This window comes from Burkholderia sp. SRS-W-2-2016, assembly GCF_001931485.1.
GTDB lineage: Bacteria > Pseudomonadota > Gammaproteobacteria > Burkholderiales > Burkholderiaceae > Paraburkholderia.
On the sequence record NZ_MSDV01000014.1, the window covers coordinates 1 to 56,665 of the forward strand.

Below are 56,665 nucleotides of genomic sequence, written 5' to 3' on the forward strand. Positions count from 1 at the left end.
GTGGTGGGGCGGCGTGTTGGGCGGGTTGGCGCGACGCGTTCCGTACCACAGTGTGGGTCGCGCTCGCGGCGTGCCGGCGAACGGCCTGGGAGTAACCCGTGATCGCGCGAAAGGCCGTTTCGCGCGCGGTGCGACGCATTTAGACTGGGCGCAATCCCACCAGGAGAAAAGCGCCAATGACACCCGAAAAAATACTTTCGATGTTCGAACGGCAGTACCTGGAAGGCAAGACACCGCCCGATCTCGAAGCGACGTGCGCGGGTTTCGCGACGTGGCTGTCGACCGCGTGGGAGTTGCTCGACGGCAACGAGAAGACATTGTTGCTGACGGTCGGCGCGTCGCTGTGGCGCGAGGATTTCAACCTGCGCGCGGGGACCGCGACCAAGGATTTGTGGTGAGACTCATGGTGCGATGGTGCGCGTGAGCCGGGGGCCGTGACTCACGTCTGGCGGGCCAACGCGGCGGCGCGGGCGTGGTCGAGGGTTTCGCGTGGTCGCGCACGCGCTGAGCCGAGTCGGTTTATATTGGGCGCCTCTTGCAATTTCTCTCGCCGAGGCGACCTGTACCCATGACCGATCTGTCCGCATTCCCGATCACGAAAAAATGGCCGGCCGAGCATCCGGAGCGCATCCAGCTTTATTCGCTGCCGACGCCGAACGGCGTCAAAGTTTCGATCATGCTCGAGGAAACCGGCCTCGCGTACGAACCGCATCTGGTGCGTTTCGATACCAACGATCAGATGACGCCCGAGTTTCTGTCGCTGAGCCCGAACAACAAGATTCCCGCGATCCTCGATCCGAACGGTCCGGACGGCAAGCCGCTGCCGCTGTTCGAGTCGGGCGCGATCCTGATCTATCTCGCCGATAAAAGCGGTCAGCTGATTCCGCGCGATACCGCCGGTCGCTACGAAACGATCCAGTGGGTGATGTTCCAGATGGGCGGGATCGGGCCGATGTTCGGTCAGGTCGGCTTCTTCCATAAATTCGCCGGCAAGGAGTATGAGGACAAGCGGCCGCGCGATCGCTACGTCGCCGAATCTAAGCGGCTGCTCGGCGTGCTCGAACAGCGCCTCGCGGGACGCGCGTGGGTGATGGGCGATCAGTACACGATCGCGGATATCTCGATTTTTCCGTGGGTGCGCAATCTGATCGGTTTCTACGAAGCGGGGGAGCTGGTCGGGATTCAGGACTTCCCGAACGTGCAGCGCGTGCTGGCGGCGTTCGTCGCGCGGCCGGCGGTGGCGCGGGGGTTGGATATTCCGAAGCGGCCGGGGTGATTGGGTGATGGTGCGCGCTTTGGTAGTCGCGCGCTGATTGATGATTGCTGATCGCTGATTGAAGCAAAAAGCCCCGCGGTGTGATGCCTGCGGGGCTTTTCTTTATCCAGGTGATCCAGGCAGCACGAGTAATCCGCCGGTTCTGCCACTGGGTTCTGAAATGGTGTGCCGTGCGGCTCGTGGGGTCAGGCTGCCTTCGGAAGCCAACCGGCCTCCGTATTCTGAAAGACGAGTTTCTCGTCGACTTTCCGATCCAGATTGGCGACGCGCTCGATCATGTCCTTGAGCCTGACGTTGCCGTCGATGGCCTCCAGATAAAGCGCGCGAAACATCCGGTCGGCGGTTTTCGGGATTTTGCCTTTCCTTTCCCATAGCGCAACCGTCTGTTCGGTCGTGCCGAGCAGATCGGCGAGCCGATGCTGGGACAGGTCCAGTTCCTTGCGAAGGAAGCGGAACTCGGCGCCGGTCAGCTGATTCTTGCATGCGAGCTTGCGGCCGATCGCGCGATGCAGGCCGTCCGCGTCTTCAATCGATACCGCTTCGCCGTAGCTGGTTTTTCGTACGTGGTAGCCGTTTGCCAGCCACACGTTTTGCAGCCCTGTTTCTGTGTAGTGGTACATGGCTTCTCCTTAAAACACCGTGATGATGACGATCCAGTTGCCGTGATCGTCACGTTCTAACGCCGCAGCCACTGAGACGTCGTCGCCGGCATGGCGCCAGGTTAGTGTGCATTGCCAGTTGCCGTGCAGGTTCAGGTGCGCCGGTTCGGATACGGCGCCGCGCCGAAGGCAGCTGTACACCTGAGTCGGCGTGATCTTGCGTTCTCGCATCCGCTGTTTGGCATGCTTGCGGAAGAAGACTCGAGCCGTGTCGGCGGCGGCTTCACGGATCAACCTTTGGAGGTTGGCGTCGTTTAGCTTGAGCAGGGGTGGGCTTGACTGGCATACCCATAATTATTATGGGTTGTGTCGGGGAAGGCAAGCGTGGCGGGCATGTGGTGTGGCAGTCGGACGCTGCATCGCCTGGAGACGGAGATCGGCACTCGATAAGCAAAAAGCCCCGCAGCGCGACGCATACGGGGCTTTTCTGAGCAATCTGGGAGTAGCTGGGAAGCTATCTGGTCCCCCTGACAGGAATCGAACCTGTATCTAGCGCTTAGGAGGCACTTGTTCTATCCATTGAACTACAGGGAGTGGACCGGGCTGACTGGAATCCGCGAGGACTGTTTAAGCCCGGATCCGCCAGCGAGCGCAGAGTATATCAAACCCTCCCAAGCAAAAGGAGGACCAAAAATAGCCGCGCACCAAGCCCCGTGCGTCAATCGTCCCAACCGGCCGCACAAAACCAAACGGCCCGGCAAACATCGTCTGCCGGGCCGCCGCAAATCACAGGCCTATCTAACTACCTAACGAGCGCTGCGCAAAATCCGAGTCTCAGAACTCCACCACCGCAAACTCCGCCTTACCCACATCGCACAGCGGGCAGCGCCAGTCTTCCGGGATAGCGGCGAAGCGCGTACCCGGCGCGATGCCTTCTTCGGGCAGGCCTTCTTCCTCGTTGTAGATCCAGCCGCAAATCAGGCAGACCCAGCTCTTGTATTCGGTCACATCGATTACTTCACTCACGACAAACACTCTCTCATTCAATGCAATAGCCGACTGGTCTGCCCCCTTTTGGGGCAAGCGGCAACCCGCAATGTTACCGGAATTTGTCAAACCGGCCGCGAAGTCCGGATGCGGCGCTGCTAGTCTGTCAGGGAGCATCCCCCAGGCCGCTTCGACAAGCCGTGTCACGCACAGCGTGTATGCTTGATCCGCAGCGCTTTCGTTAGACGAAGCCCGCCGCGCACACACCCGCTTTCGCGACGCTCGATCCCGATCGAATGCGCGAGCAGCGTCGAGCGGCAGGCTCGAGTTCCCAAAGGAGAAAACGATGTTCAAGAACAAATGGTTGGCCGGTATCGCTGCGGCGGGACTGATCGCCGTGTCGGGTGCGGCCCAGGCCGCGAGCGTGTCCTTCGTGCAGCCGGCCGACGGCGCGACCGTCAGCAATCCGGTGCACGTCGTGTTCGCCGTCGACGGCGCGAAGATCGCGCCCGCCGGCACGATGACCGACGGCACCGGGCACCATCATCTGCTGATCGACGGCAAGCCGCTGCCGAAGGGCGAGGTGATCCCCGCGAACGACAAGGCGCTGCACTTCGGCAAGGGCCAAACCGAAACCGATCTGACGCTGCCGCCGGGCGACCACACGCTGACGCTGCAATTCGGCGACGGCGCGCATCGCTCGTACGGGCCGGAGATGAGCAAGACGATCACGGTCCACGTGAAGTGAGATAGCGGCTGTTCTGTCAAACGTGGGCGCGCGCAGATCGATTGCGCCGCCCGCGTCGTGCGCTCAACAAGCGCGATCGGGCCGCCGCCCGCCTGAATTCCCCGTGCTCCTCAAAGCGCCGAGCCTTCCGCCGCAACCCTGCAACGCGCTGGGCCTTCCCGCCGCCGCCCGCAAACCCCCAAGCCTCCCGCCTCCCGCCCGGTACAATAAGCAGTTCCGACCCATCGCTGCTTTTCCCATTCCCATGTCGCTTTACACCATTACCGGAGCGCAGCTCGCGTTCGGTCACGTCGCGTTGCTCGACCACGCGGATTTCTCGCTCGAAGCGGGCGAGCGCGTCGGGTTGATCGGGCGCAACGGCGCGGGCAAGTCGTCGCTGCTGAAGATCGTCGCCGACCTCGCCAAGCCCGACGACGCGCTGATCAGCCGCCAGCAGAACCTCACCACCGTCTACGTGCCACAGGAGCCCGAGTTCAATCCGGACGACACCGTGTTCGACGCGGTCGCCGCCGGCCTGACTCACGCGCGCGCGCTGCTCGACGAATACGACGTGGTCGCCCATCAGCTCGCCGACACGCCCGAGGGCGCGGAGCACGACGCGCTGCTGGCGCGCATGAACACGCTGCAATCGTCGCTCGATGCGGCCGACGCGTGGAACTGGAGCACCCGCGTCGCGACCACGCTGCAGCAGATCGGCCTGAACGGCGAGGCGCGCGTCGGTTCGCTGTCCGGCGGGATGCAAAAGCGCGCGGCGCTCGCTCGCGCGCTGGTCGTGCAGCCCGACGTGCTGCTGCTCGACGAGCCGACCAACCACCTCGACTTCGACGGCATCCGCTGGCTCGAAGATCTGCTGGTGTCGCTGCGCGCCGGCCTGCTGTTCATCACCCACGACCGCGCGTTTCTCGACCGCGTCGCGACGCGCATCGTCGAACTCGATCGCGGGCGGCTGTTGTCGTACCCGGGCAATTTCTCCGCGTATCAAACCCGCAAGGCGCAGCAGCTCGAAGTCGAGCGGATCGAAAACGACAAGTTCGACAAGCTGCTCGCACAGGAAGAAGTGTGGATCCGCAAGGGCGTCGAGGCGCGCCGCACGCGCAGCGTCGGCCGTATCGCGCGCCTCGTGCAGATGCGTAACGAGCGCGCCGAGCGCCGCAACGTGCAGGGCAACGTGAAGCTCGACGTCGGCCAGGGCGAGAAGTCCGGCAAGATCGTCGCGGAACTCACCGACGTGACCAAGCGCTACGCCGCCCGCACGGTGGTCGACAATTTCACCGCGACGGTGATGCGCGGCGACAAGATCGGCTTCATCGGGCCGAACGGCGCGGGCAAGACCACGCTGCTCAAGCTGATCCTCGGCGAACTCGCGCCCGACGAAGGCAACGTGCGCGTCGGCACCAACCTGCAGGTCGCGTACTTCGATCAGATGCGCGCGCAGCTCGATCTGGAAAAGAGTCTCGCGGACACGATCAGCCCCGGCAGCGAATGGGTCGAAGTCAACGGCCAGAAGAAGCACGTGATGAGCTATCTCGGCGACTTCCTGTTCGCGCCGGAACGCGCGCGTTCGCCGGTCAAGTCGCTGTCGGGCGGCGAGCGTAATCGCCTGTTGCTCGCGCGTCTGTTCGCGCGCCCGGCCAACGTGCTGGTGCTCGACGAGCCGACCAACGACCTCGACATTCCGACGCTCGAACTGCTCGAAGAACTGCTGATCGAGTACGACGGCACCGTGCTGCTGGTCAGCCACGACCGCGCGTTTCTCGACAACGTGGTGACGTCGGTGATCGCTTCGGAGGGTGGCGGCAAGTGGCGCGAATATGTCGGCGGCTTCAGCGACTGGCAGACCCAGCGCGAGCGCTCGGAGCAACTCGCGCTGGAAGCGCAGAAGGGCGCGAACAAGGAAGCTCCGAAAGAGGCCGCGTCGAAGGACAACGCCGGCGGCCGCAATGCGCAGCGCAGCGTCAAGCTGTCGTTCAAGGAGCAGCGCGAGCTGGAGGCGCTGCCGCAGAAAATCGCCGAACTCGAGACCGAGCAGAAAGCGATCGGCGCGCAGCTCGAAGACGGTTCGGTGTTCTCGCGCGATGCACGCGAGGGCGCGCGGCTGACCGAGCGTTATGCGGAAATCGACGAAGAACTGATGCTCGCGCTCGAGCGTTGGGACGAGCTGGAAAATCGCGTCAAGTAATGAGCGGGTAACGCGGCGGCGCGCAAGCGTCATCTGACGCGGCTTCAATTGCACGAATAGTCCGGCCAGCACAAACAGAAACATAAAAGCAGAAACGGCAAAGCGCAGCCGCGCATCGATCTCATCAAGTCTCACCGCGCCTCACCGCGCCGCGCATCGAAAGCGCGCACGTTCGTGCGGATTCACCGGCCCACCTGGCCGGACGGCACATCGCGCGGATCGCCCATAACCGTCACGGCGCGGTGTAATCGCCCGCTTTCCCTTGTCCAGCCGGCCAATTGCGACCGATGTCAATTGCCGCCGTGATCTAAATCAGTACAATACCCCGCGAACAAGCTCCCCCAGCGCTCTGCGCGGCCGCGTCCCGCAGTTGAGCACGCGTGAGGGGAGCCGCGCGACAAAACAGCTTGCCCGCAGCGCGGGCACCCCACCTAACTCTGTTGTTTCGTTTCGCTTTTTTTGAAAACTCAACGCCTTGTCCACGGACCTGTCCACAGGACCTGTGGACAACGATGAACCGACGCACCGAGTCAATCATGTCTACGAAAAAGCCAAACGCCGCGTATAGCGAAGCGTCGATCAAGGTGTTGAAGGGTCTGGAGCCGGTCAAGCAACGACCCGGCATGTACACCCGCACCGAGAATCCGCTGCACATCATTCAGGAAGTCATCGACAACGCGTCGGACGAAGCCCTCGGCGGCTACGGCCGGCAAATCACCGTCACGTTGCACGCGGACCATTCGGTCTCGGTCGAGGACGACGGTCGCGGCATCCCGTTCGGCATGCACCCCGAAGAGGGCGTGCCGGTCGTCGAAATCGTGTTCACCCGCCTGCACGCGGGCGGCAAATTCGACAAGGCCGCCGGCGGCGCGTACACGTTCTCCGGCGGCCTGCACGGCGTCGGCGTGTCGGTCACCAACGCACTGTCCACCCGCCTCGACGTCACCGTGTGGCGCGACGGCAAGATCGCCGAACTGAGCTTTGCTCACGGCGACGTCGCCAAGCCGCTCGAAGTGCGCGCGGCCGCCAAAGGCGACAAGAAATCCGGCACGCGCGTGACCGCGTGGGCCGATCCGAAATATTTCGATTCGCCGAACCTGCCGCTCGGCGAACTGCAACGTCTGCTGCGCTCGAAAGCGGTGCTGCTGCCGGGCGTCGAAGTCACGCTCGTCAACGAGAAAACCGGCGAACAGCAAAGCTGGAAATACGAAGACGGTCTGCGCGGCTACCTGCTCGAAGGGATGAACGGCAGCGACCTGCTGATCCCGTTGTTCGAAGGCGAGCGCTACGCGGAAAGCTCGCGTTCGAGCGAAGAGACCTTCGCCGAGGGCGAGGGCGCCGCATGGGTCGTCGCGTGGAGCGAGGAAGGTCCGCTCACGCGCGAGTCGTACGTGAACCTGATTCCGACGCCCGCGGGCGGCACCCACGAATCGGGTCTGCGCGACGGTCTGTTCCAGGCGGTCAAGAGCTTCGTCGAGTTGCACAACCTGCAGCCGAAGGGCGTCAAGCTGCTCGCCGAAGACGTGTTCGCGCGGGTGTCGTTCGTGCTGTCCGCGAAGGTGCTCGATCCGCAGTTCCAAGGCCAGATCAAGGAGCGTCTGAATAGCCGCGACGCGGTCAAGCTGGTGTCGTCGTTCTCGCGCCCGGCGCTGGAACTGTGGCTGAACCAGCACGTCGAGCACGGCAAGAAGCTCGCCGATCTGGTGATCAAGCAGGCGCAGGCGCGCACCCGCGCCGGCCAGAAGGTCGAGAAGCGCAAGAGCTCGGGCGTCGCGGTGCTGCCGGGCAAGCTGACCGACTGCGAATCGACGGAAATCGGCCGCAACGAACTGTTCCTCGTCGAGGGCGATTCGGCCGGCGGCTCCGCGAAGATGGGGCGCGACAAGGAGTACCAGGCAATCCTGCCGTTGCGCGGCAAGGTGCTGAACACGTGGGAAACCGAACGCGACCGCCTGTTCGCGAACAACGAGGTGCACGACATCTCGGTCGCGATCGGCGTCGATCCGCACAACCCGGACGACAAGGTCGATCTGTCGAATCTGCGCTACGGCAAGATCTGCATCCTGTCGGACGCGGACGTCGATGGTTCGCACATCCAGGTGTTGCTGCTCACGCTGTTCTTCAAACACTTCCCGCAACTGATCGAACGCGGTCACGTGTGCGTCGCGCGTCCGCCGCTGTTTCGGGTCGATGCGCCCGCGCGCGGCAAGAAGCCCGCGCAGAAGCTGTACGCGCTCGACGAAGGCGAGCTCGAAGCGATTCTCGACAAGCTGCGCAAGGACGGTGTGCGCGACAGCCAGTGGTCGATCAGCCGTTTCAAGGGCTTGGGCGAAATGAGCGCCGAGCAGCTGTGGGATACGACGATGAATCCCGACACGCGTCGCCTGCAACCGGTCGCGCTCGGCGAGCTCGACTACGACGCCACCGTCGCGCGAATGACGATGCTGATGGGCAAGGGCGAAGCGGCGTCGCGCCGCAGCTGGCTCGAAGAAAAGGGCAACGAAGTGGAAGCGGATATCTGAGCGCGACACGCGCGCCATACCGCGGATCGACTTCAAGCCAAACACGGATACGGAATCTAGATGGACGACGATAACTCTCTCGACCTTTTCAACGAGCCGCCGCCGGACAGCGACGTGCTGACGCTCGGCAACTACGCGGAGCGCGCGTACCTCGAGTACGCGGTCAGCGTGGTCAAGGGCCGCGCGCTGCCGGACGTGTGCGACGGCCAGAAGCCGGTGCAACGCCGCATCCTGTTCGCGATGAACGAGATGGGTCTCGGCGACAACGCGAAGCCGGTCAAGTCGGCGCGCGTGGTCGGCGACGTGCTCGGTAAATACCACCCGCACGGCGACCAGTCCGCGTACGACGCACTCGTGCGTCTCGCGCAGGACTTTTCGATGCGCTATCCGCTGATCGACGGCCAGGGCAACTTCGGCTCGCGCGACGGCGACGGCGCGGCGGCGATGCGTTACACGGAAGCGCGTCTGACGCCGATCGCGAAACTGCTGCTCGCCGAAATCGACCAGGGCACGGTCGACTTCATGGCCAACTACGACGGCTCGTTCGAGGAGCCGAAGGTGCTGCCCGCGCGTCTGCCGTTCGTGCTGCTCAATGGCGCATCGGGTATCGCGGTCGGTCTCGCGACGGAAATCCCGTCGCACAACCTGCGCGAAGTCGCGAGCGCGGCGGTCGCGCTGATTCGCAATCCGAAGCTGTCGCACGCGGAACTGATGCAGCTGGTGCCGGGCCCGGACTTCCCGGGCGGCGGCCAGATCATTTCGAGCGAAGCGGAAATCGCCGCCGCGTACGAGTCCGGCCGCGGCAGCCTGAAGGTGCGCGCGCGGTGGAAGATCGAAGAACTCGCGCGCGGCCAGTGGCAACTGGTGATCACCGAACTGCCGCCGAACACGGCCGCGCAGAAGGTGCTCGAAGAGATCGAAGAGCAGACCAACCCGAAGATCAAGCTCGGCAAGAAGACGCTCACACCCGAACAGTTGCAGACCAAGCAGACGCTGCTCGCGCTGGTCGACGCGGTGCGCGACGAGTCCGGCAAGGATGCGCCGGTGCGCCTCGTGTTCGAGCCGAAGTCGAGCCGCATCGATCAGACCGAGTTCGTCAACACGCTGCTCGCGCATACCAGCCTCGAATCGAACGCGCCGCTGAACATGGTGATGGTCGGCGGCGACGGCCGGCCGCGTCAGAAGGGGCTCGGCGAAATCCTCAGCGAGTGGATCGCGTTCCGTTTCGCGACGGTTACGCGGCGCACGCGGCATCGGCTGTCGAAGGTCGACGACCGGATCCATATTCTCGAAGGCCGGATGATCGTCTTCCTGAATATCGACGAGGTGATCCGCATCATCCGCGAATCGGACGAGCCGAAGGTCGCGCTGATGGCCGCGTTCGGGCTGTCCGACCGCCAGGCCGAAGATATTCTGGAAATCCGTCTGCGTCAGTTGGCGCGACTGGAAAAGATCAAGATCGAGAAGGAACTGGCCGAGCTGCGCGACGAGAAGGCGAAGCTCGAAGAACTGCTCGGCAGCGAATCGTCGATGAAGCGCCTGCTGATCAAGGAAATCGACGCCGACGCGAAGCAGTACGGCGACGAGCGCCGCACGCTGATCCAGCAGGAAAAGCGCGCGACCTTCGAAGCGCGCGTGGTCGACGAACCGGTCACGGTGGTGGTGTCGCAGAAGGGCTGGGTGCGCGCGTTGAAGGGCCACGGGCTCGACACCGCGGGCTTCAGCTTCAAGGCCGGCGACGGCCTGTACGCGGCGTTCCAGTGCCGCACGCCGGACATGCTGATCGCGTGGGGCAGCAACGGCCGCGTCTATTCGGTCGCGGTCGCGACGCTGCCGGGCGGCCGCGGCGACGGCGTGCCGGTCACCTCGCTGATCGAACTCGAATCGGGCAGCCATCTGATGCATTACTACGCGGCGTCGGCGGACCAGGCGCTGCTGCTCGCATCGAGCAACGGCTTCGGCTTTATCGCGAAGGTCGGCGACATGGTCAGCCGCGTGAAGGCCGGCAAGTCGTTCATGACGATCGACGCGGGCGCCGCGCCGCTCGCGCCGATGCCGATGCTGCCGGATGCCGCGCAGATCGCGTGTCTGTCCTCGGGTGGGCGTCTACTGGTGTTCGGCCTCGACGAGATGAAGACCTTGTCGGGCGGCGGCCGCGGCGTCACGCTGATGGCCCTCGACGACAACGAGACGCTCGCGCAGGCGCTCGCGATCAACGCAGCCGGTCTGATGCTGATCGGCACGCGTCGCGGCGGCCGCGTCGACGAAGAGAAGCTGAGCGGTGCCGCGCTCGCCGCGCATGTCGGCAAACGTGCCCGCAAGGGCCGCGCGCCCGACAGCAAGATGAAGCTCGACGGCATGCGGCCGGTACTGCCGGCATGACCGCGGCTTAACAAAGTTTGACGCTGGAAAACGGTGCGCGCCTGCTAGCATGCGGGGCGCTCGCCGGTTGTCGCAAAAAAGACCGTCGCGAAAGGGTGGTGGCAACAACGGTGCGCGACGGCAACGCGGCCGGCAACATGGGCCGCGATCAGAAAGACAAAAATACGACGCAATACTGATGGATACTCGGAACTGCATGCATCGCGCATGGTCGAATGCGCTCAGTAGCCGCTGGCAAGATCAAGTGTCCTAAACGGTAACGCGTCACGAGAGGAAAACTATATGGGCAAGGCCATCGAAGTCGCGATTTTTCTGCATCTGCTCGGGGTGGCGGTGTGGGTCGGCGGCATGGTGTTCGCGCATTTCTGTCTGCGCCCGGCGCTCGGCGATCTGTCGCCGCAGCTGCGGCTGCCGCTGTGGGAGTCGGTGTTCGGCCGCTTCTTCAACTGGGTCGGCGCGTCGGTGCTGGTGATCCTGATCAGCGGCGGCTTTCTGCTAATGCAATTCGGCGGCGGCCACGCGAGCTGGCCGATGCACGCGATGGCCGGCCTCGGCATCGTGATGATGCTGATCTTCGGGCATATCCGTTTCGCGGTATTTCCGCGTATCCGCCGCGCGGTGCAGGCGCAGAAATGGCCGGACGGCGCGCGGGCGGTCGGCACGATTCGTCGTCTGGTGCTGATCAATCTGGTGCTCGGCGTCGTGACGATCGGCGTCGCGGTCCTGTCGCGCGGGTTCTGATCTCTCTCTAGCTTTTCAGCAAACGGCTTGCGGACCTCGGCGAACTCGAGGTCCGCAACGCATCACCCGGCCGCGTGATACGCGAGCCACACGCCGCACACCACGGCCACCGTCCCATACACGACGTACACCGGCACCTTCAGCCTCGCGAAGCACAGCGCGGAGAAGAGCGCGGTCAGCAGATAGACCGGCTCCAGCGGCACATGCGCAGCAATCTTCAGCACGGCCACCGCGAGAAACGCGGTCGTGACCGCGCGCAAAATCCTCATCCCATGCTCGAAGCGCGGATTCGCCTTCAACCGGTGCAGATGCCGCTGTGCGAGCACCACGAGGGCGCCCGACGGCACGAATAGCGCGAGCGTCGCGATCAGCGCGCCGGCCCAGCCATCGATCAGATAGCCGAAGAACGGCACCACGTTGAGCAGCGGTCCGGGCGACAGCGGCGATAGCGAAAACGCGAGCGTGAAGTCGTTGTCCGATACGCCGATCGCCGGCGTGACGAATAGCGTCTTCAGAACAGGCAACGCGGAGAAGCCGCCGCCGAACAGCGTCATGCCGGCGCCGGCGAGGCGCGGCCACAGCAGCGCGAGTTCATAACGAGGCGGCAGCGGCAACGCGAATAACAGGAGCAATACCGCGAGCGCGGCCAGCAGCCGGTAGTCGCCGGGTGCGAGCGAGACCTTCAGCCGCGTAGCGCGCTCCGGGCTCGCGAACCAGCCGGCGCCGAACGACGCGCCGAGCATCACCACATAGGCCGCCGCGCTGTGCGCGAAGAACAGCGCGATGCAGCCGAGCAGCGCCGCGCTCCCTTCGAGCTTGCCGCGCACCAGCGCGCGGGTCTGCTTGTACCAGGTCACCGCGATCAATGTGGCGAGCACGACGCTGAAGTGATGCAGCAGCGTTTGCGACGCGACCGCATGCACGAGCGGCGTGCGGTAGAAGATTGCGAACAGGGTCATCAGCGTGAAGAAGGGCAGCACGCTCGCGACCCCGGCGACCCATGCGCCGGCGCGGCCGCGCAGCGCATGGCCGAGCTGCACCGCGACGTTGCAGCCGACCGGCCCCGGCACCATCCACGCCAACGCGATCAGATCGGAGAACGCGACCCGCGACAGCCGGCCTTCGCGTTCGACATAGTGATGCTCGAGTTGCGCCATCAGCGCAAGGCCGCCCCACGACAGCGCGGACAGCCCGAGCACGACCCGGAACAGCGTCCATAGCGGTTCCCGTTGCCCACGGCTCGCAGCCTCCTCGCTCGTGATGGTCTGCATCGCGATACGCTGGCCCCGGCGCGCGGGGACCGGTCCTTTAGTTGTTGGTGCTCGACACGCTGCTGGTGTGATCGGTTTCGTGCGCGGCGCGCCGGCTGTTGACGCCGCACACGCCGAAGCGTTCGAGCAGCGCCGGGATCGCCTCGACCGGCACCGGCCGCGAGAACAGGAAGCCCTGCGCCTCGATATGGCCGAGCGCGGCCAGCCACGCGATCTGCTCCTCGGTCTCGGTGCCTTCGACCACCACCGTGAGCCCGAGCGAGCGCGCCAGATTGACGATCGCGGTGACCATCACGCACACGCTGCGGTCGCCCGGAATCGCCTGCACGAACGAGCGATCGACTTTCAGCGTATCGACCGAGAAGCGGTTCAGATACGACAGCGACGAGTAGCCGGTGCCGAAGTCGTCGAGCGCGATGCGCACGCCGAGGCGTTTCAACGCGACGATTTTTTCGGAGACGACTTCCGGATATTCCATCATCGTCGTCTCGGTGATTTCGAGTTCGAGGCGGCGCGCGGAAATGCCGGTTTCCTCGATTGCGCGCGAGATCGTCTCGAACAGATCGCCGCGCCAGAACTGCATCGCCGAAATATTGACCGCGAGCGACAGCGTGTCGTAGCCCTGCTGCTGCCACTGCGCGAGCTGACGGCACGCGGTCTCGATCACGAAGTCGCCGATCGGCACGATCAGTCCGGTCGACTCGGCGACCGGGATGAATTCGTTGGCCGGAATCAGACCGTGTTGCGGATGGTTCCAGCGCACCAGCGCCTCGAAGCCGGTAATGCAGCGGCGCGTCAGATCGATCTTCGGCTGATACGCGAGGAACAGCTGCTTTTCGGCGAGCGCGACGCGCAGCTGCTGTTCCCACTTCATCAGATGGTCCGCGCGATGCGACAGATGCGGCGAATAGAACTGATAGCAGTTCTTGCCGGCGTCCTTCGCGCTGTACATCGCGAGGTCGGCCTTCTTCAGCAGATCGATCTCGCTTTCGTTGGCGACCGAGTACAGCGCGATGCCGATGCTCGCATGCAGCACGAACGAGCTGCCGCGTACTTCGAACGGTTTCGAGAACACCTCGCCGGCGGCTTCGGCGAGCGCGACCGCGCGCTTCTCGACGTCGTCGCCCTTGATCACGACCACGAACTCGTCGCCGCCGATCCGGCTCAGCGCGCCGCCGTCGCCGACCGCGGCGGCCAGCCGCGACGCGGTCATCTGCAGCACGATGTCGCCGGCATTGTGGCCGAGCGTGTCGTTGACGGTCTTGAAGTTGTCCAGATCGATGAACAGGATCGCGAGGCGGCCGAGGTTGGCCGGTTGCGCGACGTCGTGGCGCAGCGCCTGCAGCGTCGCGTAGCGATTGCGCAGGCCGGTCAGCAGATCGTATTCGACGAGGTGCGTCATCTCGCGTTCGCGGCCGAGCAGTTTGCCGATCAGGCCGGTCGCGACCGCGAAGAAGCTCAGCATCGCGAGCGAGATGAAGCCCGCCATCAGCAGATAGACGTTGCGCGTGTGGTTGTAGTCGGCGAATTCTTCGGCCTGCGAAAGACCGACCAGCACGCCGAGCGGATAGCCGTCGATATGCCGGTACGACACGATGCGGGTGACGTCGTCGATCGAATCGACGTAGGTGCCCGACACGTGCTCCGAGGTCGGGTAGGTGCCGCTCGCGGTGAACGCGCCGTTCGCTTTGTCGGCGCTGCCGGTGCGGCGCGCGAGCACGGTGCCGTTGTCGGAGATCACCGCGATCACGCCTTCGCGGCCGATCGCGGCGTTGTTATAAAAGTCGGTCGTGAAGTAGCTCGGGTCTTCCGACACCACGACCACGCCCGCGAACGAGCCGTCCGGATGATTCAGGCGCCGCGTCATCTGCAATGTCCAGTGACCGGAGATGCGGCCGAGCACCGGCTTGCTGATGTACAGCTGGTCGTCGTTCTCGTGCTCGTGGACCTTGAAGTGCTCGCGGTCGGACAGATCGATGTGTTTCGGATTGAGTTCGGCGGTATTGGCGAGCAGCTTGCCGTGCTCGTCGATCAGCGATACCTGCACCAGCGTCTCGCTTTGCACCACGCCTTTTTCGACGGTGCTCGCGAGATCGAAATGATTCGGCGTTTTCTCGAACTCGAATTTGACGAAGCGGGTGATCTGATCGACCTGGTGAATCGCCTTGATCGTGTGCTGTTCGAGCGCCGCCGAAAGGATCGCGGAGGAGGCCATCGCCTCGCGATAGGTCGCTTCTTTTTCGACCGACAGCCGCGCGAAGATCACGGTCCACAGCAGGATCAGCACCAGCACGCCGAGCGCGGGAATGACGAGCAGCGCACGCCGGCGCGTGATCGACGGATCACGCGGCGCTCTGGCTTCACGCGGGTCGGAGAAGCGGGATTGACTCATCGGGTGGCCCGTGGCTCGGTGCGAGCGATTGGCAAACGCACGGGCATCGACTGCGCTGATTGAATGAATGGCTGCATGGTGACCAAGGTGCCAAAGCTGCTGCGCAGCAGGAGAAGGCGTGGCGCCGCGCCTGACCGTCCACAGGTCAACGGGGTATGTTTTCGATCTTACTGAATGCCACTGGATTAAGGAAGGGTCCGCGCATCGGGTATACGCTGGCGCGGCGGGCGCCCCGGCGCGTTCGACGAATAGCCGGGAGCGCTAGAGCTGGCGCGGCTGTCGCGCGCGCGGGCGTTCAATCCCGCGATGGGCACGGCACTTGCCGTCGCGCGTCGTCCGGGCGGCGCGCTCGCGCGATCCGGCGCGCATGAATTCGGAGAACCAGGTAAAACCGTAGGGCGAGCTCGCGGCGAAGTTGTGCCCGCGCGAGCGCGATACTGCGGCTTTTCGTGGTTCGAATGCGGTGCGGCGTGCAATAGCGCGCCTCAGGCGAGCCGGCAGGTCCCATCGACGATCGTCACCGTCGGGCCGCCGATCCAGATCTTGCCGCGCGCATCGTCGTAGTGGACCGACACATCGCCCGCGCGGCCCAGCACCGTGCCTTGCCGCGCGGTGTAGCGCGCGCCGGGGCGGCGTTGCTGCAGCTCCAGCAGACCCGCGAGCGCGGCGTTGGCGCTGCCCGTCACCGGGTCCTCGCCGGTGCCGAAGCCGCCGCCGGCCATCAGGCACCGGATCTCGAAGGTCGCCGGGCCATCGGCGTCGTGCGGACCGTAGACCGCGAGGCCGTGCGTGTCGACCGAATGCGCGAGTTCGGCGAGCGCGGCCGCGTCCGGTTCGAGTGCGAGGCAGGTGCGGGCCGAATCGACGCGCACGATGAGCCACGGCGCGCCGTTATCGACCGCGCAGGGCGGCGCGCTGAAATCGATCGCGCTGCTGCGCAAAGCCGTAGCGAGCGCTTCGTAACGGTCTTCACCGAGCGGCGTGACGCGCGCGGGCGGCGCGGCAAAGGCCCATGCGCGCGGTGTGCCGGCGGGCGCCGCAGCTTCTTCCAGCTCTTCGAGTTCGACGAGGCCCACGCCGCATTGCTGGATCAGCTTGCCGGCGCGCTTCGGCTGGTAGCCGCTTTCGAGCAGCGCATGCGCGGTGCCGAGCGTCGGATGACCCGCGAACGGCAACTCGCCGCCCGGCGTGAAGATGCGCACGCGATAGTCGGCGGCCGGGTCCGTCGGTTGCAGAAGAAAGGTGGTTTCGGACAGGTTGGTCCAGCGCGCGATGGCCTGCATCTGCGCGCTATCGAGCGAGTCGGCGTCGAACACGACCGCGAGCGGATTGCCTTTGAACGGCGTCGACGTAAACACGTCGACCTGTTTGAAACGGACGTTGTGAACGGGCATCGATAAGGCTCTCTCGGCTGATGCGAACGTTGGGGGAGTGCGGTGATTCTAGCCGCGAGCGGGGCCGCAAATTAAGCGCGCTTTAGGTCGTTCCGAAGCAAAACGCGCCGCCGGTGCGGAACACCGGGCGGCGCGTTTAGCGAGGTAATGCAGCGTGAATCGTGTCCGAAACCGCTGCTATGCCGGACGCATTGTTACGCCGCGGCTTGCGGCGCTCCTCAGCTTATTCGACCTCGGCGATCAACTCGATCTCGACGCACGCGCCGAGCGGAATCTGCGCGACGCCGAACGCCGAGCGCGCATGCTTGCCGCGTTCGCCGAACACGTCGGCGACGAGTTCCGACGCACCGTTGGTGACCAGATGCTGTTCGGTGAATTCGAGCGTCGAGTTGACGAGGCTCATCAGCTTGACGATGCGCGTCACGCGGTTCAGATCGCCGACGTGCGTGTGCAGCGTCGCGAGCAGATCGATCGCGATCGAACGCGCGGCGGCCTTGCCTTCGTCGGTCGTCATCGTCGCGCCGAGCTTGCCGACCCACACCTTGCCGTCCTTCTTAGCGATGTGGCCGGACAGGTACACCGTATTGCCGCTTTGCGCGCTCATCACATAGGCCGCCGCCGGCGCGCCTGCTGCCGGCAGTTCGATGCCGAGTTCCTTGAGCTTGTCGTACACATTCGCTTGAGCCATGTCGTGTCCTCGATTCGGTGAGATTGCTTTAAAACAGGCGGGGCGCACCCGGCCCGCATGCCGCGTGCCGGGGTAGCCCCGAGGTGAGCGTGATGCGCGGGCCGTTACAGCTTGGCGCGCACCAGTGCCGCGAGACGCGCGACGCCTTCGTCGATTTTAGCGGGCGGCACCGTGACGAACGACAGACGCAGCGTGTTGTGCTGCGCGTCGTTCGCGTAGAACGGACCGCCCGGCACGAACGCGACGTTCTGCGCGACCGCTTCTTCGAGCAGCTTCATGCTGTCGATCTGCGCGGGCAGATCGACCCAGATGAACATCCCGCCTTCCGGGCGGTTCCAGCTCACGCCTTCGGGCATGTAGCGCTTGAGCGAGTCGAGCATCGCTTCGCACTGGTTGCGATACAGCTCGCGGATCGTCGGCACGTGGGTGTCGAGGAAGCCGTCCTTGATCACTTCGTGAACGATGCGCTGCGTGAAGCTCGGCGTGTGCAGGTCGGTGGCCTGTTTGGCCTGCACCAGCTTGAAGATCAGCTCTTCGGGCGCAATGATGAAGCCGACTCGCAGACCCGGCGCGAGCACCTTCGAGAACGAGCCGAGATAGACGATGTGATCGGGCGCCATCGACAGCATCGTCGGCAGCGGTTCGCCCGCGTAGTCGAGCGCGCCGTACGGATCGTCCTCGATCACCGGGAACGGCGCGGTCTTCGCGAATTCGGCCAGCGCGCGGCGGCGCTCGACCGGCAGACGGCGGCCGGTCGGATTCTGGAAGTTCGGCTGCGCGTACAGGAGGCGCGCGCCCTTGGTCAGTTCCGGCTGCAGGCCTTCGGGAATCAGGCCCTTTGCATCGGTCGGCACCTGCACGTAATGCGGCTCGTACATCGAGAACGATTGCAGCGCGCCGAGGTAGGTCGGCGTTTCGACCAGCACCGGGCTATCCGGGCACACCAGCACCTTGCCGAGCAGGTCGAGCGCCTGTTGCGAGCCGGTCGTGATCAGCACCTGTGTCGCACGGATCTGCGCGCCGCCGGTCGAGTAGCGCTGCGCGATCCACTCACGCAGCGGCAGATAGCCTTCGGTCGCGCTGTATTGCAGCGCGGCGGAGGGGTTGTCGCGCAGGATGCGGTCGGCCGCTTCGCGCATGCGCTCAGCCGGGAACGTGGCCGGCGACGGCAGGCCGCCGGCAAACGAAATGACTTCGGGCCGTTCCGTTACCTTCAGGATCTCGCGGATCGCCGAGCTCGTAAGCTTGCGGGCGCGTTCGGACAATTGCCACGTCGGGGCTTTCAGATCGCTTTGGTCCATGATCTCCTCTGCTGGTATTTCTGGAACCGGTCAAAAAACGTCAATTATCGCGCGAGTCGGCATCGATTGCCGATCGGCCGGCCGATTATCGGCTCGCGCGCGGCTTATTCGAGGGTCCGCGGACCCTCGGATGTTTCGAATTCGGCGACGACCGCCGGGGCGCCGTCGGTGGGCTGCACATCGAGCAGGTGCGCGGCGCCGAGCCACTGCAACTGTTCGACGATCGCTTCGGCCTGCGGATGCACCGCCTTCAACTTCTTCAGCGCAATATCGGTCGGCTCCAGCCGTTGCGACGGATGCTGCGGCGAATCCCACTGGATCAGCGACGGCAGCACGCCGTCGCCGGCGCCTTGCCATGCGGGGAACGCGCCGTCGTCCGGCACCGTCAGCCCCCAGCGCAAGTCGCCGCGTGTCATCGGCACGACCGGCGCGATGCGCCGCGGGTACTGCGTCTGCCACGTTGCCAGTTGCTTCGGCCGTTCGACCCGCGCAACCCAATGCGACAGATACGGCCCTTTTTCGAGGCGCGCGTGCGTGGCCGGGTTGTCGAGCGCGAACAGGCGGGCTCGGGTGTTCTGGCCGTCGGCCGCCGCTTGCGGATCGATCGCGATCACCTCCAGATAGACGCCGCCCCACAGGCCCAGCAGGCGATTGTGGGTGCGCATCAGCGGATGCGCGCCGCCGCCGGCCGGCGCGACGCCGAGCCGGTCGGCGACGTACTGGACGCCCTCGTCGAGGGTGCGCGCGGAAATCACAAGGTGATCGAGACTGAGCGAGTGAGCGGTCGGGGCTGTCATGGCGAAACGACGGAAAACGCTATTTTTGCGGGAAGCCGGTGCGTATCACGCGTGCTGCCTGCGTGACGGCTGCGCTGCCGGGGCCGTAAGCATAACCGTTTGCCGGATCGGCGGGCCATGCGGATGAGGGGCGAACCGCGATCCGGCCCGCTGTGCAGCGCGTTTGCGACGTTGTTGCGTCGTCTTTGCGGTGCGTCATCCTTTTTTGCTGGCTTCAAATGTAACGGTCGCGACCTGCACAGTAACGGTACAATCGCCGCGATACTGTTCGGTACAGTTGGAGCCCGTCATGTCCGTCCCGCTTGCCCAGATTCCCACCCCGCACGACACCGCCTCGCTGACGCTGGTCGAGCAGCTCGTCCAGTGGGCGCGCCGCCGCATCGAGGAGCGGGTGTTCCGCCCCGGCATGCGGATGCCGTCGATCCGCAAACTCGCGCTCGACAAGGGCGTGTCGCGTTTCACGGTGGTCGAGGCGTACGAGCGCCTCGTCGCCCAGGGCTTTCTGGAATCGCGGCGCGGCTCCGGCTTCTACGTGCGCGAGCGGCAGGGCGGGGTCGCGAGCGTGACGGAGCTGCATCCGCGCGAGCAGGCGCTGCCCGCGCCGGCCAATATCGACGTCGTCTGGCTGCTGCGCAACATGCTGCACACCGGCGCGCGGCCCGAGCGCAGCCCCGGTCTCGGCTATCTGCCGAGCCGCTGGCTCGACGGCGAGCTGATCACCAACGCGCTGCGCACGCTCGGCCGGCAAAGCGGCGCGCAGATGCTCGGCATCGGCACCGCGCAGGGTTTTCTGCCGCTGCGTCAACAGTTGCAGACGCGCCTCGAAGAACTCGAGATCGGCGCGTCGCCCGAGCAGATCGTGACGGTGTCCGGCATCACTCAGGCGGTCGACCTGATTTCGCGCATCTACGTGAAGCCGGGCGATGCGGTGATCGTCGGCGATCCGGCGTGGTTCCAGATGTTCGGCAGCTTCGCGTCGCAGGGCGCGCGCCTCGTCGGGATGCCGTACACGCCGGACGGCCCGGACCTCGACGCGCTCGAAGCGCTGGTGCAGGAATGGCGCCCGAAAATGCTGGTGATCAACTCGGTGCTGCAAAACCCGACCGGCACCTCGCTGAGCGCCGCGCAGGCGTTCCGGATCCTGCGGCTCGCCGAGGCGTACGACTTCATCGTCGTCGAGGACGATATCTACGGCGACCTGTGCCCGCCGGGCTATCCGGGTACGCGGCTCGCCAGCCTCGATCAGCTCAAGCGCGTGATCTACCTCGGCAGCTTTTCGAAGACGCTGGCGCCCAATTTGCGCGTCGGCTTCATCGCGAGTGCGCCGGAGGTCGCAATGGTGGTCAGCAATCAGAAGATGCTGGTCGGCATGACGAGCCCCGAGCTGAACGAGCGGGTGATCTACAAGATCCTGACCGAGGGCCATTACCGGCGGCACGTCGAGCGAATCCGCGCGCGCCTCGACGGGGTGCGCGAAAAAGCCGTGCGGATGATCGAGAAGACCGGCATGAAGCTGTTCCTGACCCCGACCGCCGGGATGTTCCTGTGGGCCGACACCGGCGTCGACGCCGGCGCGCTCGCCGCGGCCGGCCACGAAGCCGGTTTTCTGCTGACGCCCGGGGGCATCTTTTCGCCGCAGCAGTCGCCGAGCACGTGGATGCGCTTCAACATCGCCAATTGCGGCGATCCCGAACTGCCGGCGTTTCTGAGCGGCTATCTGGACAGCGTCGCGCGCCGCGCCTCTTGAAACCTGGCCGGCGCGTCCCCATTTGCGCGGACGATCCGGCGCGACGGGGCTAGCCGGTTGCCCCGTCCACCGTCCCCGAAGCGCGCTTCGGAGACGCCCGAAACCCATTCGCAACAGAGAGGAATCCGACCGTGGCACAAGAAACCATGAGCTTTCAGGCAGAAGTGAAACAGCTTCTGCAACTGATGATCCATTCGCTGTACAGCAACAAGGAAATCTTTCTGCGCGAGCTGATCTCGAACGCGTCCGACGCGGCCGACAAGCTGCGCTTCGAGGCGATCGAAAACAGCGCGCTGTACGAGAACGATCCGAACCTGCGCATTCGCGTGTCCTACGACAAGGCCGCCCGCACCGTCACGCTCGACGACAACGGCATCGGCATGAGCCGCGACGAAGCGATCTCGAACCTCGGCACGATCGCGCGTTCGGGCACCAAGGAATTTTTCGGCAAGCTGTCGGGCGACCAGCAGAAGGACGCGGCGCTGATCGGCCAGTTCGGCGTGGGCTTCTACTCGGGCTTTATCGTCGCCGACAAGATCACCGTCGAAACGCGCCGCGCCGGTCTGCCGGCGTCGGAAGGCGTGCGCTGGGTCAGCGCGGGCGAGGGCGATTTCGCGGTCGAGCAGATCGAACGCGCGGCGCGCGGCACGACCATCACGCTGCATCTGCGTGCCGATGAGGACGAGCTGCTGTCGTCGCATCGCCTGAAGTCGATCATCCAGAAGTACTCGGACCACGTCGCGCTGCCGATCCTGATGCAGCAGGAAGAGTGGGACGCGGAAAAGAGCGAGATGGTCGCGAAGGACGAAGACGAGACCGTCAACCAGGCGAGCGCGCTGTGGACCCGCGCGAAGAACGACATCACCGACGAGCAGTACAAGCAGTTCTACCAGCACATTTCGCACGATCATCAGGATCCGCTGACGTGGACCCACAATCGTGTGGAAGGCCGCAGCGAGTACACGCAGCTGCTGTACGTGCCCGCGCATGCGCCGTTCGATCTGTGGAACCGCGAGCAGCGCGGCGGCCTGAAGCTGTACGTGAAGCGCGTGTTCATCATGGACGACGCCGAACAATTGCTGCCCACGTATCTGCGTTTCGTGAAGGGCGTGGTCGATTCGGCCGATCTGCCGCTGAACGTGTCGCGCGAAATTTTGCAGGAAAGCCGCGACGTGAAGGCGATTCGCGAAGGCGTGACCAAGCGCGCGCTGTCGATGCTCGAAGAACTGGCCAACTCGGATAACGACGCCGAAAAGGAACAGTACGCGGGCTTCTGGAAGGAATTCGGCCAGGTGCTGAAGGAAGGCATCGGCGAAGACTTTGCCAATCGCGAGCGGATCGCGAAGCTGGTGCGCTTTGCGTCGACCCATACCGGCACCGCCGAGCAGACCGTCGCGCTGGCCGACTACGTCGCGCGCATGAAGCCGGAGCAGAGCAAGATCTACTACGTGACCGCCGATACGTGGCAGGCCGCCGCCAACAGCCCGCACCTCGAAGTGTTCCGCAAGAAGGGCGTCGAAGTGCTGCTGCTGACCGATCGCGTCGACGAGTGGATGCTGTCGTTCCTCAATGAGTTCGACGGCAAGCCGCTGCAAAGCGTCGCGCGCGGCGACCTCGATCTGGGCGCGCTGAACGACGAAGAGAAGGCCGCGCAGGAGAAGGTCGGCGAAGAGTTCAAGCCGCTGGTCGAGAAGATGAAGGAAGCGCTGAAGGACAAGGCCAAGGACGTGCGTCTGACGTTCCGCCTGACCGATTCGCCGTCCTGCCTCGTCGCCGACGACGGCGAGATGAGCGGCTACCTGCAACGGATGCTGAAGGCCGCCGGTCAGCAGGCGCCGGATTTCCAGCCGATTCTCGAAGTGAATCCGGAGCACGCGCTGGTGAAGGGCCTGCACGCAGATAGCGCGAATTTCGACGACTGGTGCCATCTGCTGTTCGATCAGGCGATGCTGGCCGAAGGCGGTTCGCTCGAGGATCCGGCGAGCTTCGTGAAGCGGACCAATGCGTTGTTGTTGTCGCGCGCCGGTTGATTCCGGGTTTGACTTGAACGCGTCGTTGCTTTTGAGCGTGACGATGCGTTAGCTTGAGTTGGTCGGTGAAAAATGCGCTGCTTCGGCAGCGCATTTTTTTTGCCCGTCGATGTGTCGGGTTGCGGGTAAGAGGCCCTCAAGTCCGACAAATCACGCCGCTATAATCCGACACCATGCCTATCCGTTTCGATCCCGCCGACGCGCACTGGCGCGTCGCGCCTCTGCCCCGTTTCAGCGCCGCGCAGAAAGACTGGTTGACCCGCGGCGGTTCCCTGACCGCGCATCTGCGCACGCTCGGCGCGGTAGCGGTGCGCGTGACGCGCGAGACCGTCGCGCTGCCGTGGCCCGACGAAGCCGCCGCGCTCGGGCTCGCGCCGCGCGCGCCGGTGTGGGTGCGCGAAGTGGTGCTGTCGGTCGATGGCGTGCCGTTCGTCGCCGCGCATAGCGTGACGCCGCGCGCGGCCAGCGTCGGCGTGTGGCAGGCCACGCGTCGGTTGCGCACGCGGCCGCTGGCCGAGCTGCTGTATAGCGATAGCAGTGTCGCGCGCTCGGCGCTGGTGAGTCGTAGCGTGGGGGCGCGGCATCCGTTGTATCGGTTGGCGGTGCGGGAGATTGGCGACGGTGCCCGGCAGGCGCCGCATGCGCTGGTCGCGCGGCGCTCGGTGTTCGAGCGGCACGGCGCGCCGTTGATGGTGACGGAGTGTATGTTGCCGGCGTTGTGGGAGTGGTTGGGTGTTATGGGTGAAGCGGGTGGGGCGGCTGGCGACGATGCGGCCGCCGCGGCAGGTTCCGCATCGGGGCCAGCGGCCACGCATGCAGCCGCAGCGAACGCCCGGATGCGCGAGCACGGCCGTCCGCTCGATCACACCGCATCGCGCGCGCACCCGGCGCCGCGCACCGCCGACGATAGGAGCCGCTGATGTTGCAGGGCTTTCCTCCGGTCGTCGCGGCCGACACGCACACGCTGATTCTCGGCAGCTTTCCCGGTGAGGCGTCGCTGGCGGCGGCGCAGTATTACGCGCATCCGCGCAATCAGTTCTGGCGTCTGCTCGGCACGGTGCTAGGCGAGGCATCGCTGCACGAATTGCCCTACGAAGAACGCCTGACGCGAGTGCTCGCGCATCGCATCGGCATCTGGGACGTGCTCGACGCGTGCCATCGCCAGGGCAGCCTCGATTCGGCGATTCGCAATGCGCAGCCGAACGACTTCGCATCGTTGCGCGAGCACGCGCCGCGGTTAAAGAAGGTCTGCTTCAACGGCAAGACAGCAGGGCGGTTCGCCGAAGTGATCGGAGCAGCCGGGTATGAAACCCTCGTACTCCCATCGTCCAGCCCGGCAAACGCGATGCTGTCGTTCGAGCAGAAGCTGGCGCTATGGCGTCAGATCCCGACCTGACCAAGTTCGAGCGCAAGAAACCGCGTACCCGCCACCGGATTCTCATAGTAGGGCGCGGTGTCCACGAATCCCGCGCGCTCGTAAATGCGCTGCGCAAACAGCGTTTGCGGAACCGAGTCGAGCACGAGCTTCGAGTAGCCCAGCTCGCGCGCTTTCCCGATCACGGACTCCACCAGCTTTTCTCCCAGCGACAAGCCTCGAAACGCTTCGCGAACATACAGCCGTTTGACTTCGGCGGTCTCGTCAGTATGACGAAGCAGTCCCACGCAACCGGCGAGTTCGCCGCCGGCATCGGCGACGAAGAACATCCCGGACGGCAGCGTGTAAGTGGCTTCGAACGTATCCATCTCGGCCTCGAAGCCGCGATACGACAGATCCATATCGAGCCAGCGCACATACTCGCGAATCAGTGCGACGAGCCGCGGCGTATCGGCGGGAAAAACCGCTTCGCGGATGACCGGTGGCGGTGCTTGCATTTGCATTTGCTTTTGCATGGCGGCGCTCAGATCCATTGATCGTTGGCGACGGTTCTGTCGCTCGTCATCTCGCCGGTGTTGAGCACACCGCGCGGCTCGATCAGCAGCACTTTCACTTCGGCTTCGGCATACGGCTTGTGCTCGACGCCTTTCGGCACCACCGCCATCTCGCCCGCCTGCAACTCGATCGACCGATCGCGGAAGTCGATGCGCAAGCGGCCTTCGAGCACGATGAAGGTTTCGTCGGTATCGGCGTGGTGATGCCAGATGAAATCGCCCAGCAGCTTCACGACCTTGAACTGATAGTCGTTCATTTCGGCGACCACGCGCGGCTGCCAGTGGCCGTCGATCAGACGGATTTTGTCGAGCAGGTTGATGCTCTGGTGCTGGCCGCGTTGCGCGGGCACGGGCTGGGAAGGGGTAGGCATGATGGCTCCATTCGTTCGATGCGTGAAACGGAGCTTAGGCCGGCGCGCGGCGCGCGTCTTGAACGATTGTGCAAACCCGCGCTAGCCGGCGCGGCGCGCGCCGCCCATCATCGCGAGCCAGCGCGCGGGCGGGATCCCGTACGCGTGGCGAAAGTGCCGGGTCATATGGCTCTGGTCGGCGAAACCGGCCGCCGCCGCCGTCTCCGCCAGCGCGACGCCGCGCAGCATCAGCGCGCGCGCCGCTTCGAGCCGGCGCATCACCAGGTAGTGATAGGGGCTCGTGCCGTAAAAGGTGCGGAAATCGCGCGACAGGTTCCAGCGGTCCTGGCCGCTGACGGCGGCGAGTTCGTCGAGCGTGACGGCGTGGGTGCACGATGCGTCCAGGTACTCGCGCGCGGTTCGCGCGGCCGCGAAATCCGCCGAGCGGCGCATCGGCCGGGCGCCGGCCGCGCCGTCCAGCGCGAGCGCGAGACCGGCGAGCGCGTCGTCGCGTTCGAGCGGCTCCGCGTGCTCGTGCAACTGGCGCAGCGCGGTGCGGGTCGCGTCGAACAGGCGCGGATCGTCGGTGACGCCGCCTTCGACGAACGGCAGCGGCCGCCCGCCGAGCACCGCCTGAATCGCGGCGGGCTGCACGTACACCATCTGGTAGCGAAAACCCTCGTTCGTGCCGGCCTGGCCGTCGTGCGCTTCGTCGGGATGCAGGACCATCACCTGTCCCGGCAGGCTGTGGCGCAGGCTGCGCCGGTAATGGAAGCATTGGACCCCGGCGAGCGTCAGGCCGATCGCGTAGGTGTCGTGGCGATGCATCGAATACGCGTTGCCGTGAAAAAACGCTTCGATGCGCTCGACGCCGCCGGCGGATTCCGAACGGGCAATCCAGTCGGAGCGGGCCTTGCTGGTGTCGCTGCTCATCACATTCTCCAACTTTGTCTGGCGGAGCCGGCGGCGGGCTTCCGTAGCGGATCATTGTAGCCACAACGCGCTTTCCCGCCCGGAGCCCGCGCGCGGGCGCGGCCGCCGCCGGTTGCCCGAGCGCTTCTCCCCCGGCCCAAAAATGAGGCAGAATCCGGACGTGTTCCCCCGCTCTGCGACGTAGGCCGCCGGGTTCGCGATCCGTACCGCGTTTCGTGAATACCCGCCCCGCATCGCCGTCCGCCGCACACGTTGTGTCTGTCTCAGTGTTGCCCGATTCCCGACCGCGTTGTCCGGTGTCAGCCGGCCGCCGCGTGCGAGATGCCTTTCAACTGCCTGCCCAGAGCCTAGCAATGACGACCCAGCAACCGACCATCATCTACACCCTCACCGACGAGGCCCCGCTGCTCGCGACCAGCGCGTTCCTGCCGGTCATCAGGACTTTCACCGCGCCGGCGGGCGTGCAGGTCGAGACCAGCGACATTTCGGTCGCGGGCCGTATCCTCGGCGAATTCCCCGAGTTCCTGACCGAAGCGCAGCGCGTGCCCGACAACCTCGCGGCACTCGGCCGCCTGACGCTGTTGCCGGACACCAACATCATCAAGCTGCCGAACATCAGCGCGTCGGTGCCGCAATTGATGAGCGCGATCAAGGAGTTGCAGTCGAAAGGCTACCGCCTGCCCGACTATCCGGAAGATCCGAAGACCGACATGGAGAAGGACATCCGCCAGCGCTATTCGAAGTGCCTGGGCAGCGCGGTCAACCCGGTGCTGCGCGAAGGCAATTCGGACCGCCGCGCGCCGGCCGCGGTCAAGAACTACGCGCGCAAGCATCCGCACAGCATGGGCGAATGGAGCATGGCCTCGCGCACGCACGTCGCGCACATGCGCCACGGCGACTTCTATCACGGCGAAAAGTCGCTGACGCTCGATCACGCGCGCGACGTGAAGATGGAACTCGTCACGAAGGGCGGCAAGACGATCGTGCTGAAGCCGAAGGTCGCGCTGCTGGACGGCGAGATCATCGACAGCATGTTCATGAGCAAGAAGGCGCTGCTCGAGTTCTATGAAGAGCAGATGGAAGACGCGCGCAAGACCGGCATGATGCTGTCGCTGCACGTGAAGGCGACGATGATGAAGGTCTCGCATCCGATCGTGTTCGGTCACGCGGTGCGGGTGTTCTACAAGGACGCGTTCGCGAAGCATCAGCAGCTGTTCGACGAACTCGGCGTGAACGTCAACAACGGCCTCGTCAATCTGTACGAGAAGCTCGAAACGCTGCCGGAATCGAAGCGCGAGGAAGTGATCCGCGATCTGCACGCGTGCCACGAGCATCGTCCGGAACTGGCGATGGTCGATTCGGCCAAGGGCATCTCGAACCTGCACGCGCCGAACGACGTGATCGTCGATGCATCGATGCCGGCGATGATCCGCATCGGCGGCAAGATGTGGGGCGCCGACGGCCGTCCGAAGGACACCAAGGCAGTGATTCCGGAGAGCACGTTCGCGCGTATCTATCAGGAGATCATCAACTTCTGCAAGACCAACGGCAACTTCGATCCGGTCACGATGGGCACCGTGCCGAACGTCGGCCTGATGGCGCAGAAGGCCGAGGAATACGGCTCGCACGACAAGACCTTCGAGGTGCCGGAAGACGGCGAGGCGCGCATCGTCGATCTGGCCACCGGCGAAGTGCTGCTCACGCAGAACGTCGAAGAGGGCGACATCTGGCGCATGTGTCAGGTGAAGGACGCGGCGATTCGCGACTGGGTCAAGCTGGCGGTCACGCGCGTGCGCAATTCGGGCACGCCGGCGGTGTTCTGGCTCGACCCGTATCGTCCGCACGAGGCCGAGCTGATCAAGAAGGTCGAGACCTACCTGAAGGACTACGACACGACCGGCCTCGACATCCAGATCATGTCGCAGGTGCGCGCGATGCGTTACACGCTCGAGCGCGTGGTGCGCGGGCTCGACACGATCTCGGTGACCGGCAACATCCTGCGCGACTATCTGACCGACCTGTTCCCGATCATGGAACTGGGCACCAGCGCGAAGATGCTGTCGATCGTGCCGCTGATGGCCGGCGGCGGCATGTACGAGACCGGCGCGGGCGGCTCGGCGCCGAAGCACGTGAAGCAGCTGGTCGAAGAAAACCATCTGCGCTGGGACTCGCTCGGCGAATTTCTCGCGCTCGCGGTGTCGCTCGAAGAACTCGGTCTGAAGACCGGCAACGAGAAGGCCAAGATTCTCGCGAAGACGCTCGATACCGCGACCGGCAAGCTGCTCGACAACAACCGCAGCCCGCGTCCGAAGAGCGGCGAACTCGACAACCGCGGCAGTCAGTTCTACCTGGCGATGTACTGGGCGCAGGAGCTGGCCGCGCAAACCGACGACGCGGAACTGGCCGCGCGCTTCAAGTCGCTGGCGACGCAGCTGACCGCCAACGAGCAGGTGATCGTCGCGGAACTGGCGTCGGTGCAGGGCAACCCGGCCGACATCGGCGGCTATTACAAGCCCGACTTCGAGAAGCTCGACGAAGTGATGCGGCCGAGCCGCACGTTCAACGAGGCGCTGGCCGCGGCTCGCGAAGCGTAACCTGAAGCACGCCGAAATGAAGTGAACAGAAACCGCCCGCGCAACGCGGGCGGTTTTTTTCGTGGCGCGCGGGTTCGCGGCCGCTGCCGACGTCGAATGCTATGCTCTCGGTCGTCCAGAAATTGCGCGTCCAGCGCGACCTCCAGAAATCCTCACATGACCAAACTGATCAAGCGCGCTTCGGCCGAAGCGCGTGCATTCCGCAACCGCGACGCCGACGCCGTCGGCGGCAAACAGAAGAGCGCGCCGAAAGCCGCGCGCAACGCGAAATCTACCGCCGACACCGACCTGCACGACGCGCCGCAAATCGAAGCGCCGCGCAAGCCGCGTTTCGCGCCGGTCACGTTCTCCGAAGAAGGCGGCGTGCGCTACCTGCATTTCGGCACCGAGTGGGTGCAAGGCGCGATGCGTCTGCGCAAGCCCGACCATATCGAACTCGAATACGCGCAGCAGATGATGGCCTGGCTGCTGTTCCTCGAAACCCCGAAGCGGATCGTGCAGCTCGGGCTCGGCGCGGCGTCGCTGACCAAGTTCGCGCATCGCTTCCTGAAGAGCGCGAAGGTCGACGCGGTCGAGTTGAACCCGGCGGTGGTCGTCGCCGCGCGCACGATGTTCGATCTGCCGCGCGACGACGCGCGTCTGACCGTGCACGAAATCGACGCTTGGGACTTCGTCAACGACCGCGCGAATCACGGCACGATCGGCGCGCTGCAGATCGACGTGTACGACGCGACCGCGCGCGGTCCGGTGCTCGATAGCGTCGGCTTTTACCGTGCGGCGCGCGAGTGTCTGACCGAAGCGGGCATCGTCACGGTAAACCTGTTCGGCGATCATCCGAGCTTCGTGCGCAACATGAAGCGCCTGAACGAGGCGTTCGACGGCCGCGTGGTCGCGCTGCCCGAAGTGCACGACGGCAACCGCATCGCGATCGCGTTCTCGGGGCCGGCGCTCGACGTGCCGTTCACCGCGCTCGACGCACGCGCGAAGCTGATCGAAGCCGAACTCGGCTTGCCGGCGCGCAAGTGGATCAAGGGTCTGCGCGAATCGACCGGGCAGACGGGCGCGTCGTTCGCGATCTGATCGGCGCCTGGCCGGACGAGACTAGCGGGTTCGCTGAAGCGGCATTTCGCCGGCTTCAGCGAACGATGCAAAAATCATCTGCATAGCACTCCGCACTTTTTTCCAAGCTGCAATTCTTTCCGCCTCTTCCTCTGTTTCCCGCATTCGAACCGCATCTCCAAACGCGCGTTCCCAACGACATCCCAGACTCTGGTCAGCACCGCGCGTTCAAGCCGTGACTGCCTTGCCACACCTTGCTGTGCCTCGGGTCGTCCCTGCTTGACCGGGCAATCGCCACTCCTATACTCTTTCGAAGCTTTCGGGGCGCCCGTGGCCAATCCGCGGGACGACCACCCGCTGCGATTCCACTCCCGTCGACCACGGGCAGATAAATTCAAAATAGGAAAGAGGAGACGTCATGGCTCACGACGCCGACGTGAAAAAGGCCAGCAAGCACTGGCTATGGCTATTGCTGCTACCGTGGATCGCAATGGTGTGGGTGCCGTCCTACAACCGGATCGAACCGCAGCTGTTCGATTTTCCGTTCTTCTACTGGTATCAACTGCTGTGGGTGCTGATTAGCGCGGTCATCACGGCGTTCGTCTACATGAAGACCAAATCCCGCTATACGGGTCGTTCGAACGGGGGCGCGCAATAATGAATCCGATTGCAACCTTCGTCTTCGTACTGTTTTTCATCGGCGTCACGATTCTCGGCTTCGTCGCGGCCCACTGGCGGCGCGGCGATCTCGCCCATCTGGAAGAGTGGGGCCTGGGCGGCCGCCGTTTCGGCACGATCGTCACGTGGTTCCTGCTCGGCGGCGACCTGTACACCGCGTACACGTTCATCGCGGTGCCGGCGCTGGTATTCGGTGCGGGCGCAACCGGTTTCTTCGCGCTGCCGTACACCATCCTGATCTATCCGTTCGCGTTCGTCGTGTTCCCGAAGCTGTGGAGCATCGCCAAGCGTCACGGCTACGTGACCTCGGCGGACTTCGTGTCGGCCCGCTACGGCAGCCGCATGCTCGCGCTCGCGATCGCGGTGACCGGGATCGTCGCGACGATGCCGTATATCGCGCTGCAGCTGGTCGGTATCGAAGTGGTGATCGGCGCGCTCGGCTTCGACACCACCGGCTTTGTCGGCGATCTGCCGCTGATCATCGCGTTCGCGATCCTCGCGGCCTACACGTACACGTCGGGCCTGCGCGCGCCGGCGATGATCGCGGTGGTCAAGGACATCCTGATCTACGTGACGATCTTCGCGGCGATCATCGTGATCCCGCCGCAGCTGGGCGGCTTCGGCCATATCTTCGGCGCGGTGCCGCCGGCCAAGCTGCTGCTGAAGTCGCCGGACGTGTCGAGCCTGAACGGCTATAGCGCGTACGCGACACTGGCGGTCGGCTCGGCGCTCGCGTTGTTCCTGTATCCGCACTCGATCACCGCGGTGCTGTCGTCGAAGTCGGGCAACACGATCCGCCGCAACATGGCGCTGCTGCCGGCTTACTCGCTGGTGCTCGGTCTGCTCGCGCTGCTCGGCTTCATGGCGCTCGCGGCCGGCGTGAAGGACATGCCGGAGTTCGCGCCGTACTTCAAGGCCTTCGGCCCGAACTTCGCGGTGCCGGCGCTGTTCCTGCACTTCTTCCCGTCGTGGTTCGTCGGCGTCGCGTTCGCGGCGATCGGGATCGGCGCGCTGGTGCCGGCGGCGATCATGTCGATTGCGGCGGCGAACCTGTACACGCGTAACGTGCACAAGGAGTTCGTCAACCGCAACATGACGCACGAGCAGGAGACCAACGTCGCGAAGCTGGTGTCGTTGATCGTCAAGGTCGGCGCGGTCGCGTTCATTCTGGGCCTGCCGCTCACGTATGCGATCCAGCTGCAATTGCTCGGCGGGATCTGGATCATCCAGACGCTGCCGGCGATCGTGCTCGGTCTGTACACGCGCGTGCTCGACTACCGCGGTCTGCTGGCCGGCTGGGCAGCCGGTATCGTCACCGGTACGTGGATGGCGATCTCGCTGAAGCTGGCCGGTTCGATCTTCACGATCCATCTGTTCGGGATGGCGGTGCCGGGCTACGCGGCGGTGTGGGCGCTGATCGTCAACCTCGTGGTGTCGGTCGTCGTGAGCGCGCTGGTGCGCGCGGCCGGCATGCAGCGTGGCGAGGACCGGACCCGTCCGGAGGACTATCTGGACGTCGTCGAAGGCTGAGCGGTGCGCCGCTTCCGGAAGTTCCGGGGGCGGTCGGGCCAGTAGCTGAAAATACAGTCGCAAATGCAACGCCCGCGGACGAAAGTTCGCGGGCGTTTGTGTTTGCGCGGCACTCCAGGGCAGGATAGCGGAACCGTTCCCTCACGCGTTCGCCGCGCGCTGCCATGGCTGCTGCCGATACTCCCACCGTGATCCCGCGCCGCTCGGCGCTCAGCCGGATGATTCGCGCGGTGACCTCGCCCTATTACCGCTATCGCCACGCGAAGGTGCTGCACAGCTTGCGGGTCGGCCTCGCGATGCTGTTCTCGATTCTCGCGACCACCGGCATCGATATTCCGCACGGCATCTGGTCGTCGGTGACGCTGCTGGTCGTGATCGGCGGCCTCCAGCATCACGGCAATATCCGCCAGAAAGCGGCCGAGCGCGCGGCCGGTACGCTGCTCGGCGCGGCGATCGGGCTCGTGCTGATCGTGCAGCAGAACCTGATCGGCTCGTTGTCGCTCACCTTCGTGCTGGAGGCGATCATCGCGGCGATCTGCGCATGGTTCGCGATCGGCAAGGCCGGTTATGTCGGACTGCTGACCGCGATCACGATGTGCATCGTCGCCGGTCACGGCGACAACCTGATCGATGTCGGGCTGTGGCGCACCTTCAACGTGCTGGTCGGCATCGTGATCGCGCTCGGCTTCTCGTTCGCGTTTCCGCTGCACGCCACTTACTCGTGGCGCTACGGGCTCGCGACCAACCTGCGCGAATGCGCGGGCATCTACGCGCGGCTGCTCGACGGCGAGACGATCGGCGAGGAAGAGCAGGTCCGGCATTTCCTCGCGATCAACAAGCGGCTCGTGCAGCTGCGCGGGTTGATGCCGTCGGTCGCGAAGGAAATCGGCGTGCCGCAGACCCGGCTCGAGGAGATCCAGCGGCTGCATCGCTCGGTGCTCAGTTCGCTCGAACTGCTCGCGACCGGTCCGCTGATGAACGCCGACGCGGCCGCGCGCGCCGCGTACGCCGCGCACTGCGGCAACGAGGTGCGCGCGGTGCGGGCGATTCTGCTGTCGATGGCGCGCGCGTTGCGCTTCGGTCACACGACGAACGCGGGCATTCCGGCCGCGGCGCCGCTCGTTGACGTGCCGGGCACGGCGGCGGGATTGCCGCCCGAATGGCAGGGACCGTACTGGCTCGGCCAGCGGCTCGCGGAACAGGTGGACCGGCTGCGCGCGCTATTGCTCGAGACCGAGCCGAACTGGGATATCGAAGGGCATACGCGCGGTTCGCGGGCCGCCCGGGTGGGCTGAGCGCGCGGCGCGTGTCAGGGCCGCCCGGCGGGCCGCTCGGGCTCCGAGACCATCCACATCAGGCCGAAGCGGTCCACCACCATGCCGAAGCCGGTGCTCCAGAACGTCGGCTGGAACGGCATCATGACCTGGCCGCCGGCGGCGAGCGCATCGAAGTATGTCTTCGCGGTGGGGGCGTCGTCGGTGGTCAGCGTCAGGCTGAAGCCGTTCATCGAACCGCTCGCGGGGTCGCAGTTGCCGTCCGACGCCATCCAGACCGTCGAGCCCATCCGGATCGACGCGTGCATGATCTTGTCGGCGAGTTCCGGCCGCTGCGGATTGTTCGGGTCCGGCGGCGCTTCGCTGTAGCGCATCTTGACGGTCACTTCGGCGCCGAGTTGTTCGGTGTAGTAGGCGAGCGCTTCCTCGCAGCGGCCGTTGAAGAACACGTAGGGCTGGACGTACATGATCGTCTCCTCGGATCGGGCGGTGGGTTGGGCGCCGTCGTGCCCCGGCGAGAGGCGGCGCGGGACGGCGGTGGGGTGATTGTAGGCGCGTGTGGCGGGCCGATTGTGACGGTGTCTGTCGGCGGTGGCGACGGTGGCGGCGCGGCCAGCCCGCAGCGGTAAACGGCAAACGGCCCTGAACCGGGAGGTTCAGGGCCGTTTGCATTCGTAGCGCGCGTCGCTCAATCGACCGGCGCGCGCACCTCAGCGTCTCAACGCGTTTAACGCCTTTAACGCAGCGAGTCGATCAGCTTTTCCAGCTTCACCGCATCGGCGGCGAACGTGCGGATCCCTTCGGCGAGCTTTTCGGTCGCCATCGCATCGTCGTTGACGAGGAAGCGGAACGACTTTTCGTCGACCGGCACGCGTTCGATGTCCGCGTCATGCGCCATATCGCCCGACAGTTTGCGCTCGACCTTGTCGCTGCTGTCTTGCAGCTTCTGCAGCAGGTCAGGGCTGATGGTCAGCAGATCGCAGCCGGCCAGTTCGAGAATCTGCGACGTGGTGCGAAAGCTCGCGCCCATCACCTCAGTCTTGTAGCCGAACTTCTTGTAGTACGCGTAGATGCGGCGCACCGACTTGACGCCCGGATCGTTGGCGCCGCCGTCCTTCGCTTCGTCCCACGCGCTGCCGGCGCTCTTCTTGTACCAGTCGTAGATCCGGCCGACGAACGGCGAGATCAGTTGCGCGCCGGCTTCCGCGCAGGCGGCCGCCTGCGCCAGCGAGAACAGCAGCGTCATGTTGCAGCGGATGCCTTCCTTCTGCAGCACCTCGGCCGCGCGCACGCCTTCCCAGGTGGAGGCGAGCTTGATCAGCACACGCTCGCGCTCGATACCGTGTTCCTTGTACAGCGCGATCAGCTCGCGGCCCTTCGCGATCGAGCCGTCGATATCGAACGACAGACGCGCGTCGACTTCAGTCGACACTCGCCCCGGGATGATCTTCAGAATTTCGGTGCCGAACGCGATCAGCAGCTGGTCGATGATCGCACCGACCGGTTTCGACGCATGCGCCTTGACGGTTTTTTCGAGCAGCGGCCGGTAGTCGTCTTTCTGCACGGCCTTCAGAATCAGCGACGGATTGGTGGTCGCGTCCTGCGGTTTGTAGGCGGCGAGCTGCTGGAAGTCGCCGGTGTCGGCGACCACGGTGGTGTATTGCTTGAGTTGATCGAGTGCGGTTGTCATGTTCGGGCCTTCAGGGCGCCTGTGCGCCGTGGTTCAGGAGAAATGAGGTCGCCGCCGCGTCGCCCGGTGGAGCGGCGCGGCGGCCGCGAGTCAAGCCGCAGCGCGTTCCGCGAGGGGCCGGAATGCGCTGCCGGATACGTCTATTCTATGGCGGATCGCCGGCAACGGTATGAACAGCGGATATGGACAGTCGCGCGTGGCGTTCCGTTCACGCGCGCCGCGCGTTGAGGATCAGTTGCGTGAGCACGCCGGCGACGAGACCCCAGAACGCCGAGCCGATCGACAGCAGCGTGAGCCCCGACGCGGTCACCATGAAGGTGACGAGCGCCGCTTCGCGCTGGCGCGTGTCCTGCATCGCGTTCGCGAGTCCGCTCATGATCGAGCCGAACAGTGCGAGCGCGGCAACCGACACCACCAGCGCCTTCGGCAACGCCGCGAACAGCGCGGCGATGGTCGCGCCGAACACACCGGCGAGCAGGTAGAAAATCCCGCCCCACACGGCCGCGGTGTAACGGCGGCGCGGATTCTCGTGCGCTTCCGGGCCGGTGCAGATCGCCGCGGTGATCGCCGCGAGATTGACGCCGTGCGAACCGAACGGCGCGAGCAGCAGCGACGCGAGGCCGGTCGTCGCGATCAGCGGCGCGGATGGGGTCTGGTAGCCGTCCGCGCGCAGCACCGCGATGCCGGGCACGTTCTGCGACGCCATCGCGACGACGAACAGCGGAATCCCGATGCTCACGACCGCGGCCGCCGAGAACGCCGGCATCGTGAACACCGGATGCGCGAGCGCGACGTGAAAGTGGCTGAAATCGAGCAGGCCGAGCGCGCCGGCGGCGGCCGTGCCGACCACCAGCGTCGTCACGATCGCATAGCGCGGCGACAGCCGTTTGACGATCAGATAGGTGAAGAACATCGTCAGCACGAGCGCGCTCTGGTACTGCGCGGCGCGGAAAATCTCGATGCCGATCTCGAACAGGATCCCGGCGAGGAGCGCCGACGCGAGGCCGGCCGGGATTTTTTTCATCAGCGTGTCGAACCAGCCGGTCACGCCGACCAGCGTGAGCAGCACCGCGCACACGATGAACGCGCCGATCGCCTGCGCATACTCGACATGCGCGAGCGACGACACCAGCAGCGCCGCGCCCGGCGTCGACCATGCGATCACGATCGGCGCGCGAAAGCGCAGCGACAGACCGATCGAGCAGATCCCCATGCCCATCGACAGCGCCCAGATCCACGACGAAATCTGCGCATCGGTGAGGTGCGCGGCCTGGCCGGCCTGGAACATCAGCACCAGCGAGCTGGTGTAGCCGGTCATCATCGCGACGAAGCCGGCGACGATCGTCGATAGCGAGGTATCGGCGAGCGGATTGAAACGCCCTGGCGGCGTGGCGGTGGGGGACAGCTGGGGCGAAGGGGGCGAGCTCATGCGGATGCTTTCTTGTTGCCTGGTGCTTGTTATTGGAGGTGAAGCGCTGAGGTGGTGAGGCGGTAAAGCTGTGAGTCGATAAAGCAGAGCAGGGCTGACCTGCGCCCTTACTTGCTCAGCACGCGCATGGCTGTCTCGAGGCCGGCGAGCGTGAGCGGATACATCCGGTGGCCGAGCACTTCGCGAATCGCGCTGACCGATTGCCGGTACGGCCACAGCGCTTCGGGTTCGGGGTTCAGCCACGCGAAGTGCGGGAAGTGATCGGCGAGCCGGCGCAGCCACACCGCGCCGGCCTCGGCATTGTTGTACTCGACCGAGCCGCCCGGCTGCAGCACTTCGTAAGGACTCATGGTCGCGTCGCCGACGAAGATCAGCTTGTAGTCGGGCGTGAACTTGTGCAGCACGTCCCACGTCGGCGTGCGTTCGGCGTGACGGCGGCGGTTGTTCTTCCACAGGAAGTCGTACACGCAGTTGTGGAAGTAGTAGAACTCGAGGTGCTTGAACTCGGCCTTGGCGGCGGAGAACAGCTCCTCGGTGCGCTTCACGTGATCGTCCATCGAGCCGCCGACGTCGAGCAGCATCAGCACTTTCACGTTGTTGTGCCGCTCGGGCACCATCTTCAGATCGAGCCAGCCGGCGTTCGCCGCGGTGCTGCGGATCGTGTCGGGCAGATCGAGCTCTTCGGCCGCGCCTTCGCGCGCGAAGCGGCGCAGCCGGCGCAGCGCGACCTTGATGTTGCGGGTGCCGATTTCGACCTGGTCGTCGTAGTCGCGATAGGCGCGCGCTTCCCAGACCTTGACCGCGGTGCGATTGCCGGCCGCGTCGCCGCCGATGCGCACCCCTTCCGGGTTATAGCCGCCGTTGCCGAACGGCGAGGTGCCGCCGGTGCCGATCCATTTGTTGCCGCCTTCGTGGCGCTCCTTCTGCTCGTCGAACAGCTCCTTCAGACGCTCCATCAGCTTGTCCAGACCGCCCATCGCCTCGATCTGCGCTTTCTCTTCCGGCGACAGATCGCGTTGCAGCTTCTTTTTCAGCCAGTCGAGCGGCACGTCGAACGCGAGTTCCGAGGTTTGCGCGACGCCGTTGAAATACGCGCCGAACGCCTGGTCGAACTTGTCGAAGTACTGCTCGTCCTTCACGAGCGTGATGCGCGCGAGGTAGTAGAACTCGTCGAGCGACGGCGCGATCACGTTCGCCTTCAGCGCTTCGAGCAGCGTCAGGTATTCCTTCACCGACACCGGCAGTTTGGCGGCGCGCAGCGAGTAGAAAAAGTCGATCAGCATGCTGGGTGTCCTTGCGGCGGCCGGGCTCGGCCGCGCAGTCGGGTCAGGGCGGGGTGCCCGCTCAACGGTTGTTGCGGTTCATGAACAGCAGACGCTCGAACAGGCTCACGTCCTGCTCGTTCTTCAGCAGCGCGCCATGCAGCGGCGGCACGATCTGTTTCTGGTCGGCCGAGCGCAACGCTTCGGGCGGGATGTCTTCGGCGAGCAGCAGCTTGAGCCAGTCGAGCAGCTCCGAGGTGGACGGCTTCTTCTTCAGGCCCGCGACGTTACGCAGTTCGAAGAAACTTTGCAGCGCGGCGGCCAGCAGTTCCTTCTTGATGCCGGGGTAGTGGACCTCGACGATCTGCTGCATCGTCTGCGGATCGGGGAACCTGATGTAGTGGAAGAAGCAGCGGCGCAGGAACGCGTCGGGCAATTCCTTCTCGTTGTTCGACGTGATGATCACGAGCGGCCGATGCTTCGCGCGCACCAGCTCGTGCGTCTCGTACACGTAGAACTCCATGCGGTCGAGTTCGCGCAGCAGGTCGTTCGGAAATTCGATGTCGGCCTTGTCGATCTCGTCGATCAGCAGCACGGTTTGCTGGTCGGCCTCGAACGCCTGCCACAGCACGCCCTTGACGATGTAATTGGCGATGTCCTTGACGCGCTCGTCGCCGAGCTGCGAGTCGCGCAGACGCGAGACCGCGTCGTATTCGTAGAGCCCCTGTTGCGCCTTGGTGGTCGACTTGATGTGCCATTGCAGCAGCGGCATGCCGAGCGCGGCGGCCACTTCCTCCGCGAGCATGGTCTTGCCGGTGCCGGGTTCGCCCTTGATCAGCAGCGGGCGCTTGAGCGTCATCGCGGCGTTGACCGCGAGCTTGAGGTCGTCGGTGGCGACGTACTGCGATGAGCCTTCGAAACGCATGGCGAGGTGCTCTTTTTTGGGAAAAAACCCAGTATAAGTCAGAAGACCTGTTGGCCTGAAACCGGCTCGCGTATGGTGTGAGCCGCGTTGCGCAGCAGCCGGGAGCGGCTACCTGGTAGAGACCCGGAGTGTCTGCCCGATGTCCGCTCAGGCCCGCCGGATAAGGCTCCGCGGGGCGCCGGGGTGGGCGTTGCGCGGGCCCCGCGGCTGGTGGACGTGCGTCGTGGCGTCGCGGTACAATGAGCCCGATTTTTTTGGCCTGCGTGGCTACCCTACAAGAAGAACGGCACGGACCGCGCTTTTCTGGGCGCCCGTTTCCCCTCAAGCCAGGTTATCTATGAATAAATTCGTCGGCAAACACGTCGTGATCGCAGCGCTGTCGGTGCTCGCGGGCTATGCGGCCAGTGCGCAGGCAGCGGATGTCGTGGGCAACGCGAAGGCGGGCCAGGGCAAGGTCGCGATGTGCATCGGCTGCCACGGCATCCCCGAATATCGCACTGCCTATCCTGAGGTGTTCCGCGTGCCGAAGATCGGCGGCCAGAACCAGGCGTACCTCGAGAACGCGCTGCACGCGTACAAGAAGGGCGACCGCCACTTCGACACGATGCATGCGATCGCGGTGTCGCTGTCGGACCAGGACATTGCCGACATCGCCGCGTACTACGCAGCGCAAAATGCCGCTTCGAAAAACAATCCCGACAAGTGATCGGCGTCGGTCACCAGCACATCAAATTCGCGGGATAGGAGATTCCATGATCAAGCCCCAACAGGCACTCCACACGGTATTCAAGGCTGCCTGCGCGTCGGCGGCCGTGCTCGGTCTGGTTGCAGCGAACGGCGCCCACGCGGCTGACGCTTCCAACGGCAAGGTGCTCTCCGACAGCCATAACTGCGCGGCCTGCCACGGCGTGAACCTGAACAAGCCGGTCAGCCCCGAGTATCCGAAGCTCGCCGGCCAGCATTCCGACTACGTGTTCTTCGCGCTGCGCCAATATCAGATGGGCACCGGCAATCCGCACTTCGGCCGCAATAACGCGATCATGCAGGCCCAGGTGCAGAGCCTGTCGCTGAGCGACATGAAGGACATCGCCGCTTACATCGAATCGCTCGAAGGCGATCTGGTGCAGAAGAAGTAAGCATTCGACATCGCGCGCGTTGCGCGAGCGAAGCGGCTGCAAATGAAACACCCCGCCTTGGCGGGGTGTTTTGCTTTTGGGGCGGCGATTTGCGGCGCGGGTTCTTCAGTCGCGCGTCGCGCGTCGTTCGATGCGTTGCAGATAGGCATCGGTATCCGGCGGCGTGCCGGTGCGTTGCGCTTCCCAGATGGTTTCGCCGAGGCAATCCATGATCGCGTGCTGCGCGTCGTGGCTCGAACCCATGCGCGCGGCCAGCCGCTCGTGCGCGGCGCGGATGCCGGGCGGCTGATCGATCGACAACTGCTCGGAGATCGCCAGATGCATCGACAGATGCAGGAACGGGTTGGTCTGGCCGCGCTCCGGCGAGTAGTCCTGGGCCTGCGCGGCCGGGCCGTCGGACAGGTCCGCATGATATTCCGGATGCTCGACGATCCAGTCGGCGGCGATCGCTTCGAGCGGCGTCAGGATTTCGCCGTTGCGCTGCTTGCGCCAGGTGTCGATGAAAAATTGGCGGACTTCGTCGCGGCTGGGATTGAACATCGTGGAACCGGTGGGTGTGGAGTGGGGTGCTGGGTTGCGCGTGCGGCGGGCGCGGCCGTGAGGCAGGGCCGGGCCGGTGCTGCGCGGCGCGAAAGCGACATTTTACGCCGCGGTGTTATGGGCTGCTGGCGTTGGCGTTGGCGTTGGCGTTGGCGGTGGCGTTGACGGTGGTGTTGGCGTTGACGCGCGCCGTGCCGCCGGCCGGCTCGCTCATAGGTCGGGCGGCGGCGTCTTCGGCCGGAACTCGCACAGCGGCTCGATCACGCAATGCCAGCATTCGGGCCGGCGCGCCTTGCACACGTAGCGCCCATGCAGGATCAGCCAGTGGTGCGCATCCTGCTTGAACTCGGCGGGCGTGAATTTCTCCAGCGCCGCCTCGACCGCGCGCACGTCCTTGCCCGGCGCGAGCCCGGTGCGATTCGCGACGCGGAAGATGTGCGTATCGACCGCGATGGTCGGATGGCCGAACGCGGTATTGAGGATCACGTTGGCGGTCTTGCGGCCGACGCCCGGCAGACTTTCGAGCGCCTCGCGATCCTCCGGCACCTCGCCGCCGTACTGGTCGAGCAGAATCCGGCAGGTCGCGATCACGTTCTTCGCCTTGGTGCGATACAGGCCGATCGTCTTGATGTAGTCGGCCACGCCCGCTTCGCCGAGCTCGAAGATCTTCTGCGGCGTGTTCGCGACCGGGAACATCCGGCGCATCGCCTTGTTGACCGACACGTCGGTCGCCTGCGCCGACAGCAGCACCGCGATCAGCAGTTCGAACGGCGTCGTGTACTCGAGCTCGGTGGTCGGATGCGGATTCAGGCTCTGAAGCGTTTCGTAGATGGCGCGGCGTTTGTTCGCGTTCATGCGGAGCGTGTCGGTGGCGGTTAAGGCGTGGCGCGCGGGTGGAGCTAGCGCGGGGTCGACGGCTTGGGTGGCTTCAGCGGCTCGGACGGCTCGCCGGGTTCGCCGGCGTTGTCTTTGCCGCCGTTGCCGTCTTTGCCGCCGTTGCCATCTTTGCCGACGTTGCCGTCTTTGCCGGCGAGGCCGAGACGACGCCGGCGGGCTTCCGCGGCGTCGATCTGCGCCTGCACGTCGGCGCTGACGTTGGCGGTGTTCTGCGGACCCTGGCCTTTCGCGGCCATTTCTTCCTTTTTCTGGCGCGCGCGTTCGAGCGCGGCCTGGATGATCGCGCGTTTCTTCGCTTCGGCGTCGTTCGCCGCCGGGGCTGCCGGTGTCGGCGCCGCGGTGGACGTAGTGGACGAGTCGGACGTGCCGGCAGCCGCGTCGGCCGCTTCCGGCGCGGGCGCCGCGCTCGCGGCTCGCCGTGCCGCCGCACGCGCTTCGGCCGCGTCGCGTTCGCGCGCGAGACGCGCTGTGCGACGGTCGTGGCGCTCGCGCGCGGCGTCGGCCTGGTCCTGGCTCCACGCGGCCCAACCGGTCGCCTCGCCGGTAACGGACGGCGTGGCGATGCAATCGACCGGGCAGGGCGGCACGCACAGATCGCAGCCGGTACACAGCTCGGCGATGACCGTGTGCATCTGTTTCGGTGCGCCAACTATCGCGTCGACCGGACAGGCTTGCATGCACAGCGTGCAGCCGATACACACCTGTTCGTCGATAACCGCCACCGGCCGCGGGCGTTCGACGCCATTGGCGGAATTGAGCGGAATCACCGGTTTGCCGAGCAGCGCGGCCAGACGCGCGATGCCTTCGGCACCGCCGGGCGGGCACTGGTTATAGTTCGCGTCGCCAGTAGCGACGGCTTCGGCATAGGGACGGCATGCGGGATAACCGCACTTCGTGCATTGCGTTTGGGGCAGCAGATCTTCGATGCGATCCGCGAGTGTTTTGACGTCTGTCACGGTTACGGCGTGGGGGTTTGCCATGCTGATGCACGGCCTGAACTAAATAGCACATTATCGCCGATTTCCCCAATTGCCATTCGCAATCCATGTGCCATAATCGAAGCGCTTTTTTCGAAAGACCGCAGAAAAGGGTGTGTTCCCCAACCATGACGCGCCCGTCAACGCCGCCATAAAAAGGCCCTGGAGAGAGGCCCGGCGGCGCGATCCGGATAACGCGGCTCACGAAGACGATGCCACCATGAATCAGCCGAAAATCAAAAGAGATCCTGAAGGCACGAGGCGCCGAATTCTGCTTGCGGCGGCCGAAGAGTTTGCAAATGGTGGGCTATTCGGCGCTCGCGTCGATCAGATTGCCCGCCGCGCGGAAACCAATGAACGCATGCTGTATTACTACTTCGGTAGTAAGGAGCAGCTATTCACGGCGGTACTCGAGCATGCGTTCAGCGCACTCAACGAAGCGGAACGCACGCTCGAACTGAACGGCGTCGCGCCCGTCGAGGCAGTCACGCGGCTGGCCCATTTCGTATGGGACTACTACCGCGACCATCCCGAACTGCTCAGGCTGATCAATAACGAGAATCTGCACGAAGCACGCTACATGCAGAAGTCCACGCGCATCCGCGAAATGATCTCGCCGATCGTCGCGACGCTCGGCGGCATTCTCGAACGCGGTCAGCGCGCCGGGCTGTTCCGGCAGAACGTCGACCCGTTGCGTTTCTACGTGACGCTGTCGGGAATGGGCTACTACATCGTGTCGAACCGTTTCACGCTCGAAGCGACGCTCGGCCGCGATTTCAGCAGCGCCGCCGAACGCAGCGAAGTGATCCAGATGAATACCGAGTTGCTGCTTGCGTACCTGTTGCGCAAGTAGCGGCCGGCTCGTATTGTCCGCCGCGCTTCTGCCGCGGCAGACAATCAGTATCACGAACCAAGCACCCAGAAATGCCGACGGCCTCCGTAGAGGCCGTCGGTTTTTTCATGCTTGCCGCTCAGACGTTCAGGCTTCGACTTTTTCCTTCGTCGTCCTTGTCGTCTTGTTGTGCTCGAGGATGAAGTCGCGCAGTTGCGGATAGATGATGGTGCGCCAGCGGCGGCCCGAGAAGATCCCGTAGTGACCGCATTTTTCCGCGGTGAAGTGACGCTTGTTCTTCGCCGGAATGCCGCTGCACAGTTCTTGCGCCGCGAAGGTCTGGCCGTCGCCGGAAATGTCGTCGAGTTCGCCTTCGATCGTAAACAGCGCGGTCGTCTTGATGTCCTGCGGCCGCACCCGTTCGCCGGCCACGTCCCACGTGCCTTCGGCGAGACGGAATTCCTGGAACACCACGCGGATCGTTTCGAGGTAATAGTCGGCGTCCATGTCGAGCACCGCGTTGTACTCGTCATAGAAGCGGCGATGCGCTTCGGCGTCGTCTTCGTCGCCGCGCAGCAGACTTTGGTAGTAATCCCAGTGCGACGCGGCGTGACGTTCCGGATTCATCGCGACGAAACCGGTGTGCTGCAGGAAGCCCGGATACACCTTGCGGCCCACGCCCGGATAGTTCGGCGGCACCGTGAAGATCACGTTGTTCTCGAACCACTCGTACGAGTGCTGGGTGGCCAGCGAGTTGACCGCGGTCGGGCTCTTACGGGCGTCGATCGGGCCGCCCATCATCGTCATCGTGCGCGGGGTGTCTTCGCCGCGGCTCGCCAGCAGCGAGATTGCCGCGAGCACCGGCACCGTGGGCTGGCACACCGAGATCACGTGCAGGTTCTTCGCGCCGATGTGGCGGATGAAGTCCTGGATATACGCGATGTAGTCGTCCAGACGGAATTCGCCGGCTTCGAGCGGCACCATGCGCGCGTCGATCCAGTCGGTGATGTAGACCTTGTGGTCCTGCAGCAACGTGCGCACGGTGTCGCGCAGCAGCGTGGCGTGGTGTCCGGACAACGGTGCGCAGACCAGCACGACCGGCTCGTCTTTCAATTGGTTGACAGCGTCGCTGTCGTCGGCGAAACGCTTGAAACGCATCAGACGGCAGAACGGTTTCTCCACGATGGTCTGCTCGACGATCGGGATGTTATGACCATCCTTAACAATCTGATGGATGTTGAACTCAGGTTTTTCGTAGTCCTTGCCGAGCCGGTACAGCAATTCGTAACCGGCGGACAGGCGGGTGGCGCCCGGCACATAGGCCAGCGGACTGGCCGGATTCGCGAATGACTTCGACGCGGCCTGTGCCCAGGCGGTGAGGGGGCTCAACATCGCCCGCTGGAATTCATGCAATTGATAGAGCATGGGTGCTCCGTTGAAAGCGGTTCGCATTGGGCTTCGCAAACACGCACGATGCGTTGCGGCGGGCCATTTTTGGTTGTTGGCACATATGTTTTTGGCCGACAGTCGAGACGATGATATCGAACAAAGCAATTTTGTGCAACGCAACAATTTCCGCGTTCAGTGTACGCAAACTGTCACCGGCTCATGCTAGTGGCGATGTTGCTGCGCCGCTATCAGGGCTTGCCTGAACCTCAAGCTCCATCGCGCGGATGCCGTTATGCGGCGGCTGGCCGGTCGCCTGCGCCATTTCCTGCTCGTGCTTCATCAGGTTCAGTCCGGTGTGCACCAGCGCGACGTGCGAGAACGCCTGCGGGAAGTTGCCGACCTGGCGTTTGTCGATCGGGTCGTATTCCTCGGCCAGCAGACCGACGTCGTTGCACAGCGCGAGCAGGCGCTCGTACATCTCGGTCGCCTCCTTCACGCGACCTTGCAGCGCGAGGTTGTCGACCATCCAGAACGAACACGCAAGGAAAGTGCCTTCCCCCGGCGGCAGGCCGTCGTCGAACTCGGTGGTGCGGTAGCGCATCACGAAACCGTCGTGCATCAGGTTCTGTTCGATCGCGGCGACGGTGCCCTTGATGCGCGGATCCTTCGGCGGCAGGAAGCCGAGCAGCGGCATCAGCAGCACGCTCGCGTCGAGCTGGTCGCTGCCGTACGACTGCGCGAACGCGTTCAGATCGGCGTTCCACGCCTTGTTGCAGACTTCCGCGTGAATCGTGTCGCGGATCGCGCGCCAGTCGTCGAGCGGGCCGTCGAGCTTGAACATTTCGGCCGAGCGGATCGCGCGGTCGTACGCGACCCACGCCATCACCTTCGAGAACGTGAAGTGCTGGCGCCCGCCGCGGGTTTCCCAGATGCCTTCGTCGGGCTCGCGCCAGATCGTCGCGAGGTGTTTGAGCATCGCGCACTGCACGCTCCACGCGGTGTTGTCCGCCTGCAGGCCGCCGACCCGCGCCAGATGCAGCGCGTTCATCACTTCGCCGTAGACGTCGAGCTGGCGCTGGCCGACCGCGTTGTTGCCGATCCGCACCGGCTTCGAGTCCTGATAGCCGGGCAGCCAGTCGATTTCCGATTCGGGCAGGCGACGCTCGCCGGCGATCCCGTACATGATCTGCAACTGGTCCGGCGCGCCGGCCATTACCCGGCCGAGCCAGCTGCGCCACGCGCGCGCTTCGTCGTAATAGCCGCCGCGCATCATCGCGAGCAGCGTGATGGTCGCGTCGCGCAGCCAGCAGTAACGGTAGTCCCAGTTGCGCGAGCCGCCGATCTTCTCCGGCAGCGAAGTGGTCGGCGCCGCGACGATGCCGCCGGTCGGCTCGTAGGCGAGCGCTCTCAACGTAATCAGCGAGCGCTGGATCTGCGCGGCCCAGCGGCCCTCGACCGTGCTGCGCGCCGACCATTCGAGCCAGTGCGTCTCGGTGCGCGCGAGCGCGGTGTGCGGATCGCGCGCCGGCGGGATGCGCAGATGCGACTGCGCGTACGCGAGCGAGAACGGCACGCGCTCGCCCGCGCTGACGGTGAAGTCGGCGACGGTCTTCATGTCCTCGCCGCGCAGCTCGACCGGCGTGCGCAGCACCGCGTTGTCGGGGCCGACGATCGCCTTGATGCCGCTGTCGTTCCTCAGCTTGTCGACCCACGGAATCGAGAAGCCGTAGTCGAAGCGCAGCACCAGCTCCATCTTCATGCGCACGGTGCCGCGCTTGCCGACGACGATCCGCACCATCTCCGACCAGCCGTTGCCGGGCGGCATGAAGTCGATCAGCGTGACCGCGCCTTCGGGGGTTTCGAAATCGGTTTCGAGGATCAGCGTTTCGCCGCGATAGCGGCGCGTGATGGTCGGCGCGGTGTCGGTGACGGGGGTCAGCAGCCAGCGGCCGTTCGCCGGTGTGCCGAGCAGCGCGGCGAAGCACGCGGCGGAGTCGAAGCGCGGCCAGCAGAGCCAGTCGACGGAACCTTCGCGGGAGATGAGCGCGGCCGTGTGGCCGTCGCCGATGAGTGCATAGTCTTCGATGAGTGCGGGCATGGAAAACGTGTCGTAGAGCGAGTCGTTATTACGGATGTTCAGGACTGCTTCGTCCTCGATGGACGTTATTACCGGACCATCATCTGCTTTGTCTGGTGCACCGCACACTACGGCAAAACGTGAGTTGGTAAACGTCAAATCCGTGCTTACAATCGAACTTCATGCCGATACCCGGTGCTCGCCGGGTTGCGAATCGGCCTTGCTCATGGCGCATGCAGACGCCGTTTCCGAGGACGAAAGCTATGCTGAACCCTTCGAAATCCGATTGCATCACGATTCTCTCGGCCGCCAGCCAACTTGGCGACGATTCCTTGTTGTCTCTCGATCATGACCGGCTCGGTTTGAGCCGCAACTGCATGCTCGCCACCGCGTCGTTTCTGATCGAACGTGCGTGCTTCCGGCGCTATCAGGCAGATGACGGCCATTATGCCGTCGGCCCACTGTCGCTGCAGGGACGCCTGCGGCTCGACCAGCTCGCGAACGGTTAAATCAACGGTTGTACTGAAGATTCGCTGACGGATCGTCGGCGTTGCTTCGCCGCGCGTTTGCATTTGCGTTTGCATTTGTTTCGTAGTCCTGTCGTGCGGGTTCGACCGTAGCCGATCGTTTCCTTTCGACCGTGTCGCGTGGCTTCGGCCGCGCGACGCGGCGCATCCATTCGCGCATGCTACGCGCTGCGCGTATCCCGCGTATCCCGCGTATCCCGCCTCTCTCGCACCTCGCTCGCTGGTCCACGCGTTCACACACGCGTCATACACGTGACATGAATGCAGTTTGCGGCCCGCCGCGCAAGCACGCGGGGAGCGGACGCAAAACTCGCGCCCGCTGCCGCGAGGCGCGCCGTCATAGATGCGACGAGCCCACTCCGAAGATTCCAATGACGCCGATGATGATCAGATAGAGCGCGACGATGTAGTTGAGCAGGCGCGGCATGATCAGGATCAGAATGCCGGCGATCAGCGAAACGAGCGGGCCCAGGCTCAGAGTGACGTTCATGGAAACTCCCTAGGTGAAGCGCGTAACACGCGATTGAAAAACGGCCCCGCGACGCGGAACCGGAAAGCTGCCGGCGCGGACCTTCTGGCAAGCGGCCGCGCGGTCAGTCATACCGCGGCACAGGCAGCGGGCGGATTCGCTGCATGTGCCGACGTAACGCTCTTATACTGGCTCCCACAAATAACAACGCACCATCCACGTTCGATGCGCGGCAGACCAGACACCGTTACCACCCATTGCACCGTTTGCAACCGACAATCGATGTCGAGGAGGTCTCATGCTTCGTAGTCGCCGTGCCGCTGGGCGGGTCGCCGCGCGCCCCGTTTCGAGCCCGCTTTCTGCTTTTACTTCCGTTTCTGCGATTGCTTCTATCTCACGTTGCGAGCCCCAGGTTCATCGGGCTCGCGCGGTGCGCGCCGCCAGCACGATGATAAAAGGTTTCATGCTGACGGTCTCGATGCTCGCCGCGCACGCGTATGCGCAAGATTCCGGCCCGGTCCCGGCCGATGGCGTCTACATGATGCTGGTCGGCACTTACACCAGCGGCAAGAGCGAGGGCATTTATGTCTATCGCTTCGACACGAAGAGCGGGGCGGCGACGCCGGTGTCGGTCGCGAAGACGGTCAATCCGTCGTTTCTGGTGGTGAGCCGCGACCGGCACTTCGTTTATTCGGTGAACGAACTGCCCGGCGACGACGGTCCGGCCACGCAGCGCGGCGGCATCAGCGCATTCGGCTTCGATCCCGCGCGCGGGCAACTGACGTTTCTGAACAAGGTGTCGTCCGATGGCAATGATCCGGCGCATCTGAGTCTTTCGCCGGACGGCAAATATCTGCTGACCGCGAACTACTCGGTCGCCGCCGATCCGGGCGGCAGCTTCGCGGTGTTCCCGCTGCGGGGCGACGGTCAGGTCGGCACGTCGGTGCAGACCGTGCATCACGAGGGCAGCGGTCCGGTGAAAGGGCGCCAGGACAGCTCGCATGTGCATTCGACGGTGTTCTCGGCGGACGGCCGCTACATGTTTGCGCAGGACCTCGGCGCCGACAAGCTGTACTCGTACCGCTATACGCCGCAAAACGGCGGCACGCCGTTCGCGGCGACCGATTGGGCGTACACGCAGATGAAGGCCGGTACCGGCCCGCGCCATCTGATCTTCGACAAGGACGGCCGGCACGCGTACCTGACCAGCGAACTCGCGGCGACGGTCAGCAGCTTCGACTATCAGGACGGCAAACTGAAGCTCGTGCAGAGCTTGCCGCTGAGCCCGGCCGGCTTCAAGGGCGCGGTGGGGGCGGCGGCGATCCATCTGTCGCCGGACGGGCGCTTCCTGTACGCGTCCAATCGCGGCGACGCGAACGAGATCGTGATCTTCTCGGTCGATTCGTCCAATGGACACCTGAAGCAGATCGGCCGGCAGTCGACGCTCGGCAAATCGCCGCGCGAGTTCGCGATCGATCCGACCGGCCACTGGCTGATCGTCGGCAATCAGCTGAGCGACACCGTGTATGTGTTCAAGCGCGATCCACAGAGCGGGCTGCTCGATCCAACGCCGAAGCAGCATTTCGATCTCGGCGCGCCGGTCGATTTCAAGCTGGTGTCGCCGTCGTGACAGATGGCGCGCGGCGGCTTTGGTAGCGGCGCGCGCGGGTCATAAAAAAACGGACCGCTCACGAGGTGAGACGGTCCGTTTTTTATGGCGGCCGGCGATCGGGCAACAGCTGCCGCTTACTCCGCCGGCCCCGGCGCCAGCACTTCGCGGCTGCCGTTGATGCTCATCGCCGACACCAGCCCGGCCGTTTCCATCTGCTCGACCAGCCGCGCCGCGCGGTTATAGCCGATGCGCAACTGCCGCTGCACCGACGAAATCGACGCGCGCCGCGTGCGCACGACGAACGCAACCGCTTCGTCGTACAGCGGATCGGCTTCCGCATCCGGCGATTCGCCGAACAGGTCCTGAGCGGCGCCGCCGTCGCTGGCCGGGCCGTCGAGGATGCCTTCCTCGTACTGCGGCTCGCCGAACTGCTTCAGGTATTCGACGATCGCATGCACTTCCTCGTCGGCGACGAACGCGCCGTGCACGCGCTGCGGGTAGCCGGTGCCCGGCGGCAGGAACAGCATGTCGCCCTGACCGAGCAGCGATTCGGCGCCCATCTGGTCGAGAATCGTGCGCGAGTCGATCTTCGACGACACCTGGAACGCGACCCGGGTCGGAATGTTCGCCTTGATCAGGCCGGTGATCACGTCGACCGAGGGCCGCTGGGTCGCCAGAATCAGGTGGATGCCGGCCGCGCGCGCCTTCTGCGCGAGGCGCGCGATCAGCTCCTCGATCTTCTTGCCGGCGACCATCATCAGGTCGGCGAGCTCGTCGATCACGACGACAATCAGCGGCAGCGGCGCGAGCGGCTCGGGCGCATCGGGCGTCAGCGAGAACGGGTTGCCGAGCTTCTTGCCCTTGGCCTCGGTGTCGCGGATCTTCTGATTGAAGCCCGCGAGGTTGCGCACGCCGACCGCCGACATCAGCCGATAGCGCTTCTCCATTTCGCCGACGCACCAGTTCAGCGCGTTGGCGGCGAGCTTCATGTCGGTGACGACCGGCGCGAGCAGGTGCGGAATTCCTTCGTACACCGACAGTTCGAGCATCTTCGGGTCGATCATGATCAGGCGCACTTCTTCGGGCGTCGCCTTGAACAGCAGCGAGCAGATCATCGCGTTGATCGCGACCGACTTGCCCGAACCGGTCGTGCCGGCGACCAGCATGTGCGGCGCCTTGGCGAGATCGGCGACGACCGGATGGCCGGTGATGTCCTTGCCCATCGCGAGGGTCAGCTGCGAATGCGAGTTCTGGTAGACGCTCGCCTCGAGAATTTCCGACAGCCGGATGGTCTGCCGTTTCGCGTTCGGCAGTTCGAGCCCCATGCAGGTCTTGCCCGGAATCGTCTCGACCACGCGGATCGACGTGAGGCCGAGACCGCGCGACAGGTCCTTCATCAGACCGACGATCTGGCTGCCGCGCACGCCGAGCGCGGGCTCGACCTCGAAGCGCGTGATCACCGGACCGGCCGATGCGCCGACCACCGTCACCGGCACCTTGAATTCCTGCAGGCGCTGCTCGATCAGCAGGCCGGTTTCGATCAGCTTGTCCTCGGAAACCGGCTCGACGTCGGTGTCGGCGCGGGCGAGCAGATCGAGCGTCGGCAGTTCGACCATCGATGCGGCCGGCGCGTGGAATTCAAAGCCGTTGACCGGCGCGTGGCCGCGCATCGGGGCGCGGGCGGCGGCTTGGTCGGTGGGCGCAGGTGCGGCTGCCGGGGCTTCGGGGAGTGCCGGGCTGGTCGGTTGGCCGAGCGGATGAGTCACCGGGTTGGCCGGATCGGCAGCCAGTACCGCCGGCGATCCAGTGAGCGCCGGGATGGTGGCTTCGCCGACCGGTTGGGGCTGTGCCGTGGACGGCGCGGCAGGCAGTGCCGTCGGCGATGCGATGCTCGGTGCGCCGGCGGCTGCGCTGACCGGATAAGCCAGCGACGTCGACGGTTCTGCGATCGTTGGAGCCGTCGGCGTGAACGATGCTGGGCTCAGTCCGGTTGGGTGAACAGCAGGGGTGTCGTGCGCTGCCGGGGCCGGCGGAAGTGACGGTTGCGTCGCTTCATTTGTCGGTGCGCCGTCGCTCTCGATACGCGTCGCGAGCGGGTTGGACGCGGGCGGCTCGATAGCGCTCGCCGGCGCAACCGAAGCAGGCTGCGCGGCAGGCGATACCGCTGCCGCGTGCTGCGCCGCCGCCTGCCCGAGCATGCTTTCCCACGGCACCAGCGTTTTGTCGATGACGAGTTCGGCTTCGGGTGCGGCCGGCTGCGGGAGGTGTGCTGGCTGCGCGGGCGTGGCGGTGGTGGTGTCCGCGACAGGCGGGGTCGGCGCGACCGGCGCGACCGGCGTAACCGGCGTCACCGGCGTCACCGGCGTTGCGCCGGTGTTCGCTGCCGGTGTCGTTACGGGCGTCGCTTCGTCCAGCCAGGGCGCAGTGGCGATGGCAGGCGTCGGCGCGGCAGCGGTTTGCACCGCGTTGAGCGCACGGCCGGCCGGTTCGCTGGCAGGTTGCGGCGCGACCGGCTCGCTCGCGGATAGAGCAGGGGCCGGCTGGCTTTCGTGTTCGTTGTGGACGGCAGTTGCCGGGTCGAGCGCGTCGTCGTCCTCCGGCAGCGAGTCGTCTTGCGAAATCTCGTCGTGCAACTGCGCCGCGAAACGCTGGAACGGCGTCGGCGTGGTTGCGGGCGAGTGGTCCGGCGTGTCGGCCGACGAGGCGGTCTGGGCCGCCGCCGATACAGCGACTGCCGAGCCGATCGGTGCCGCCACCGTCGATACGGGTTCCGCGGGCGCGGGCTCAGCAACCGGCGCGACAGACGCGGACTCGGTGTGCACCGGCACGACCGGCGCAGGCGTTTCAGGTAGGGCTTCGGCCGCTGCCTCGTTCGTGACTTCGGTCTCGATGTCGGCGGCAGCTTCCGTTGCGATCGGAGCAGGGGACTCGATTGCACCTGTCGCTTGTGACGCAGTCGCCGGCTGAACGTGGATGACCGGCGGTTCGGTCGGCCATTGCGCCACCGGCTCAGCGGTGATTTCCAGCGGTGTATCGATGGCGTCCGGGGTCGGTGCGTGCGTTGCCTCCGCCGGCGCTGCTTGCACGGGTTCGGCGGGAATGGGTGCTTCTTCGAAAGACACTGCTTCGACCGGTACCGCATGAACCGGCGTGATTTGCATCGGCTCTGCTTGAAGCGGCGTTGCATCGACAGGCGCTGCCGCGAGCGGTGCCACTTGCACCGGCTCGACTTGAATTGGTGTCGCTTCGAAAGGCGCTGTCTCGGCCCATGCATGGACCGGTGCTGCTTGCTCCGGCTCGGCATGAATTGACGTTGCTACAACAGGTGCTGCCTCGAACGGTGCGGCATAAGCCGGTTGCGCTTGCATCGGTGTTGCTTCGACAGCCGTCGGTTGGACTGGCGCGGCGTTCACCGACTGCGCTTGCACCGGCTCTGCATGAACCGAAGTCGCATCGATATGCACCGCCTCGATCGGTGCGGCATGGACCGGCATCGTTTCGACAGGCGCGACTTGGAGGATCGGTGCGACTTGAACCGATGCGGTTTCAACAGGCGCTGCTTGACCCACCGTAGCCGCCCCTGCCGTTTCCTGGCTCTGCACCGCGTCAACCGGCGCGGTCTCAACCGGCACAGCCTCCACCGCCGCCTGCACCGGCACCTCTACCGAAACCACAGACTCAACCGTCTGCCCAACCGCCTCCAGCGACCCCGGCTCCGAAGCAACACCCCCAACCAGCTCACCCGCCCGGATCCCCACCGCCGGCTCCACATCACCGACCTTCACAGCATCGCCAGCACGGCTACGCGCGAGGCTCACGCCGGCCATATCGGTCCAGCGCGCGGCGTTTTCCGCGATGCTGCGCAGCGTCTCCTGGACGCTCGCGGGCGGGGTGACCTGCGGCGCGTTCGACAGCGGCCGGGTAAACGTAGGCGCGCTCCGGCGGGTGACCGCCGGCGGCGTGGCGCCGCTGTTGCGCGTGACCTGGAACGGCTGGCGCGGCGCCGCACCACGATTGAGCGGCGCGCCCGGCTCGGCCGGGCGTTGCAGCGACGATGGCCGGTCGCCGCGAGTCGCCGCATGCATGGATCCCGTGCCCATGCCGATACCGGCGCTCGCCGCCGACGAACGCGCGGCCATCGCCTGCGCGGCGCGCGGCGACACACCCGACGCGCTGGCAGCCGTCGCCGCCAACGCCGCGCTGGAGCCGAACGACGCAGCCGGACGCGCTTCACCCGCCGCACGGCGGCCGGGCAGTGCCACACCATCGCGAGCCGCGGTAGCGGAGCCCGCGGCGGGCACAGCCGCCGAACCCGTCAGCGCCGAACCCGCGCCCGCAGCACCAGAGCCCACACGCGGCTCAGCCGACCGCAACCAACCCGCCGGTGCAACCGGCTCGGTCGGCACGAACGGCGCCGAAACCTTATCCGCGAATTTTTCTGACGACGTCCGGTCCGCCCCAAGCGCCTGCGTTTGCATTGACGACATCGAGGCCGCCACACCCGCCGCACCCGCCGAGCGCGGCGTCGCGATCGTCCCGGTGCGCAACACCGGTTCGATCTGCCTCACCGGCCCACGCGCGCTACCGTTGCCGCCGCCCGCATCCGCGCGCCAGCCCGAGCCGGCGCCACGCGCGTTGGCGTCCTTGCCGCCGGCAAGCCCAGCGCCGCCAACCCCAGCCGCACCAGCGGCCGAAGCCGCACCATCGCGCGCCCCACGCCCACCAGCGGGCGGCCGCCACACGGTCGGCCGCGCATAACGCCCGCGGCTGGTTTTCGGCGCCATCGTATTAGTGGCGGGCAGCGCATGCGACGGCGCGGCATCGTCGACCGTGCGATGACGCCGCGCTTCCTCGTCGCGCTTCGCGAGCCCGCGCGACAGACCGAGGCCGAACGCGCCGTCGGCCCACATCGCCACATCGCCCCAGCTGAAATCGATCAGCCACGGCAGGCTGATCAGCAGCAGCGCGAGCGCGGCGAGCGGCGTGCCGATGTGGCCGAGCAGATGGCCGAAGCCCGCGGCGAGCGCGTGGCCGAAACCGTTGATGCCCACCAGATCGAGCAGCGACGCCTCGAGCGTGCAACTGGCGATCAGCACGCCGACGAAGCCGAGCCACAGCCGGATCGTGCCGGGGCCGCGCAGACCCGCGCCGCCCGGCAGCACCGACTTCACGACGCGCCACAAGAGGGGAAGAAACCAGACGGCCGACCCGCCGAACCAGCCGAAAACTACCGTGTGCATACCAGACATCTACGAATGACCGACCGCGCGAGCGCGCAACCCGTCGAGTTTAAAAGCGAACCGTCGCACGAGCGAGGTTGGCGTCATTGGTCGCTGCGATCGAACACCAGCGTGTCGCCGTTGTCGAGGATCAGTTGCATCTGTTGCGGCGCGCGCATCTGCACGCCGGTGCGGTCGATGCGCGCGAGCGCATCGAGGAACGGCCGTTCGAGCTCGCCGGCCGGCGACACGCACGCCTTGCGGGTGCCGGCGAGCGGGCCGAAGCTGAGCTTGCCGTCCTTCAGCGCGTAGGTTCCGGCGAAGCGGTTGCAGCCGGAAAAGCCGCTCGCGTGACGCTTGCCGCCTTCGGTCGAGAGCGCCAGCGTGAGCGGGCCCTGATCTTTCGACGGCACCGCGCGCGCCGCGCCGTCGGCGCTGTTCCATGAACTGAGCGTCCAGCTGGTGTCATCGAGCAATTGCGCGGCGGCGGGATTGAACGGATCGGGCGGCGCCGCCGACGCATCGGAATGGTGCGGCATCGCGCAGGCTCCCAGCAGCGTGGCGATGCTCAACGTGGCGGCGGCCGTGCGCAGGCACGGGGCGACACGCGCGAGACGTCGCGGGATGGAGCGGGTGAGCATGGCGGCGGTCCTCTTCAAACTGGCGAAGGCGTAAGGGTAACGTACTAAGCTTGTCGTGCGCGAGCGCAGGCGTGCGGCGAGGCGCTCGCAGTCGCCCCGCGACCGTCTGTCCGATCACCGCGTGCCAAGGGGTCCGCATGTTAACATCGCGTCCTATCCAATCCCACTCTCATCCGACTTTTATCTGGAGACCTCATGCAGATCGGCCAACGGATCGGCACGCCCCTTTCTGAATCCGCGACGCGCGTCATGCTGCTCGGCGCCGGCGAGCTCGGCAAGGAGGTGATCATCGCGCTGCAACGACTGGGCGTCGAAGTGATCGCCGTCGATCGTTACCCGAACGCGCCGGGCCACCAGGTCGCGCATCGCGCGCACGTGATCGACATGACCGACCGCGCCGCGCTGCGCGCGCTGGTCGAGCAGGAACGCCCGCATCTGATCGTCCCCGAAATCGAGGCGATCGCCACCGACGCGCTCGCCGCGATCGAGACCGAAGGGCTCGCCGAAGTGATCCCGACCGCGCGCGCGACCCAACTGACGATGAACCGCGAAGGCATCCGCCGCCTCGCCGCCGAGGAACTCGGCCTGCCGACCTCGCCGTACGCATTCGCCGATTCGCTCGACGAGCTGCGCGCCGGCATCGCCAAGGTCGGCTATCCGTGCGTGGTGAAGCCGGTGATGTCGTCGTCGGGCAAGGGGCAGTCGGTGCTGCGCAGCGACGCCGACGTCGAACCGGCATGGCAGTACGCGATGGCGGGCGGCCGCGTGAATCACGGCCGGGTGATCGTCGAGGGCTTCATCGACTTCGAATACGAAATCACCCAGCTGACTGTGCGCGCGATCGATTTCGAGAACGGTAAGGTCAGCACCTACTTCTGCGATCCGATCGGCCACGTGCAGGTGGCGGGCGACTACATCGAATCGTGGCAGCCGCAGCCGATGAGCCCGCGCGCGCTCGAACGCTCGCGCGAAATCGCTCACAAGGTCACCGAAGCGCTCGGCGGCCGCGGCCTGTTCGGCGTCGAGCTGTTCGTGAGCGGCGACGACGTGTGGTTCTCCGAAGTGAGCCCGCGTCCGCACGACACGGGTCTGGTCACGCTGTGCTCGCAGCGCTTCTCGGAGTTCGAACTGCACGCGCGCGCGATCCTCGGTCTGCCGGTCGATCCGTCGCTGCGCGCGCCGGGCGCCTCGGCGGTGATCTACGGGGGTCGGGACGAAGCCGGCATCGCGTTCGAAGGCGTGGCGGACGCGCTGGCGGTGCCGAACGCGGACCTGCGCCTGTTCGGCAAGCCGGAGAGCTTCACGAAGCGCCGCATGGGCGTGGCGCTCGCGACCGGCGAGAACATCGACGAAGCCCGCGCGCGCGCGAAGCGGGCCGCCGCGGCGGTGCGTCCGGTGTCGGCGAAGTAAGCCGCATAGCCACGCCGGAGCAGAGGAACCCATGGCAGTCGAATCGCGCAGCAATGCGTCGCGTTGTCTCACGGCTCGCCGTCTCGGCGCGCTCGGTGTGCTGGTGGCGCTGTGCGCCGGCCTCGGCGGTTGCGGTCTTGCCGCCGCGCCGTGCCGGATCGCATCGGCGGGGCTGAAGATCGTGCCGGTGGTCGGGCACGTGGCCGCCGCGCCGACCGATGCCTGCGCCGGC

The 56,665-nt window shown here is 65.4% G+C and carries 49 protein-coding genes and 1 tRNA gene (1 of these 50 cut by a window edge); 24 read left to right on the top strand and 26 right to left on the bottom strand.

The window, feature by feature from the left end; all coding sequences use genetic code 11:
* The first annotated feature begins 176 nt into the window (after positions 1 to 176).
* Complete coding sequence (locus tag BTH42_RS04420) at positions 177 to 398, top strand: hypothetical protein (protein WP_075296177.1); 222 nt, start codon at positions 177 to 179, stop codon at positions 396 to 398.
* A gap of 170 nt (positions 399 to 568) precedes the next feature.
* Positions 569 to 1,276, top strand: a complete 708-nt coding sequence (locus BTH42_RS04425; protein WP_075296179.1) for a glutathione S-transferase C-terminal domain-containing protein — start codon at positions 569 to 571, stop codon at positions 1,274 to 1,276.
* Positions 1,277 to 1,461: 185 nt separating this feature from the next.
* Here the strand turns inward: BTH42_RS04425 and BTH42_RS04430 are convergent, their stop codons facing one another.
* From BTH42_RS04430 to BTH42_RS04445, 4 genes are all read right to left on the bottom strand, one after another.
* Positions 1,462 to 1,896 (bottom strand): DNA-binding transcriptional regulator, encoded by a 435-nt coding sequence (locus BTH42_RS04430; RefSeq protein WP_075296181.1) that lies wholly within the window; start codon positions 1,894 to 1,896, stop codon positions 1,462 to 1,464.
* 9 nt (positions 1,897 to 1,905) lie between these two features.
* The gene (locus BTH42_RS04435; protein WP_256701775.1) at positions 1,906 to 2,169 is read right to left on the bottom strand and encodes a DUF4258 domain-containing protein; all 264 of its coding nucleotides are present in this window, start codon (positions 2,167 to 2,169) and stop codon (positions 1,906 to 1,908) included.
* 225 nt (positions 2,170 to 2,394) lie between these two features.
* Positions 2,395 to 2,469, bottom strand: a tRNA-Arg gene (locus tag BTH42_RS04440).
* A gap of 240 nt (positions 2,470 to 2,709) precedes the next feature.
* Positions 2,710 to 2,901 carry a rubredoxin gene (locus BTH42_RS04445; RefSeq protein WP_075296315.1) on the bottom strand — a complete coding sequence of 64 codons (192 nt, stop codon included), beginning with the start codon at positions 2,899 to 2,901 and terminating at the stop codon, positions 2,710 to 2,712.
* Positions 2,902 to 3,208: 307 nt separating this feature from the next.
* Between BTH42_RS04445 and BTH42_RS04450 the strand changes: the two genes are divergently transcribed.
* The 6 genes from BTH42_RS04450 (at position 3,209) to BTH42_RS04470 (ending at position 11,434) form a co-directional block, all read left to right on the top strand.
* Entirely contained in the window at positions 3,209 to 3,610 is a 402-nt protein-coding gene (locus BTH42_RS04450) for a DUF4399 domain-containing protein (protein ID WP_075296186.1), read from the top strand.
* Between the two features lie 244 nt (positions 3,611 to 3,854).
* Positions 3,855 to 5,789 (top strand): ATP-binding cassette domain-containing protein, encoded by a 1,935-nt coding sequence (locus BTH42_RS04455; protein WP_075296188.1) that lies wholly within the window; start codon positions 3,855 to 3,857, stop codon positions 5,787 to 5,789.
* 536 nt (positions 5,790 to 6,325) lie between these two features.
* Entirely contained in the window at positions 6,326 to 8,311 is a 1,986-nt protein-coding gene (locus BTH42_RS04460; RefSeq protein WP_075296190.1) for a DNA topoisomerase IV subunit B, read from the top strand.
* Positions 8,312 to 8,371: 60 nt separating this feature from the next.
* On the top strand, positions 8,372 to 10,693 hold the full coding sequence (gene parC / locus BTH42_RS04465) for a DNA topoisomerase IV subunit A (RefSeq protein WP_075296192.1): 2,322 nt from the start codon (positions 8,372 to 8,374) through the stop codon (positions 10,691 to 10,693).
* A 17-nt stretch (positions 10,694 to 10,710) separates the two neighbouring features.
* Positions 10,711 to 10,872 carry a hypothetical protein gene (locus tag BTH42_RS35350; RefSeq protein WP_178392118.1) on the top strand — a complete coding sequence of 54 codons (162 nt, stop codon included), beginning with the start codon at positions 10,711 to 10,713 and terminating at the stop codon, positions 10,870 to 10,872.
* A gap of 103 nt (positions 10,873 to 10,975) precedes the next feature.
* Positions 10,976 to 11,434 (top strand): CopD family protein, encoded by a 459-nt coding sequence (locus BTH42_RS04470; RefSeq protein ID WP_075296194.1) that lies wholly within the window; start codon positions 10,976 to 10,978, stop codon positions 11,432 to 11,434.
* Between the two features lie 62 nt (positions 11,435 to 11,496).
* Here BTH42_RS04470 and BTH42_RS04475 read toward each other — a convergent pair whose 3' ends face one another.
* The 6 genes from BTH42_RS04475 to BTH42_RS04500 form a co-directional block, all read right to left on the bottom strand.
* Positions 11,497 to 12,705: a chromate transporter gene (locus tag BTH42_RS04475; protein WP_075296196.1), complete on the bottom strand. Its 1,209-nt coding sequence runs from the start codon at positions 12,703 to 12,705 to the stop codon at positions 11,497 to 11,499.
* A gap of 37 nt (positions 12,706 to 12,742) precedes the next feature.
* Positions 12,743 to 15,097: an EAL domain-containing protein gene (locus BTH42_RS04480; RefSeq protein WP_075296198.1), complete on the bottom strand. Its 2,355-nt coding sequence runs from the start codon at positions 15,095 to 15,097 to the stop codon at positions 12,743 to 12,745.
* A gap of 485 nt (positions 15,098 to 15,582) precedes the next feature.
* A complete protein-coding gene (locus tag BTH42_RS04485; protein WP_075296209.1) occupies positions 15,583 to 16,491 on the bottom strand; it encodes a PhzF family phenazine biosynthesis protein in 909 nt (302 codons plus the stop codon).
* A 223-nt stretch (positions 16,492 to 16,714) separates the two neighbouring features.
* Positions 16,715 to 17,179 carry a RidA family protein gene (locus BTH42_RS04490; protein ID WP_075296211.1) on the bottom strand — a complete coding sequence of 155 codons (465 nt, stop codon included), beginning with the start codon at positions 17,177 to 17,179 and terminating at the stop codon, positions 16,715 to 16,717.
* 104 nt (positions 17,180 to 17,283) lie between these two features.
* Complete coding sequence (locus BTH42_RS04495) at positions 17,284 to 18,480, bottom strand: PLP-dependent aminotransferase family protein (protein WP_075296213.1); 1,197 nt, start codon at positions 18,478 to 18,480, stop codon at positions 17,284 to 17,286.
* Positions 18,481 to 18,584: 104 nt separating this feature from the next.
* The gene (locus BTH42_RS04500; RefSeq protein ID WP_075296215.1) at positions 18,585 to 19,277 is read right to left on the bottom strand and encodes a VOC family protein; all 693 of its coding nucleotides are present in this window, start codon (positions 19,275 to 19,277) and stop codon (positions 18,585 to 18,587) included.
* A 289-nt stretch (positions 19,278 to 19,566) separates the two neighbouring features.
* On the opposite strand from BTH42_RS04500, the gene BTH42_RS04505 reads away from it, so the two are divergent.
* The 4 genes from BTH42_RS04505 to BTH42_RS04520 all read left to right on the top strand — a co-directional run bounded on the left by BTH42_RS04505 (position 19,567) and on the right by BTH42_RS04520 (position 24,450).
* Positions 19,567 to 21,024, top strand: coding sequence for a PLP-dependent aminotransferase family protein (locus BTH42_RS04505; protein WP_075296217.1), 1,458 nt, complete (start codon positions 19,567 to 19,569; stop codon positions 21,022 to 21,024).
* Between the two features lie 131 nt (positions 21,025 to 21,155).
* Positions 21,156 to 23,054, top strand: coding sequence for a molecular chaperone HtpG (gene htpG, locus BTH42_RS04510; RefSeq protein ID WP_075296218.1), 1,899 nt, complete (start codon positions 21,156 to 21,158; stop codon positions 23,052 to 23,054).
* 173 nt (positions 23,055 to 23,227) lie between these two features.
* On the top strand, positions 23,228 to 23,974 hold the full coding sequence (locus BTH42_RS04515) for a chorismate lyase (protein WP_075296219.1): 747 nt from the start codon (positions 23,228 to 23,230) through the stop codon (positions 23,972 to 23,974).
* Positions 23,974 to 24,450: a DNA-deoxyinosine glycosylase gene (locus BTH42_RS04520; RefSeq protein ID WP_075296220.1), complete on the top strand. Its 477-nt coding sequence runs from the start codon at positions 23,974 to 23,976 to the stop codon at positions 24,448 to 24,450. The genes BTH42_RS04515 and BTH42_RS04520 overlap by 1 nt, the downstream gene beginning before the upstream one ends.
* Here the strand turns inward: BTH42_RS04520 and BTH42_RS04525 are convergent.
* The 3 genes from BTH42_RS04525 to BTH42_RS04535 all read right to left on the bottom strand — a co-directional run bounded on the left by BTH42_RS04525 (position 24,435) and on the right by BTH42_RS04535 (position 26,266).
* Positions 24,435 to 24,926: a GNAT family N-acetyltransferase gene (locus BTH42_RS04525; RefSeq protein WP_075296317.1), complete on the bottom strand. Its 492-nt coding sequence runs from the start codon at positions 24,924 to 24,926 to the stop codon at positions 24,435 to 24,437. The genes BTH42_RS04520 and BTH42_RS04525 overlap by 16 nt on opposite strands.
* 26 nt (positions 24,927 to 24,952) lie before the next feature.
* Positions 24,953 to 25,354 carry a cupin domain-containing protein gene (locus BTH42_RS04530; protein ID WP_075296221.1) on the bottom strand — a complete coding sequence of 134 codons (402 nt, stop codon included), beginning with the start codon at positions 25,352 to 25,354 and terminating at the stop codon, positions 24,953 to 24,955.
* 81 nt (positions 25,355 to 25,435) lie between these two features.
* Complete coding sequence (locus BTH42_RS04535; RefSeq protein ID WP_075296222.1) at positions 25,436 to 26,266, bottom strand: AraC family transcriptional regulator; 831 nt, start codon at positions 26,264 to 26,266, stop codon at positions 25,436 to 25,438.
* 353 nt (positions 26,267 to 26,619) lie between these two features.
* Here BTH42_RS04535 and BTH42_RS04540 point away from each other — a divergent pair, with 353 nt between their 5' ends.
* From BTH42_RS04540 to BTH42_RS04560, 5 genes are all read left to right on the top strand, one after another.
* Positions 26,620 to 28,860 (top strand): NADP-dependent isocitrate dehydrogenase, encoded by a 2,241-nt coding sequence (locus BTH42_RS04540; RefSeq protein WP_075296223.1) that lies wholly within the window; start codon positions 26,620 to 26,622, stop codon positions 28,858 to 28,860.
* Between the two features lie 156 nt (positions 28,861 to 29,016).
* Positions 29,017 to 29,940, top strand: a complete 924-nt coding sequence (locus tag BTH42_RS04545) for a spermidine synthase (RefSeq protein WP_075296224.1) — start codon at positions 29,017 to 29,019, stop codon at positions 29,938 to 29,940.
* Positions 29,941 to 30,337: 397 nt separating this feature from the next.
* The gene (locus tag BTH42_RS04550) at positions 30,338 to 30,577 is read left to right on the top strand and encodes a DUF3311 domain-containing protein (RefSeq protein WP_075296233.1); all 240 of its coding nucleotides are present in this window, start codon (positions 30,338 to 30,340) and stop codon (positions 30,575 to 30,577) included.
* Positions 30,577 to 32,127, top strand: a complete 1,551-nt coding sequence (gene mctP / locus BTH42_RS04555; protein WP_075296235.1) for a monocarboxylate uptake permease MctP — start codon at positions 30,577 to 30,579, stop codon at positions 32,125 to 32,127. The genes BTH42_RS04550 and mctP overlap by 1 nt, the downstream gene beginning before the upstream one ends.
* 164 nt (positions 32,128 to 32,291) lie before the next feature.
* On the top strand, positions 32,292 to 33,422 hold the full coding sequence (locus tag BTH42_RS04560; protein ID WP_178392119.1) for an FUSC family protein: 1,131 nt from the start codon (positions 32,292 to 32,294) through the stop codon (positions 33,420 to 33,422).
* Between the two features lie 14 nt (positions 33,423 to 33,436).
* On the opposite strand, the gene BTH42_RS04565 is transcribed toward BTH42_RS04560, so the two are convergent.
* The 5 genes from BTH42_RS04565 to BTH42_RS04585 form a co-directional block, all read right to left on the bottom strand.
* Complete coding sequence (locus tag BTH42_RS04565; protein WP_075296237.1) at positions 33,437 to 33,868, bottom strand: VOC family protein; 432 nt, start codon at positions 33,866 to 33,868, stop codon at positions 33,437 to 33,439.
* A gap of 269 nt (positions 33,869 to 34,137) precedes the next feature.
* On the bottom strand, positions 34,138 to 35,091 hold the full coding sequence (tal, locus tag BTH42_RS04570; protein WP_075296239.1) for a transaldolase: 954 nt from the start codon (positions 35,089 to 35,091) through the stop codon (positions 34,138 to 34,140).
* Positions 35,092 to 35,299: 208 nt separating this feature from the next.
* Positions 35,300 to 36,520, bottom strand: a complete 1,221-nt coding sequence (locus BTH42_RS04575) for a benzoate/H(+) symporter BenE family transporter (RefSeq protein ID WP_075296241.1) — start codon at positions 36,518 to 36,520, stop codon at positions 35,300 to 35,302.
* Between the two features lie 107 nt (positions 36,521 to 36,627).
* Complete coding sequence (locus tag BTH42_RS04580; protein WP_075296243.1) at positions 36,628 to 37,803, bottom strand: VWA domain-containing protein; 1,176 nt, start codon at positions 37,801 to 37,803, stop codon at positions 36,628 to 36,630.
* Between the two features lie 61 nt (positions 37,804 to 37,864).
* Positions 37,865 to 38,707, bottom strand: coding sequence for a MoxR family ATPase (locus tag BTH42_RS04585; protein WP_075296245.1), 843 nt, complete (start codon positions 38,705 to 38,707; stop codon positions 37,865 to 37,867).
* 337 nt (positions 38,708 to 39,044) lie between these two features.
* Here BTH42_RS04585 and BTH42_RS04590 point away from each other — a divergent pair, with 337 nt between their 5' ends.
* Positions 39,045 to 39,413: a c-type cytochrome gene (locus BTH42_RS04590; protein ID WP_075296247.1), complete on the top strand. Its 369-nt coding sequence runs from the start codon at positions 39,045 to 39,047 to the stop codon at positions 39,411 to 39,413.
* Between the two features lie 46 nt (positions 39,414 to 39,459).
* A complete protein-coding gene (locus BTH42_RS04595) occupies positions 39,460 to 39,843 on the top strand; it encodes a c-type cytochrome (RefSeq protein ID WP_075296249.1) in 384 nt (127 codons plus the stop codon).
* A gap of 105 nt (positions 39,844 to 39,948) precedes the next feature.
* Here BTH42_RS04595 and BTH42_RS04600 read toward each other — a convergent pair whose 3' ends face one another.
* The 3 genes from BTH42_RS04600 to rsxB all read right to left on the bottom strand — a co-directional run bounded on the left by BTH42_RS04600 (position 39,949) and on the right by rsxB (position 42,236).
* The gene (locus BTH42_RS04600; protein WP_075296251.1) at positions 39,949 to 40,383 is read right to left on the bottom strand and encodes a DUF1841 family protein; all 435 of its coding nucleotides are present in this window, start codon (positions 40,381 to 40,383) and stop codon (positions 39,949 to 39,951) included.
* Between the two features lie 210 nt (positions 40,384 to 40,593).
* Positions 40,594 to 41,238 carry an endonuclease III gene (nth, locus tag BTH42_RS04605; RefSeq protein WP_075296253.1) on the bottom strand — a complete coding sequence of 215 codons (645 nt, stop codon included), beginning with the start codon at positions 41,236 to 41,238 and terminating at the stop codon, positions 40,594 to 40,596.
* Positions 41,239 to 41,282: 44 nt separating this feature from the next.
* Positions 41,283 to 42,236 (bottom strand): electron transport complex subunit RsxB, encoded by a 954-nt coding sequence (rsxB, locus tag BTH42_RS04610; RefSeq protein ID WP_075296255.1) that lies wholly within the window; start codon positions 42,234 to 42,236, stop codon positions 41,283 to 41,285.
* Positions 42,237 to 42,477: 241 nt separating this feature from the next.
* Between rsxB and BTH42_RS04615 the strand changes: the two genes are divergently transcribed.
* Entirely contained in the window at positions 42,478 to 43,110 is a 633-nt protein-coding gene (locus BTH42_RS04615) for a TetR/AcrR family transcriptional regulator (protein ID WP_075296257.1), read from the top strand.
* 126 nt (positions 43,111 to 43,236) lie between these two features.
* Here BTH42_RS04615 and BTH42_RS04620 read toward each other — a convergent pair whose 3' ends face one another.
* A complete protein-coding gene (locus BTH42_RS04620) occupies positions 43,237 to 44,514 on the bottom strand; it encodes a polyhydroxyalkanoate depolymerase (protein WP_075296259.1) in 1,278 nt (425 codons plus the stop codon).
* Between the two features lie 181 nt (positions 44,515 to 44,695).
* A complete protein-coding gene (locus BTH42_RS04625) occupies positions 44,696 to 46,576 on the bottom strand; it encodes a glycoside hydrolase family 15 protein (RefSeq protein ID WP_075296261.1) in 1,881 nt (626 codons plus the stop codon).
* A gap of 242 nt (positions 46,577 to 46,818) precedes the next feature.
* Between BTH42_RS04625 and BTH42_RS04630 the strand changes: the two genes are divergently transcribed.
* Complete coding sequence (locus BTH42_RS04630; protein ID WP_075296263.1) at positions 46,819 to 47,064, top strand: hypothetical protein; 246 nt, start codon at positions 46,819 to 46,821, stop codon at positions 47,062 to 47,064.
* A 355-nt stretch (positions 47,065 to 47,419) separates the two neighbouring features.
* Here BTH42_RS04630 and BTH42_RS04635 read toward each other — a convergent pair whose 3' ends face one another.
* Entirely contained in the window at positions 47,420 to 47,572 is a 153-nt protein-coding gene (locus BTH42_RS04635; RefSeq protein WP_075296265.1) for a DUF3096 domain-containing protein, read from the bottom strand.
* Positions 47,573 to 47,999: 427 nt separating this feature from the next.
* Between BTH42_RS04635 and BTH42_RS04640 the strand changes: the two genes are divergently transcribed.
* Positions 48,000 to 49,181, top strand: a complete 1,182-nt coding sequence (locus tag BTH42_RS04640) for a lactonase family protein (RefSeq protein WP_256701785.1) — start codon at positions 48,000 to 48,002, stop codon at positions 49,179 to 49,181.
* A gap of 116 nt (positions 49,182 to 49,297) precedes the next feature.
* Here BTH42_RS04640 and BTH42_RS04645 read toward each other — a convergent pair whose 3' ends face one another.
* Positions 49,298 to 54,403: a DNA translocase FtsK gene (locus BTH42_RS04645; RefSeq protein WP_075296269.1), complete on the bottom strand. Its 5,106-nt coding sequence runs from the start codon at positions 54,401 to 54,403 to the stop codon at positions 49,298 to 49,300.
* 83 nt (positions 54,404 to 54,486) lie between these two features.
* The gene (locus tag BTH42_RS04650; protein WP_075296271.1) at positions 54,487 to 55,023 is read right to left on the bottom strand and encodes an META domain-containing protein; all 537 of its coding nucleotides are present in this window, start codon (positions 55,021 to 55,023) and stop codon (positions 54,487 to 54,489) included.
* A 195-nt stretch (positions 55,024 to 55,218) separates the two neighbouring features.
* Between BTH42_RS04650 and purT the strand changes: the two genes are divergently transcribed.
* Entirely contained in the window at positions 55,219 to 56,433 is a 1,215-nt protein-coding gene (purT, locus tag BTH42_RS04655; RefSeq protein ID WP_075296273.1) for a formate-dependent phosphoribosylglycinamide formyltransferase, read from the top strand.
* Between the two features lie 31 nt (positions 56,434 to 56,464).
* Positions 56,465 to 56,665 carry the 5' portion of a DUF6726 family protein gene (locus tag BTH42_RS04660; protein ID WP_075296275.1) on the top strand. It continues 15 nt past the right edge of the window, so the window shows 201 of its 216 coding nt (coding positions 1-201); its start codon is at positions 56,465 to 56,467; the stop codon falls past the right edge of the window.

Bases quoted from the DNA above. Each gene is read 5' to 3' on its own strand.
- BTH42_RS04630 (WP_075296263.1), top strand. From the start codon at position 46,819: ATGCTGAACCCTTCGAAATCCGATTGCATCACGATTCTCTCGGCCGCC.
- BTH42_RS04575 (WP_075296241.1), bottom strand. From the start codon at position 36,520: ATGAGCTCGCCCCCTTCGCCCCAGCTGTCCCCCACCGCCACGCCGCCA.
- BTH42_RS04625 (WP_075296261.1), bottom strand. From the start codon at position 46,576: ATGCCCGCACTCATCGAAGACTATGCACTCATCGGCGACGGCCACACG.
- BTH42_RS04620 (WP_075296259.1), bottom strand. From the start codon at position 44,514: ATGCTCTATCAATTGCATGAATTCCAGCGGGCGATGTTGAGCCCCCTC.
- BTH42_RS04520 (WP_075296220.1), top strand. From the start codon at position 23,974: ATGTTGCAGGGCTTTCCTCCGGTCGTCGCGGCCGACACGCACACGCTG.
- BTH42_RS04640 (WP_256701785.1), top strand. From the start codon at position 48,000: ATGATAAAAGGTTTCATGCTGACGGTCTCGATGCTCGCCGCGCACGCG.
- BTH42_RS04455 (WP_075296188.1), top strand. From the start codon at position 3,855: ATGTCGCTTTACACCATTACCGGAGCGCAGCTCGCGTTCGGTCACGTC.
- BTH42_RS04560 (WP_178392119.1), top strand. From the start codon at position 32,292: ATGGCTGCTGCCGATACTCCCACCGTGATCCCGCGCCGCTCGGCGCTC.
- BTH42_RS04615 (WP_075296257.1), top strand. From the start codon at position 42,478: ATGAATCAGCCGAAAATCAAAAGAGATCCTGAAGGCACGAGGCGCCGA.
- BTH42_RS04460 (WP_075296190.1), top strand. From the start codon at position 6,326: ATGTCTACGAAAAAGCCAAACGCCGCGTATAGCGAAGCGTCGATCAAG.
- BTH42_RS04480 (WP_075296198.1), bottom strand. From the start codon at position 15,097: ATGAGTCAATCCCGCTTCTCCGACCCGCGTGAAGCCAGAGCGCCGCGT.
- BTH42_RS04595 (WP_075296249.1), top strand. From the start codon at position 39,460: ATGATCAAGCCCCAACAGGCACTCCACACGGTATTCAAGGCTGCCTGC.
- BTH42_RS04425 (WP_075296179.1), top strand. From the start codon at position 569: ATGACCGATCTGTCCGCATTCCCGATCACGAAAAAATGGCCGGCCGAG.
- BTH42_RS04450 (WP_075296186.1), top strand. From the start codon at position 3,209: ATGTTCAAGAACAAATGGTTGGCCGGTATCGCTGCGGCGGGACTGATC.
- BTH42_RS04490 (WP_075296211.1), bottom strand. From the start codon at position 17,179: ATGGCTCAAGCGAATGTGTACGACAAGCTCAAGGAACTCGGCATCGAA.
- BTH42_RS04550 (WP_075296233.1), top strand. From the start codon at position 30,338: ATGGCTCACGACGCCGACGTGAAAAAGGCCAGCAAGCACTGGCTATGG.
- BTH42_RS04545 (WP_075296224.1), top strand. From the start codon at position 29,017: ATGACCAAACTGATCAAGCGCGCTTCGGCCGAAGCGCGTGCATTCCGC.
- BTH42_RS04475 (WP_075296196.1), bottom strand. From the start codon at position 12,705: ATGCAGACCATCACGAGCGAGGAGGCTGCGAGCCGTGGGCAACGGGAA.
- BTH42_RS04515 (WP_075296219.1), top strand. From the start codon at position 23,228: ATGCCTATCCGTTTCGATCCCGCCGACGCGCACTGGCGCGTCGCGCCT.
- BTH42_RS04580 (WP_075296243.1), bottom strand. From the start codon at position 37,803: ATGCTGATCGACTTTTTCTACTCGCTGCGCGCCGCCAAACTGCCGGTG.
- BTH42_RS04470 (WP_075296194.1), top strand. From the start codon at position 10,976: ATGGGCAAGGCCATCGAAGTCGCGATTTTTCTGCATCTGCTCGGGGTG.
- BTH42_RS04585 (WP_075296245.1), bottom strand. From the start codon at position 38,707: ATGCGTTTCGAAGGCTCATCGCAGTACGTCGCCACCGACGACCTCAAG.
- parC (WP_075296192.1), top strand. From the start codon at position 8,372: ATGGACGACGATAACTCTCTCGACCTTTTCAACGAGCCGCCGCCGGAC.
- BTH42_RS04430 (WP_075296181.1), bottom strand. From the start codon at position 1,896: ATGTACCACTACACAGAAACAGGGCTGCAAAACGTGTGGCTGGCAAAC.
- BTH42_RS04485 (WP_075296209.1), bottom strand. From the start codon at position 16,491: ATGCCCGTTCACAACGTCCGTTTCAAACAGGTCGACGTGTTTACGTCG.
- BTH42_RS04505 (WP_075296217.1), top strand. From the start codon at position 19,567: ATGTCCGTCCCGCTTGCCCAGATTCCCACCCCGCACGACACCGCCTCG.
- BTH42_RS04650 (WP_075296271.1), bottom strand. From the start codon at position 55,023: ATGCTCACCCGCTCCATCCCGCGACGTCTCGCGCGTGTCGCCCCGTGC.
- BTH42_RS04565 (WP_075296237.1), bottom strand. From the start codon at position 33,868: ATGTACGTCCAGCCCTACGTGTTCTTCAACGGCCGCTGCGAGGAAGCG.
- BTH42_RS04525 (WP_075296317.1), bottom strand. From the start codon at position 24,926: ATGCAAGCACCGCCACCGGTCATCCGCGAAGCGGTTTTTCCCGCCGAT.
- BTH42_RS04535 (WP_075296222.1), bottom strand. From the start codon at position 26,266: ATGAGCAGCGACACCAGCAAGGCCCGCTCCGACTGGATTGCCCGTTCG.
- BTH42_RS04500 (WP_075296215.1), bottom strand. From the start codon at position 19,277: ATGACAGCCCCGACCGCTCACTCGCTCAGTCTCGATCACCTTGTGATT.
- BTH42_RS04530 (WP_075296221.1), bottom strand. From the start codon at position 25,354: ATGCCTACCCCTTCCCAGCCCGTGCCCGCGCAACGCGGCCAGCACCAG.
- BTH42_RS04540 (WP_075296223.1), top strand. From the start codon at position 26,620: ATGACGACCCAGCAACCGACCATCATCTACACCCTCACCGACGAGGCC.
- BTH42_RS04600 (WP_075296251.1), bottom strand. From the start codon at position 40,383: ATGTTCAATCCCAGCCGCGACGAAGTCCGCCAATTTTTCATCGACACC.
- BTH42_RS04495 (WP_075296213.1), bottom strand. From the start codon at position 18,480: ATGGACCAAAGCGATCTGAAAGCCCCGACGTGGCAATTGTCCGAACGC.
- nth (WP_075296253.1), bottom strand. From the start codon at position 41,238: ATGAACGCGAACAAACGCCGCGCCATCTACGAAACGCTTCAGAGCCTG.
- purT (WP_075296273.1), top strand. From the start codon at position 55,219: ATGCAGATCGGCCAACGGATCGGCACGCCCCTTTCTGAATCCGCGACG.
- mctP (WP_075296235.1), top strand. From the start codon at position 30,577: ATGAATCCGATTGCAACCTTCGTCTTCGTACTGTTTTTCATCGGCGTC.
- BTH42_RS04635 (WP_075296265.1), bottom strand. From the start codon at position 47,572: ATGAACGTCACTCTGAGCCTGGGCCCGCTCGTTTCGCTGATCGCCGGC.
- BTH42_RS04645 (WP_075296269.1), bottom strand. From the start codon at position 54,403: ATGCACACGGTAGTTTTCGGCTGGTTCGGCGGGTCGGCCGTCTGGTTT.
- tal (WP_075296239.1), bottom strand. From the start codon at position 35,091: ATGACAACCGCACTCGATCAACTCAAGCAATACACCACCGTGGTCGCC.
- BTH42_RS04420 (WP_075296177.1), top strand. From the start codon at position 177: ATGACACCCGAAAAAATACTTTCGATGTTCGAACGGCAGTACCTGGAA.
- BTH42_RS04590 (WP_075296247.1), top strand. From the start codon at position 39,045: ATGAATAAATTCGTCGGCAAACACGTCGTGATCGCAGCGCTGTCGGTG.